Source organism: Methylobacterium pseudosasicola, from assembly GCF_900114535.1.
In the GTDB taxonomy this organism is placed as follows: domain Bacteria; phylum Pseudomonadota; class Alphaproteobacteria; order Rhizobiales; family Beijerinckiaceae; genus Methylobacterium; species Methylobacterium pseudosasicola.
Genome location: NZ_FOTK01000006.1, coordinates 166,985 through 220,742 on the forward strand (window position 1 = coordinate 166,985; position 53,758 = coordinate 220,742).

The following is a 53,758-nucleotide window of genomic DNA, read 5'->3' on the forward strand; positions in this document are numbered from 1 at the left end:
AGGCGGTTCACCCGGATCGCCTCTTCGAGGGCCGCCGCCACCGGGTTGGCGCGGACATCGCCCCTTGCCTCGCCCTGGAGCGCGTCGCGCCACCATTGCAGCCGGATCTCCCCGGCCATCGGGTTCGAGGCGGCCTCGCGCACCCGCGCGATGGTCAGGCTGAAGGCGTAGAGGGCGAAGAGATGCGGCCGGGCGGCGGCCGGAGCGAACAGGGTCGCGTAGTAGCGATCGGGGTCGCCGTCGCGGACCAGCTGCTCGCAATGGGCCTGCGCGAAGGCCAGGCCGGTCTCGGCGGGCTTGTCGTCGACCTCCGGCATCAATCGACCACGATCAGGGCGGCCGCGACCTTGCGGTTCTCGGCCACCAGGATGTTGTAGGTGCGGGCCGCCGCCCCCGTCTGCATCACGTCGAGGCCGACGCCGGCATCCTTGAGCCAGCCGCGCAGGGACGGGTCGATGGCCGCGATGTCCAGGCCAGTGCCGACCAGCAACAGCTCGATCCCCGCCGCCTCGGCCTGGACCGGGCGCAAGGCCGTGCGGTCGATCGCCTGCGGGGACGTCACGTCCCAGGCGCGCACCCCCGAGGGCAGGAGCAGGAGCGAGCCGCGATGCGACATCCCGGCGAAGCGGAAGCCGCCATTGCCGTAGGTGTCGATGATGTGGCGCCCCGGCACGAAGCCGGATTCGAAGGTCTTCGGGCTCGCCTGCTCGGCCATCGCGTCAAAAATTACTCGGCGGGTTGCGGGACGCCGGAGCGCTCGGCCGCCGCCCGGGCGCCCGAGAGCATCAGCCCCAGATAGATTAACACCGGAGTCGAGACGAAGATCGCCGAGTAGGTGCAGATCACGACGCCGCAGAGCATCACGATGGCGAAGCCCTTGATCGCCTCGCCGCCGAACAGGACCAGCGCCAGCAGCGACAGGCCCGACGAGATCGAGGTCATCACGGTCCGCGACATGGTCGAGTTGATCGACAGGTTCAGCAGGTCGACCGTGGGGATGGTCTTGTAGCGCCGCATCAGCTCGCGGGTCCGGTCGAACACCACGACGGTCTCGTTGAGCGAGTAGCCGACGATGGTCAGGATCGCGGCGATCGAGGTCATGTTGAACTCGATGCGGGTGATGATGAACACGCCGACCGTCAGCACGATGTCGTGGAGCGTGCCGACGATGGCGCCGAGCGCCAGCTCCCGCTCGAACCGGAACCAGAGGTACAGCAGCACCGCGACCACCGAGAGCACGACGCCGAGCGTGCCGGACTGGACCAGCTCGCCCGATACGCGCGGGCCGACGGTCTCGGTGCGGCGGAAGTCGTAATCGGCGTCGAAGGCGGCATGCGCCTTGTTCATCACCGCGGTCTGGCCCTGCTCGCCGGGCTGGAGCGGCAGGCGCACCAGCACGGTGCCCTGGTTGCCGAGCTCCTGCACCTCCGGCTCGCCGAAGCCGAAGCCGACCGCGGTGTGCCGGATCGCGGCCACGTCGGCGGTGCCGGACTTGGCCTGCAGCTCGACCAGGGTGCCGCCCTTGAAGTCGATGCCGAAGTTCAGCCCGATGGTGAGGAACAGCACCACGGTGGCGAGCGACAGAACCGCCGAGAGCGGAAAGGTCAGCCGCCGGAAGCGCATGAAGTCGAAATGCGATTCATCGGGCCAGAGGCGGAGCAGGCGCATTTTTTTCGGACCTAACGTGTGGAAGATGTCAGCACCGGCACGATCCCGTCCCACCCGCGACCTCATCCTGAGGTGCTTGCGCCCCGCGCAAGCCTCGAAGGAGGCCTCCAGGCTGCGCGCGGTCCCTGGATCCCTCCTTCGAGGCCCGCTGGCGCGGGCACCTCAGGATGAGGTTCGGGGTTTGGAGCGGCGGATCACACCGGCGGCGATGCATCTCCCGAAAGGAAGTTCATTCAGAACGGCAGGGCCTTTGGCCTGAACGTCTTATACCACACCGCGATCATCATCCGGGTCAGCGTCACGGCGGTGATGACCGTGGTCAGGATGCCGAGGATGAACACCACGGCAAACCCCTTCACCGGCCCGGAGCCGAGGAAGAACAGGATCAGCGCGGCGATCGCCATGGTCGAGTTCGAGTCGATGATCGTCGCGAAGGCGCGGTCGAAGCCGGCCTGGAGCGCGGAGATCAGCGAGCGGCCGGCATGGCTCTCCTCGCGCATGCGCTCGTAGATCAGCACGTTGGAATCCACCGCCGTGCCGATGGTGAGCACGATGCCGGCGATGCCCGGCAGGGTCATGGTGGCTTCGAGCACCGACATCAGGCCCAGGATCAGCCCGACATGGACCATCAGGGCGATGTTGGCGATGAAGCCGAAGGTCCCGTAGGTGGCGAACATGAAGCAGACCACCAGGCCCGCCGCCACCAGGGTCGCGAGCTTGCCGGCCTGGATCGAGTCCCGGCCGAGGCCGGGGCCGACGACGCGGCGCTCGACCACGGTGAACTTCGCCGGCAGGGCGCCGGCCCGGAGCAGGACCGACAGGTCGTTGGCCTGCTGAACCGTGAAGTTGCCGGTGATCTGGCCCGAGCCGCCGGTGATCGCCGAGCGGATCACGGGAGCCGAGACCACCTCGTTGTCGAGCACGATCGCCATGCGCCGGCCGACATTCTCCGAGGTCGCCTGGCCGAAGCGCTGCGCGCCGCGCAGGTTGAATTTGAAGCTAACCATCGGCTCATGCGACTGCTGGTCGAAGGCCGGCTGGGCGTCGGTGAGCTCGCCGCCATCCGCCATGACCCGGCGCTCCACCGGGACCTTGGCGCCCTTCTCGTCCTTGGAGGGCAGCATGTCGACGTCGCCCGAGGGGCTGTCGGCGAGCATGCGGAACTCGAGCTTGGCGGTGGAGCCGAGCAGCTTTTCCAGCCGCTCCGGGTTCTGCTCGCCCGGCACCTGGATCAGGATCCGGTCGGCGCCCTGCTGCTGGATCGAGGGCTCAGTGGTGCCGGTGGAATCCAGCCGGCGGCGGATGACCTCGATGCCCTGGCTGACCGCCCGGCGGGTGCGGTCGGTAATGCCGGCATCGGTGAGCGTCAGGCGGATCACGCCGCCGGGCTGCTCGGTGATGTCGAGGGTGCGGGCCGCGGTCTGGCCGATCGAGGTGGTGATTGGCAGAGACAAGTCCTGCAGCTTCGGCAGGACCTTGGCCCGGGCCGCGTCGTCCGCGACCTTCACCTGGACGCCGCGCTGGAGCAGGCCGATGCCGCCATCGGCGCGGACATTCTCCTGCTGCAGGGTGCGGCGCACGTCGTCGCGCAGGGCCTTGGCCTGGGAGGCGATCAGCTCGTTCTGATCGACCTCCAGCAGCAGCTGCGAGCCGCCCTGGAGGTCGAGGCCGAGGACGATGCCCCGGGTCGGGACGATCCAGGTCGGGAACCAGGACGGCAGGCTCGCCACGAAGCCCTTGCGCTGCTCGGGCGAGAAGAAGCTCGGCACCGCGAGCATCAGGCCGATCAGGATCGCGGCGAGGGTCGTGATGATCTTCGCACGGGAGAAGCGCAACATCGGCCGGTGTTTTCTCTTTCAAGCCGGCAGGTTACGCCGGCCGCTTCATGGGAGGTGTCAGGCGGCCTTGGCCGGCCCGCCCTTGGCGCGGACCTCGGAGATCATCGTCCGGACGACCCGGACGCGGACGTTCGGGGCGATCTCGACCTCGATCTCGGCCTGGTCGTCCACGGCCTTCGTCACGCGCCCGACGAGGCCGCCATTGGTGACGACCGTGTCGTCCCGGCGCACCGCCTTGATCAGCGCCTGGTGGTCCTTGACCCGTTTCTGCTGCGGTCGCAGGATCAGGAAGTACATGATCACGAAGATCAGGACGAACGGGATCACCTGAAAGGCGATCTCCGCTCCGCCAGCGGCCGAAGCGGCCCCTTGCGCGAAGGCGGGGGTGATCAACGAGCGTCTCCTGCGATTGGCACGCAGGCCTGCCGCCGATTGCGGCGTCCGCAGACCTGTCGAAAAGCGCGCGGACTATAGCCACGGGCTTCCCGAAAGCAACGCCCCGCGCTCAGGCGGTCACAGCAGCTCGAGAACCGCCTTCGCGAAGGCGTCCGGCGCCTCCTGGGGAAAGTTGTGGCCGACCCCCGCGACGATGGCGCGCCGGTAGGGCCCGGTGAAGCGCTCCGCGTCGGTGTCGGTGGCCGGCGGCGGTCCGACCCCGTCATCGGCCCCGAGCAGGACCACCGTCGGCACGGCGATCTCGGGCTGGGCCGCCAGCTGGGCCTCGATCTCGATGAGCGCCGGGTCGCCGGGGACCAGGCCGAAGCGGTGGCGGTAGGAATGGACCACCACGTCGACGAAGTCCGGGTTCGCTTCGAAGGATCGGGCGGTCCGCGCAAACGTCTCTTCGGAGAATCGCCAGGTCGGCGACCAGAGCCGCCACAATAATTCGCAGAATTGCGCGCGGTTGGCCGCCAAGCCGGCACGGCCGCGCTCGCCGTGGAGGTAGTACTGGTACCACAACCTGTGCTCGACATCCGGCGCGGCCGGATTGCCGGCGGCCGGGATATTCTGGATGTTGTAGCCCACGCCGCAGCTCACGAGACCCGCCGCCCGTCCCGGCCAGAGCGCCGCCACCACGCAGGCCGCGCGGCCGCCCCAATCGTAGCCGGCGAGCACTGCCCGCTCGATCCCCAGCGCGTCCAGGAAGGCCAGGAGGTCGGCCCCGAGGGCTGCCTGCTCGCCGGAGCGCAGGGTGGCGGAGTCGCGGAACCGGGTCGGCCCGTAGCCCCGCAGATACGGGATCAGGCAGCGGACGCCCTTCGCCGCCAGAAGATCGGCCGCTGCGTCGTAGGCGTGGATGTCGTAGGGGAAGCCGTGGAGCAGCACGGCCGGCTTCCCGTCATGCGGGCCGACCTCCCGGTAGGCGACGTCCAGAACACCGGCCAGCACGCGCTTCACGGATCGCTCCTTCGATGCGTCATGCACTCTAACGGATTTCCCGCGCAATTGCCGCATCCGCTCTTGTCGGCAGCCGGCCGCGCCCGACCTTCGGCGCGATGCTGAACTCGGGAGACACGACGCGATGGGCCTGCTCGACGGTGTGAAGACCATGCTCGACGACGTGGTCGCGGCGGCCGACCGGGCGGTGGTGCGCACCGGCAGCGGCAAGCTCGCCTTGGCGCTGGCCAAGTTCTATCCCGGGGGCCTCGTCGCCTTCCTGGACCGCCTGCGCGAGACCGGCCACGGCGACGCCGTCGACTCCTGGATCGCGTCGGGCGAGAACAGGCCTGTGCCGGCCTCGGCCATCGCGCAATGCCTGCCGGACGCGGTCACCGACCGGCTCGCCTACGACCTCAACCTGCCGGCCGGGCGGGTGGCGACGGCGCTGGCCGAGTTCCTCCCCGCGGCGGTCGCGGCCCAGAGCGAGGACGGCCGCCTTAAGCCGCAGCCGAACTTCAGCACCCAGATCCGCTGATTTTTTTGTCTGTACCGGCCCTCGGCCAAGCCGGGCGGCGCCCTAAAATCGTCCTGCGTCGGGATCGACAGGAGGACCAGATGAGCATGCTCGATAGTCTCGGCGGTTCGCTGGGGCAGATGGCGCTCAAGGCGTTGCCCGGTATCCTTCAGCAGGTCCTGCCGGGCGGCCTCAATGCGCTGCTCGATCAGCTCCGCCGCTCCGGCTACGAGAGCCAGGTCAATTCCTGGCTGGGCCGCGGCCCCAACGAACCGATCACCGCCGACGACCTCCAGAAGGTCCTGGGCAACGAGCAGGTCCGCCAGATGGCGCAGAAGCTCGGCATCCCGGTCGACCAGCTGTTCCCGACCCTGGCCAGGACCCTGCCGGAGGCGGTGGACCACCACAGCCCCGACGGAACGCTGCAGGTGCCCAAGGCCTGATCGCACGACGCTGGCGGCGACAACGAAAAACGGCGGCCCCTTCCGGGACCGCCGCATGTTTCGCTTCGAGTGCGCCGCCTCAGTTGCTGGCGAGCTGGGACATCGGGTCCACGGGCGAACCGCCCTTGCGGATCTCGAAGTGCAACTGCGGCGAGGTCACGTTGCCCGAGGCGCCGGACTTGGCGATGGTCTGGCCGCGCTTGACCTTGTCGCCGGGCTTCACGTCGATCTCGCCGTTATGGGCGTAGGCCGAGACGAAGCCGTTGGCGTGACGCACCAGCACCAGCTTGCCGTAGCCCTTCACGTCCGAGCCGGCATAGGCGACGGTGCCTTCCTCGGCGGCCTTGACCGGCGTGCCTTCCGGCACCGCGATGTTGATGCCCTCGTTGCCCGAAGTGCCGTAGCCCGAGATCACCCGGCCCTTGGCGGGCCAGCGGAAGCTCTCGGACGGGCTCGCATCGGCGACGGAGCCGGTGGCGGCGGGCTCGGGCTTGGCCGGTGCGGCGGCGGCGACCGGCTTCGGCGCCTCCTTGGCGGCGACCTTCTCGGGCTTCTCGGCGGCGGCGGCCTTCTGCGCTGCTTCCTTGGCGGCCTTGGCCTCGGCGAGCTTCTGGGTGGCCTCGGCCTTCGCGGCCGCCTTGGCCTCGGCTTTGGCTTCCTGGGCCTTCGCCTCGGCCTTGGCCTTCGCGTCCGCCTTCGGATCGGCCTTCTTCTCGTCCGCCTTGGCGACCTGGCCGGGGCGGACATGCTTCTTCTTGTCGGCCTCCTTCGGGGACGCCTCCTTGCGGGACTTCTCCTCGGCCGCCTTGCGGGCGGCCGTATCCCGGGCGAGCGCCTCCTTGCGGTCCGCTTCCTTCTCGGCGGCGGCCCGCTTGGATTCCTCGCGCTTGGCTTCCTCACGCTTGGCCGCCTCCTTGGCCTCCTCGCGCTTCGAGGCGACCTTGGCTTCGACCTGCCGGGCGTCCTCGCGCTTCTCCTCGGCGGCCCGGGCCGGACGCGCGGTCATCGGGGCTGCGGCCGGGTTCAGCCCGGAGGCGTTGTAGACCGGGATCACGATCTGCCGGCCGGGGGTGATCTGGCTGGCATTGGACAGACCGTTGGCCGACAGGATCGCCGAGGCGGGCACGCCGAAGCGGTTCGACATCTGGTTCAGGCTGTCGTTCTTCGACACGGTGATCTGGGTGCCGCCCTGCGCGCTCCAGCCGGGGGTGCCGGTGGAGGCGACGCGGGTGGCCGGCGCGGCCGCCGGGGTCGGGGCCGGGATCGCTGTGGCGGCCGGGCGCGGGGCCGCGCCGGGGGCGCCGAGCGCCTCGGACTGGATCCGGCCAGTGCGGATCGCCGGCGCCGGCTTCAGGCCGCCCTCCGGCAGGCTGCCGGTGGCGGCAGGCTCCGACGAGAAGGGGTTGGAGAATGGATTGCTCAGGCGCGATGCGTCCGAGGAACAGGCGGCGGCACCGCCGCCGATGATGCCGATGAGGGCGACGCGCGACAGCGTCCGTAACCCTCGACCCGTACCGCGCACCCGCATCGACGCACCCGTTTGCCTGACGCAACTTGATGCCCCAATGAAGACGGATTCAGGTTAAGCAACCGTTCCCGTCCGGCTTATCGGTGAGCGCGTCGCGCTCCGTTCGACAAGTCGTCGAAGTCTTCGCGGGATGAAACCCGGGGGCCTGACCGTGCCTTTTCCGGCCCGGGCGCCACCCCACATCGAAGCGATGTTTACCATCCGCGCCGCCCGCGACAGCCTCGCCGACCTGCCCCGGCTCGAAACCGCCCGGCTGTCGATCGCCGCCCTGCGGCCCGAGGATGCCCCGGACCTACGCCGGCTCACCGACGACCCCGCGATCACCGCGGCGGTCGATTTCCTGCCGACGCCCTTCACGGTGCGCGATGCCGAAGACCTGATCCGCAGCGGCGCCCGCGGCCAGGACCGCTTCCTCGGAGCCTGGATGCGCCCCACGGAGGCGCCGCAGGCCGGCGCTCAGGCCTCCGCGGACCCGGCCGGGCCTGACCTCGTCGGCGTCGTGGGCACGCATCTGCGCGGCTCCGGGGCGATCGAGATCGGCTACTGGGTGGGGGGTGCGGCGCGTGGGCGCGGCTTCGCCTTCGAGGCGGTCTCGGCGATCGTCGCGCTTCTCGCCCGACGATTCCCGGCGCGCATCATCGTGGCGGAATGCCGCCCCGGCAACGTCGCGTCCTGGGGCCTCCTGCAGAAGCTCGGCTTCCGCGACACCGGCGAGGAGGGGCACCGTCCGGGCCGGCGCCTGCTCCAGCGCGCCTGAACGGCACCGACCGGAATCCCGCCGGCCGGGCGGACAACCGGTCGGCAGCCTCCGTCAGTTCACGGCCTCGACCGCCTCGGCCGGCGCGGCGTCCCCGGCCTTCTTGGGCCGCCGCGGCTTCTTCTTGTGGCCCTCGACCTTGATGGTCCGCTCGTCCTCCGACACGCGCTCGACGAGGGCGAAGCCGTGGAGCTCGGCGACGCCGACGACATCCTGCGACCGCTCCTCGGTCAGGGCATAGAAGGCCGCCCGCACGATATCCTTCTTGGACGCATCCGGATGCTTTTCCCGGACGGCGGCGCGCAGCGCCTTCGGCGTCATGCCGGGCGTGGCGATACTGCGCAACGTGTCCGACAAAACTTTGATCAACGGCATTTCCAAAAGTCCTCGACCCGTCCGCTTGCGACGGGAGAGTGACACTACGTGATAGCCCCCTGCCGCCGCAAGTTCCGGGCGCTTTGCGCCTTACCTATACTGTCTTACGAGAACAAGATACATCACCAATATTGAGAGACTAAAACAAATCTGTATTTCTATTCATAAGTCGATGCGCGATAGGCTCGGCTTTGCGAAACGATTTCAGATTTTTCCACACGCACGAAAAAACCCCCGGGCTCGCACCCGGGGGTTTTCAGGACACTCCGGCCCGAAGGCCGGTATCGCACGTCCGGTCAGAAGGTGATGCCGGTCTCGACCATGTAGCGGTCCTGCGAGGTGCGGTTGCCGGTGCGGCCGAAGCCGGTGCCCAGCGTGCCCTCGGCGAGGTTCCCGCGGGTGATGCCGCCCAGCTCGACATGGGCGTATTCGACCCGGAAGAAGTAGCGGTCGAACGTGAAGGTCGGGGTGACGGTGACCGAGAAGGCGTTGCTGCCGGCGCCGAAGCCGAGCAGGTTCGTCCCACCGGAGCCGCGCACACCGGTCTGCTCGGTGTACTCGACGCGGCCGGCCAGCGAGAAATTGTCGGTGAAGGAGTAGGCCGCCAGCAGGGCGCCGCCATAGGTCGAGGCGGTGTTGCTGATCCCGACGCGGACGTCACGCTCGACGTTGGTGAACTGGAAGTACGGCGAGACGATCCACGGACCGTTCGCGTAGGTGTAGTTGATGTTGAAGATGCCGCTGTTCTGCTGCGCGTTCGGCGTGGCGAACTGGTAGCGGGCGCTGCGGTCCAGGGCGTTGGTGCGCCCGACGTTCAGGCCGCCGTTGACACCGACCGTGTTGTAGTCGTCGAGCTTGTAGGCGACGTTACCGGTGAACCAGGTGATCTCGTTCGAGAAGAAGCCGTCGGTGCCGGCGAGCGAGACCGAGAGCGGGCCGCTGCTGTAGTTGACCTGCACGCCCTGGTTGATGAAGTTCTCTTGGACGAACAGGAGGCCGCGGTTGATGTTCAGGTTCTGGTAGGTGAACAGCAGCTCGGTGCCGATCAGGGTGAACATCCGGCCGCCCTGGACCGACCATTCATCGTTGATCTGGATCTTGCCGTAGGCGACGGGAACCGGGCCGAACAGCAGATCGGTCTGTGTGAACGTCCCGAGTGTGGGGAAGCCGAGCTGCGGGATCGAATAGCCGCCGGCCTGGATGTAGAACTGGAACGCGCCCTCGGGCTTCTGGATGATGCCCTGGATGTTCGAGAAATCGAACCGCGCGGCGCGATCCCGATCATTGGGAGCAGCCGGCGTCGAGAACGACGCGAACGGGTTGGTCTGGGTGTAGCCGTAGCCGGTGACGGCACCGCCGACATAGAGGTCACCCAGCGGACCAGCCGAGAAGCAGGTCGGGTTCGGGTTGGCCTTGATCGTGCCGGCATAGGTCGGGCCCAGCAGCGTGGCCTTGCAGGGCTCGGCCGGAGGCGCGACGGGAACAGGTGCCGGAGCTGCCAGGTCGGCCGCGAGGATGCTGGTCGAGGAGAGCAGCACGGTGGCCAAGCCGGCCAGGGTGGATCGCTTCAGCATGGTGTCGCAGCTCGTTGAAATTGGTTCCCGGCCAAGCTGACACCGACCCGCCGATGACACAAAAGCAAACAAACAGCACTTGCCTAGTTTTTAGTCATTCTTGGGCTCTCGGCGCGGGTCGGCCGGGAAATGTGGCTTTATCGCCACAACAGAGTTGGCCGCCCATGTATGAAAGGTCTTAAAGAATTGTTCCGGCTCACCAGCCCGAATCAATAGTGACGAATCAGCTCTCACGGCCAAGCGAATCGCAGCGAAACCCGCCGAACTCCCCGCGGGCCAGCCGCTGAGCGAGGGCCGGCAAGAACAGCAGCGCCTCTTCGGCGAGGCGCCAGGGCGGATTGACCACGATCAAGCCGCTTCCGCACAGCCGGGTCGGGTCGTCCGGCCGGTCGATCAGGAGGTCGAGGCGCAGGGCCGGGCGGGGCAGGGCGGCGTCGAGGTCGCGGACCATGCGGTCGATCGCGGCCGCGTCCTTGATCGGGTACCAGGCCAGGAAGATCCCAGTCGGCCATTTCGCCACCGCCCGGGCGAGATGGCTGCCGAGCCGGTCGATCTCGCCCGGCACCTCGTAGGGCGGGTCGATCAGCACGAGGCCGCGGCGCTCCGGGGGCGGGATCTGCGCGTTGACCGCGGTCCAGCCGTCGAGGCTCAGGACCTTGGTGCGCCCGTCGCGCTCGTAGCGCGCGTGCAAGGTCGCGGCATCCTCCGGGTGGAGCTCGACGAACACGCCCTTGTCGCCGGGCCGCAGAGCCTCGCGGATCATTGCGGGCGAGCCGGGATAGGCGGTGGCGCCGTAGCGGGCCTGCACCGCCGCCACGGCCTCCCGGTAGGGCGCGAGCAGCGCCTCGACGTCAGGCGCGAAGGGCTCGTCCATGCGGCCCCAGCCGTCCCGCCACTCGCCGGTGCGGGAGGCCTCGTCGGCGGTCAGGTCGTAGATCCCGAGGCCCGCAAAGGCGTCGAGCGCCCGGAACGGCTTGTCCTTGAGGCGGAGATGCGCGAGCACCCGCGCCAGGACGAGATGCTTGAGCACGTCGGCATGGTTGCCGGCGTGGAAGGCGTGCCGATAGTTCATGGCTGCGCCCTGAAGCGGATCCTGGGTGCACGGTCCAGCGGCAAACGCCCGAACCGGCTAAAAAAATTCAGCGGGCGGCGTCCAGCGTCACCTCGGGCGCGCGGCAATTGCCGCGGGCGACCTCGGGGCAGGGGGTGAAGCCGCGCAGGTCCTTGGAGAAGCAGATCCGCACCTCCTGGAGTTGCCCGCGGGTGCAGGTCACCGCCATCATGTCGGGGCGCAGGCCGCGATTGGCGGCCACGAATTGCCGGGCGATCTCGATCGGCGCCAGGCTCTGCGGGGCGCCGCCGCCCTTGAGCCCGTCGGGGATCGTCACGGCGAGGCGCGCATCCCGGGCGGCGTTGAAATAGGCCGCCGGGTCGAGGCCGGAACAGGTGCCGTGGGCGCGCCACTCGTGCCGGGCGAGCCCCTCGCTCGGATAGACCTGCCCGGCGACTTCCAGCGCCTGACGGGTCGGCGCGCGCTCCACCGCGGAGCAGTTCTGCGGGTAGCCGCGGGCATATTGCGGCCAGAGCCCGTGGACCACGAAGCCGAGGCCGCGGCCGGGGGTGCATTGCACGTCGTTCCGGCGCTCGCCGACGCTCGCGCAGTAGTTCGGCGACCACGACAGGGCCAGCACGTAGAAATCGAAATCGCCCGGCGCGCCCCGGCGGCTGAAGCCGCCGACATCCTGGGCGGCGGCCGGCCCGGCGAGCAGCAGGCCGGCGAGGCAGGCGGCGCGGACGCGCATGGTCAGGGGCGCGCCATCCGGCAGGCCGTGGCGTAGGCGTAGGCCAGGTCGCGGTCGAGGCCGTGGACGCAGAACTCGACGCCCCAGGTCGCCCCGATGATGCCGAGGCTCTCGCGCACCGAGTAATCGACCTTGCGGCGCACGCCGTCCGAGGTGGTGACGGTGGCCGAGCAGAACCGGCGGGGATACGTGTCCAGCCCCCAGGGCCGCCAGGCGGTGCGCTCGATCGTGTCGAAGGACCGGATCGTCATCGACGAATTCCAGTACTTCGCCTCCTTCTCGGCGAAGTTGGTCGAGACCCGCTCTAGGACGCTCGGGTCCTGGCAGCCCGGGATCTGCGCGTCGAACGGAAAGATCCGCTCCTCGGCGGGCTCGATGTCCTCCCGGGCCGAGCGGGCCAGGGCCGGCTGCGCGGCGGAGAGGAGGGCCAGCCCGAGGGCCAGGCTGTGAAGGATCGGGCGCATGGCGCGTGCCTCGGCGGGGGTGCTGTCCTGCATGCGCGAGACGATGGCTCGGCGGGGGCGCCAGTCAAGTCGACTTAGGATTGAACCGGCGGTTTACCGGGCGGTGCGGCCCGGCGGCCACGGTGCCGGGGCAGGGCGCGGCGACCATGCCCGCCCCCTGGACGAAGCCGGGTTGCCAGGCCGGGAAGGCGTCCGCGGATCGTCAAGGCACGAAGTCGGAGGCGTCCAGATCCAGATATCGGCTGCGGATCCGGACGAGGTCGATTCCGGCGGGCGTCGGCTGATAGAACAAGACGTAGTTTCCAACCGCGATGCTTCGCAGCGCTTCAGCCAATTCCGGTCTCGCGCGGCCGATCAGCGGGCGATCGGCGACCAACACGAGCTTGGCCTGAATCTGATCGACCAGCCCGGCTGCCCGCACGTCGTCCTGCGCGATGTAAGCCCAGATTTCCACAAGGTCTTTTTCGGCGCGCGGGCGCCGGACGATGCTAGTCACCGCGCTCGGAAACGGATTGCACGGCGGCCAAGCGGCGGCGGCCTTCGGCCTTGACGGCTTCGATATCCAAGGGCGCGGAGGGACCGCTGTCCAAGCCCTCGCGGATATCCCGACGGAGCGCCTCAAGCTTGGCGGCACGACGCCGCTCGCGCTCCTCGACGAGGCGGAGCCCGTCGCGCATCACGTCGCTCACCGATGCGTAGCGCCCGGTCGCCACCATCTCGCGCACGAACTGCTCGTCCTGCTCGTCCAGGATATAGCTCGCCGGCATCGCCCCCTCCGCGGAAGCCGCGAGACTACCACCTCGCGATCGTCCCGCAATCCGGGGCCGCGGCTCAGTAGATCGGCCCCGTGCTCGGCGGCGGTGCGCCGAGCTGCAGCGGCTCGTCGTAATCCTCCACCGGCTCTTCCGGGGCGGCCGCGGCGATGCGCGGCGCGGGCCGGACCGGCGGCGCGGCGGTGTAGGCCGTGGCCGCCGGCACGCGGGCCGGGGTGCGGGCGACCTGGGTCGGGCTCGCGGCCTTCGACATCGGCGAGACGCCGTAGGGATCGTCCTCCTCGATATCCACCGGGGCCTGCGGGGCGGCCGGCTGGCGGGTTGGCGGGACCGGGCGGGACAGGGGCCGCTCGACCCCGGTCCCGAGCTGAGGCGTGAACTTGATCAGTGGCTGGCAGATCCGCTTCAGCCCGCGCGGGTCGTGCCGGGCGAGATCGACGTGGATGTGGTCGTAGTGGAACACGTTCGAGCCCGGGGCCAGCACGGTCGTGAAGCGCTGGCAGGCGCCCAGAAAGATCTCGCGCAGAAAGCCCTGCTCGGCCTCCGTCCCACGCCAGCCGCCCTTGATCGTGATGACGTGGCCGTCGGCGAGCTTGATCGACATCACGTCGATGGCGTTGCCGAAGCCGTGCTCGGAGAGCTTGGCGCCGGGCTGGTTGTTGCGCCCGCGGCAGGAATAGGAGCCGGCGTTGATCTCGGCCACCGGCACGCCGAAATACAACTCGGCCGCCGGCTGGATCGTGTCGGCGAGCCAGGCCTCGGCCTCGGCGAGTGCCGGGCAGCCCAGCGTCATCCGCTGCTTCATCACCACCGTGCCGCCGGCGAGCCGCGTTACCCGGAAGGGCTGCTGCATGCCGCACGGGCCCGGCCCGTCCATCGCCGCGATCGGCGTGATGAACTCGGTCGGCTCGACCAGCTTTTTGGCCAGGCAGACCTGCTCCGCCTGATCGCGCCACGGGTCGCGCCGCTCGAACCGATTGATCGAGCACGCGGTGAGCCCCGCGCCGAACAGCGCCAGGGCCGAGAACAGGGATACGCCACGCCACATGACCCGGACGATGCGCACGACTGCGTAAAGCGTTCGTCAACGCCGATTCGAGAATGGCCCGGCCTGTGGCCTCCGAGAACCGTCCCCGATCGCCGAGCGATCGGAGACGGTTCCCAATCCTTGATGTGACGCGCTCGCTGACGCCGAACCGGCCTCCACTTCGGCGGCGAGCGCTTGAGTTGACAGGGGCCCGGCCCGGGGACTGAATACAGAATGCTGTCAATCCTCGATCTCCGCGCCCGCATCGAAGCCGGCACCCTGACGCCCTCGGGCGCGATCGACCTGTGCCGCGCGGCGATCGCCGCGCGGGAGCCGGAGCTGCGCACGCTGGTGACGCTGGACGACAACCCGACCATCCCGGAATCCGGGCCGCTCGCCGGCATCGCGGTGGGCGTGAAGGACATCATCGACAGCGCCGGCCTGCCGACCCAGATGGGCTCCGCGCTCTACGCGGGCTGGCGGCCCCGAGGCGACGCCTCCGTGGTGGCGCGCCTGAAGGGCCTCGGCGCGGTGGCTCTGGCCAAGACTACCACCACGGCCTTCGCCAGCAGCGACCCCACCGAGACGGTCAATCCGCACGATCCCGGCCACACTCCGGGCGGGTCCTCGGCGGGCTCCGCCGCCGCAGTGGGGGCGGGGCTGCTGCCCCTGGCGCTCGGCACCCAGACGGCGGGCTCGGTGATCCGGCCGGCGAGCTATTGCGGTTGCGCGGCGGTGAAGCCGTCCTTCCGGCTGATCCCGACGGTCGGGGTCAAAACCTATTCCTGGGCGCTCGACACGGTCGGCCTGTTCGCCGCCGGGGTCGCGGACGTCGCCCACGCCCTGGCGCTGGTCACCGGCCGCCCGGAGATCGAACGGGCCGAGGCGGGCTCGGCGCCGCGCATCGGCCTCGTGCGGCAAGATTTTGCGGAGGCGCCGGAGCCGGAGGCCGAGGCCGCCCTGGCCCGAGCGCGGCAGGCCGCCGAGCGGTCGGGGGCGCAGGTGACCGACGTGACGCTGCCGCCGGAGCTGGCGCTGGCCTGGGAGCGCCACCGGATCATCCAGAATTACGAGGGCCGCCTAGCGCTCGCCTGGGAGTACGAGTCCCATCGCGATGCGCTGCCGCCCCGGGTCCGGGAGCATCTCGATGCCGGCGCGGCGATCGCCGCCGCGGAATACGACGATGCCCGCCGCCACGCCCACCGGGCCCGCCGGGTACTCAAGGGCCTGTTCGCCGAGTACGACGCGATCCTGACCTTCTCGGCCCCCGGCCCGGCCCCCGCGACCCTGGCCTCCACGGGCGACCCGCGCTTCAACCAGCTCTGGACCCTGATGGGCGTGCCCTGCGTGAACGTGCCGGTGCCGGGCGAGCGCCTGCCGGTGGGCGTCCAGGTGATCGGCCGCTTCGGTGACGACGGCCGGGCGCTGGCGGTGGCCCGGATGATCGAGGATGCGCTACGCGGCTGACGGGCCGCCAGCGCCGAGCGCAAAGCGGAGAATCCCGCGAGGCAGTTGCGGGCTCACCCTGTCAGTCCGGCGCGGTGCGAAGCCCGGGCCCGGGCCGAAGGGTGGTTCACGGCCTGAATCGTCCGCGGCTCCTGAGGCTGGGCGCGTTTGCGCACCGGCACCTCTCGCCCATCGCCAGGCGCGCTCAGCGTCTGTGTCGTTTCCTCAGCGGACATTCGATGCCGCAGGATAGAGAAAGCTTCCCAGCTACGGGACCACGACCGCTTGGCGACCAGGGAAGATTTCCTGGCCTCCGGCTTCATCCAGGTCGTTGGGTTCACGCGCCTGTGACAGTCGTCCCATGCAACATTCCTGAAGCAAGCCAATTGGGCAGGGTGCCGCCACGTTCGTGAGCAGGCGTTTCATCCCTGGACCAACGAGACATCAATGACGCCTCAATTCTGGCTGTGGCTCGGCTTTGCCGGCATGGCGGCCGGCGCCGCCGTGATCCTGTTCATGGCGAAGCGACGGACCCCTGCCGAAGAAGCCGATGGGATCATCCACGGCATCGTACCGATCATCGCAGCCTGCTCCTACTTCGCCATGGCGACAGGACAGGGGAGCCTGGTCCTCCCCGCCGGTCCCGACGCGGCGGATGTGGCGCGGCAATTCTACTTCGCGCGCTACATCGACTGGACGTTCACCACGCCCCTGCTGCTGCTCGGCCTGTCGCGGACCGCGATGCATTCCGGCATGCGCCGGCCGGCCATCGTCTGGGGCCTGATCGGCTCGGACCTGATCATGATCGTGACGGCCCTGGCCTTCGGCCTGTCGAATGTCGCCGCGGTGAAGTGGACGTGGTTCGCCATCTCCTGCGGCGCGTTCGTGGCCGTGTTCTACGGGATCTTCGTGCAGCTGCGTGAGGAGAATGCCGGCGAGCGCGCCGACGTCCGCAGCGCTTTCATGCGCAACGCCGTGTTCCTGACCGCCGTCTGGTGCGCCTACCCCGTGGTGCTGCTCATCGGCCAGGACGGCCTCGGCTTCCTGTCGCCGACGCTGGCCCTGGCGGTCATCGCGATCTTGGATCTCACCGCCAAGGTCGTCTACGGCATCATGGCCACGAAGGAGACGACCCGCGCCGTCGACCGCGACCTGGCGGAAGGCCCGAAATCCGCCTCGCTGCGCCGGGCGGCCTGACGCGGATGGCGGCTCTTTCATCCATCCTCTCCTTCGGGACGTCTGTCGGGGAGAGCCGCCTTCACGTCCGAGTATCGGAGGCGAGGCTGCTGCGACCGGCCGGTGCGCTGGTTGCTGTCGGCCTCGTCGCCTCCGCGTTCCTGCCGCGCGAGACGGCTTGGCTCGTGGCGCTGACGGTCGTGATCGTCCTCGGGGTGCCCCACGGCGCCCTGGACGGGGCCGTAGCGGCACCGCTGCTGCGCCCGCGCTACGGACGCCTGTGGTTCGCGGTCTTCGCCGTCCCGTATCTCGGGCTTTCGGCTCTGGTGCTCCTGGCGTGGCAAGTCGCGCCCCTCGCCACCCTGGCGGGCTTCCTGGCGCTGTCGGTGCTGCATTTCGGCGAGGAGGATGCGGGCCCAGGCCGGCGCGTCGAGGCTTTGGTCCGCGGCGGTCTGCCGATCGCCCTGCCGGCCCTGCTACGGCCCGACGAAACCGCGGGGCTGTTCGCCGTCGTCTCGCGCGTGCCGATGCCGCAGCTTCCGGTGTGGTGGGCGGCCGCGGCCTGGGTTTGGCTCGCGGTCACGGCGGTCTGGCTGCTGACGGGGCAGCGGCGGGCGGGCGTGCTCATCGAGATGGCGCTTCTCGCCCTTGCCTTCTGGATCCTTCCCCCGCTGACCGCCTTCACCCTGTATTTCGTCGGCCTTCACGGCCCCCGCCATGTCCGCGCCCTGATCCGGGATCCGTCGAAGGCGCCGGGTGTCGATACGCTTCGGCGCGCGGTCCACGCGGCTCTGCCGGTCTTCGGGCTGACCCTCCTGCTCGGCGCAGGGCTCTGGCCGCTCTACGCCTCCGGCGGCTCGAAGGCTCCGGCCGTCCTCCTAACCCTGACGCTTCAAATGCTGTCCGCTCTGACGGTGCCGCACATTCTCCTCGACCGTATCGCGGTCCAGCATGGACGCCGCATCGAGTTTCGGTCGGCGCGGTGATGCTGTCGGCTCACGTTTCATGAGTGCGGGCGGCGTGCGGGAGCTTTTAGCAATCCGTCCGTTTGCCGCCCTCAGGCTTCACCACGGCCAAGCCGGCAGGGTTCAGGCTGGAGCGGTATCACCACCCACCGTCCCAGGCCCTGCAACCTGCGGCTCAACTGCTCGGCTGCTCGTGCAGCGTGTCCTCCACGTAGAGCTGCTCCAGCAGCACCTTGATCACCGCCATCAGCGGCAAAGCCAGGGCGATGCCCCAGAGCCCAAAAATCACGCCCAGGATCAGCTGGCCGGCGAAGATCGTGGCCGGGGGGATATCCAGGGCCCGCTTCTGGATGAACGGGGTCAGGCCGTAGCTCTCCAGGCACTGCACGGCCAGGTAGACGCCCACGGCGCCGATCACCGCCTTCAGGCCCGAGGCCAGGGCCGCCAGGATGATCACGATGCCCGCCACCAGCGGTCCCACGGTCGGCACGAAGGCCAGCAGCCCGGCCTGAAGGCCGAGGATCAGCGCGCCGCCGATCCCCAGGAAGGCCAGCCCGGCCCAGGTGCAGAGGAAGATCACCGCCATGATGATCAGCTGGCCGAACAGCCAATGCCGCAGGGTCTCGCCGGCGCCGTCGAGGACCTTGGCCGCGCGCCTGCGCTTCTGCGGCGGCACGAAGCGTAGCGCGCCGTCCCGGTAGGCTTTCGGGTCGGCCGCGAAGGCTAACCCTAAGAAGGCGATCACCAGCAGGTTTCCGAGGGCGTCGAACAGCCCGAGGATGACGGCGGCGGCCGGGCCGAGGACGCTGCCGGCGTCGGAGACGATCGAGCTGCTGCCTTTGAGCAGGCCGTTGGCGAGACCGCCGAGGCCGCCCTCCTTCTGGCTGGACTCGGTCGAACCGTCCTTGCCGCCGCCCTGGGGGGCGAGGCTCGGCACGTCGATGCCGCGCTCGGAGAGCCAGCCCGAGACCGTGCCGGCCTGGTCCTTGATCGTGGTGCCGAGGTCGCGCCCCTGCTGCACGATGGTGGCGCCGCCATAGGTCCCGAAGCCGAGTGCCGCGACCGCGACCGCGAGGCTGGCGATGGTCAGGCGCAGGCCCCGGGGCAGGGGCAGGACATGGCCGAGCCCCCGGGTCAGGCCGTCGAGGAACACCCCGAGCAGCACACCCGCGAAGATCAGCAGCAGCGTGCCCACCGACATCCAGGCCAGCGCCAGCAACGCCGTGAAGCAGACGACGGCGATTCCCGAGGCCGCCAGCGGCAGGGTTCCGCGCCAGGGCCCGACCGGGCCGTCCAGATCTTGAAGCTTACCGTCCGTCATCATGGCTCCCGTACCGCGGGCTCACGAACGCTTCGGGCCGCCTGGGGTCAAGTGCGGCTGTCGACCAAGCTTGTGCGCGGAGCCCCGCGACCGGACGGCGTTTCGCGCGTTGTCCGCCCGCGCAATCGCTCCCGCGGGGGAGCCGGACGCATGAAGGAGAGACCGCGTGAGCAGCACCGAGCCCTACACCCATTCCCTCGGCCCCGGCCGGACCGTGGATACGGGGGACCAGCTGAGCAGCGTGGTGATCCTCGGCATCGCCATCGCCGGCGGCCTCGCGGCGGTGCTGCTCAACGCGATCCTGTAGGCCGCGTCAGCTCCAGCGCTCGGCCGCCGCATCGTCGTGGGCGGCGGCCTCGACCCAGCCGCCGGTGGTGCCGTCGGCGAGGTGCTCGCGCTTCCAGAACGGCGCGCGGGTCTTGAGGTAGTCCATCAAAAAGTTCGCCGCCTCGAAGGCCGCGACCCGGTGGCTGGAGGCGGTCACCACCAGCACGATGCCGTCGCCCGGCAAGACCCGGCCGTGGCGATGGATCACCCGCATGGCCTGGAGCGGCCAGCGGGTCACCGCCTCCTCGGCGACCCGCTGGATCTCGGCCTCGGCCATGCCGGGGTAATGTTCGAGCTCCAGGGCGGCGAGGCGTCCGGCCTCGTCCCGGCACAGACCCGTGAAGGTGACAACTGCCCCGGCCCGGCCGCCGAGTTCAGCGCCGATCCGGGCGATCTCGGCGGCGGTATCGAAGGGCTCGGCCTGGATGGCGACGCTGGGGGCGGGGGCGGTCATGGTCCGGTCCAACGATCCTCGTCCGGCGGGTGCGGGTGGCGCGGGACCGTCCCACGCCTGTCACACCCGGCCGCGCCTCTATATGGCACGCAGAGCCGCTTTCGCCGCTGGTCCCGCGCGATCGGCCGGCACGTGGCGGAGAAGGATACCGATGTGACCCCCGACCTGATCCTGCCCTACGAGGGTGTCCTGCCGGATTTCGCGAGCCGCCCGGTCTGGTGCGGGCGCGGCAGCACGGTGATCGGCGCCGCCCGCATCGGCGCGCAGGCCTGGATCGGTGACGAGGCGGTGATCCGCGCCGACGGGCAGACGATCAGCCTCGGGGACAGGTTCTGGCTCGGGCACCGCTCGACGGTGCATATCGCGACCCTCACCCACGGCACCCAGGTCGGCGACCGGGTCACGGTCGGGCGCAACAGCGTCGTGCATGCCTGCACGGTCGGCTCCGACGTCGTGATCGAGGACGACGTCGTGATCCTCGACGGGGCCGAGATCGGCGACACCACCGTGATCGAGGCGGGCGCGACGGTGTTCCCCCGCATGAAGCTCGACGGCGGCTACGCCTATGCCGGCAGCCCGGCCCGCCCGAGCCGGGCGATCGGCCCGGATGAAGTCGCCGAGCGCGCCGAGCGCCTGCGCGAGCGGATGGGCGACGGTTCGGCCGCCGATCCCGGGCTGCCCCCGGAGGTCGAGGACAGCGTGTTCGTGGCGCGGACCGCGCGCCTGCGCGGGCGGGTGAGCCTCGGAGCCGGCGCCAGCGTGCTGTTCTGCTGCGATCTCAACGCCGAGGTCGGGCCGATCGTGGTCGGGGCCGACACCAACATCCAGGACAACACCACGGTCCGCACCCGCGGGGAGGGCGTGGTGATCGGGCGCGACACCACCATCGCGCACAACGTCCGGATCGCCGATTGCCGGATCGGCGCCCGGGCGCTGATCGGCATCGGCGCCAGCATCGCCCCCGGCACGCTGATCGCCGACGACGTCATGCTGGCGGCCGGTGCCACCACGGATCCCGGGCAAATTCTGGAGGCCGGCTACCTCTGGGGCGGCCGCCCGGCCCGGATCCTGTCGTCGCTGGACGCCGAGAAGCGCGCGATGATGATCCGCATCGTCGAGGGCTATTGCCGGCACGGGCGGGAATATCGCGCGGCGCAGGCGGGGATGGCATAGCGCAAGCTGGTCGAGGCCGAGATGGAGCCGGTCAGGATTCGGGAGTGACCGGCTCCAAGTACCAATCGTACGCGTCGACGTTCAGCGGCGCGGCGATCTGGGAGGCGATTCGGCGGATCGCCGACAGGCTAAGCGGGTACGAGCTGAGAGCCAGCTGATCGGTGTCAGGCACTTGAGCGAGGCTCCGCACCTCCGCAAAGAGAGAGGCCGGGACGTCGTGCTCGATGGTCAGGCGTTCCGTGCCCTTGTCGTATCCGGCGACGATATGGTCGACCTTCATGGCGCCTCGTGCCGTCGGCCCTCGCTATGCACCGCCTGTGACCGGATCGTATCCCCCGAGATGGCTGCCGCGCGCATCATACTTCTCGACGTGCCCGTGCTGGTAGTCCCATTCATAGATCGCGCCGCTTGGGTCCTTCCAGCGCATCCTCAAACCGCCGCCGGGCCGGGCCGTCTTCGGCTTCACCCTTACGGCGTCCGGAAAGCCCGGCAGGTTGCGCGGCGGCGGCACCATCGTGGCGGGTCAGGCCCATCAAGACACCCGGCCCGCGACGGAGGCCTCGCTTCTCGTGGCGGATCTTCATGCGTCGGACCAGCCGCGGCAAGCCCGGGCGCGCACAGGCGTATCGGGGATCGCGCGTAGCGGTTCCTCAGTGCTGCAGGATCTTCGACAGGAAGGTCTGGGCGCGCTCGGAGCGGGGGCTGCCGAAGAAGTCCTCCTTCTTGGCGTCCTCGACGATCTCGCCGCGATCCATGAAGATCACCCGGTCGGCGACCTTGCGGGCGAAGCCCATCTCGTGGGTCACGACCATCATGGTCATGCCCTCCTTGGCGAGCTCGACCATCACGTCGAGCACCTCGCCGACCATCTCGGGGTCCAGCGCCGAGGTCGGCTCGTCGAACAGCATCACCACCGGGTTCATGGCGAGCGCCCGGGCGATGGCCACGCGCTGCTGCTGGCCGCCCGAGAGCTGGCCCGGGAACTTGTCGGCATGGGCGCTGAGGCCCACCCGAGCCAGCAGGTCGAGGCCGCGCTTCTTGGCGTCCTCGGCGCTGCGCCCCAGCACCTTGCGCTGGGCGATGGTGAGGTTGTCGGTGATCGACAGGTGCGGGAACAGCTCGAAATGCTGGAACACCATGCCGACCCGGGAGCGGAGCTTGGGCAGGTTGGTCGACTTGTCGATGACCTTGGTGCCGGCGACCGTGATCTGGCCCTTCTGGAACGGCTCGAGGGCGTTGACGCACTTGATCAGGGTCGACTTGCCCGAGCCCGAGGGGCCGCAGACCACCACGACCTCGCCCTTGGCGACCTTCGTGGTGCAGTTGGTCAGCACCTGGAAGTCGCCGTACCATTTGCTGATGTTGTCGATCGAGATCATTGTCTCGCCGGGGGCCGCCGCGGGCACGCCGGAGACGAGGCTGCCGGGCTGCAACCCGGCATCCCGGGGGGCATGGGCGGCGTCGGCGACGGGTTCCTTGACGGACGGGGCCGGCATCGGGGTCGAGGTCATGGCGCGGACTCCAGTGTCGGTCAGCGGATGATGGCGACGCGGCGCTGCAGGCGACGCACCAGGAACGAGGCCGTGAAGCAGATCACGAAGTAGACGATGGCCGCGAAGATATACATCTCGACGAGGCGGCCGTCGCGCTGCGCGACCTTCGAGGCGGCGCCCATGAAGTCGGTGAGCGAGAGCACGTAAACCAGGGACGTATCCTGGAACAACACCACGGTCTGGGTCAGCAGCAGCGGCAGCATGTTGCGGAAGGCCTGGGGCAGCACGACGTTGGCCATGGTCTGCCAGTAATTCATCCCGAGCGCCAAGGCCGCCCCGGTCTGTCCCTTGGGGATCGACTGGATGCCCGCCCGCATGATCTCGGAGAAGTAGGCCGCCTCGAACGCCATGAAGGTGATCAGCGCGGACGGGAAGGCGCCGACCTGGATCGGGGTCGAGGCGCCGGTCACGTAGGCGCCGATATACGGCACCAGGAAGTAGAACCAGAAGATCACCAGCACCAGCGGCAGCGAGCGGCACAGCTCGACATAGCCCTTGGCCACGTGGCTGAGGCCCGGCACGCTCGAGAGCCGGGCCATCGCCAGCAGGGTGCCGATCACCACGCCGCCGACCGCCGCCATGGCGGTGAGGGTCACCGTGAAGACCATGCCCTGCCCGAACAGGTAGGGCAGGGAGGAGAGGATGACATTGAAATCGAAATTCGAGAGCATCGGGGCCTGTTCGCGGTGGCCGGGTGCCGGCGGAGCGGGGAAATCGAGGGGCGGGCCGGCGCCTCAGCGCTGGCCCGGGATCGCGACGGCGCGCTCCAGGTAGGTCGCCGCAGTGACGACCACGAGGTTGATGATCACGTAGAGCAGAGTCGCCGCGGTGAACGCCTCGAACACCTGGAACGAGAATTCCTGCATCGAGCGGGCTCGGGCGGTCAGCTCCAAGAGGCCGATGGTCAGGGCGACGGAGGTGTTCTTGAGATTGTTGAGGAATTCCGAGGTCATCGGCGGCAGGATGATCCGGTAGGCGTTCGGCAGCAGCACGTAGCGGTAGGTCTGGTAGGTGGTGAAGCCCATGGCGGTGCCGGCCATGCGCTGGCCACGCGGCAGCGACTGGATGCCGGCGCGGACCTGCTCGGCGACACGCGAGGCGGTGAAGAAGCCCAGGCACACCACGGCCGTGTAGAACGGCGCATCGGGCAGCTGCTTGATCGCGTCACCGAACCGCGTCGGCACCACCTCGGGCAGCACGAAGTACCAGAGGAACATCTGCACCAGCAGCGGCACGTTGCGGAACAGCTCGACATAGGCCGTGCCGATGGCGTTGGCGGTCTTCGACGGCAGGGTTCGCAGCACCCCGATCAGGGAGCCGAGGAAGAACGCGATGATCCACGAGCACAGGGCGGTGGCGATCGTCCACATGAGCCCGGAGAGCAGCATGTCGAGATAGGTGCCGTTGCCTTCCGGCGAGGCGTCGAAGAAGATCCGCCAGTTCCAATTGTAGTTCATCGCACCGATTCTTGCATGAAATTCTGTTTACCTGAGACGTCCCGTCCCCACCCTCGTCCTGAGGTGCTGCGCAGCAGCCTCGAAGGAGGCCTCCAGAAGGCGCTGCGATCCCTGGAGCCCTCCTTCGAGGCCTTCGCTTCGCTTCGGCACCTCAGGATGAGGGTGGGCCTGGGAGAAGCGTGACCTTCGGAAGCCCTCGGCTGCGATTCGACGCTCGAAAGGCTTTGAACGTGCCGTGACGCACCGCGGACATCAAAAGCCCGCGGTGCGCAGCATCCTCGGTGAACGCTCAGTAGGCCGCCGGATCGGGGCTGGCGATCGGGGTCTTGAACTGCTTGGTCATCTCCGCGCTCATCGGCAGGTTGAGGTTGATGTTGCGCGGCGGGATCGGCTTGGTGAACCACTTGTCGTAGAGCGCCTTGCCCTCGGGGCTCGTGTAGAGCTTGGCGGTGGCCTCGTCGGCGACCTTCTTGAACGGCGCGTCGTCCTTGCGCAGCATGATGCCGTAGGGCTCGGGCTTCGACAGCGCCTCGGTGGAGATCTCGTAGGCCGACGGGTCCTTGGCGGAGGCGGCGAGCGAGGCGAGCAGCACGTCGTCCATCACAAAGGCGACGGCACGGCCGGTCTCGACCATCAGGAACGCCTCGGCGTGGTCCTTGGCGGGCAGGATCGTCAGGCCGAGCTTCCGCTCGGTGTTGGCCTCGTTGATCTGCTTGATGTTCGTGGTGCCCGAGGTCGAGACCACGGTCTTGCCCTTCAGGTCGTCGATCGTGTGCAGGTTCGACGACTTCTTCGAGACGTAGCGGGTCGCGGTCAGGAAGTGCGAGTTGGTGAAGTTCACCTGCTTCTCGCGCTCGGCGTTGTTGGTGGTCGAGCCGCATTCGAGGTCGATCGTGCCGTTCGCCATCAGCGGGATGCGGGTGGCGGAGGTGACCGGGTTGAGCTTCACCTCGAGGTTCGGCAGGCCGAGATTGGCCTTCACGGCGTCGGCGATCTTGAAGCAGATGTCGAGGGCGTAGCCGATCGGCTTCTGGTCGCCGCCGAGATAGGAGAATGGCACCGAGGCGTCGCGGTAGCCGATGACGATGGCTCCGCTATCCTTCACCTTCTTGAGGGTACCGGTCAGTTCCTCGGCCCGGAGGCTGAGGGGGGCCAGGGCGAGGCTCAGGCCGAGCGCCGCGGCAAGGCCGCGGCGAGCGATATCAGACTGCATCGGTACGGAACTCCTGGATCAGGCCGAACGGGATCGGCTGGCGGCTCGGCGCTCGGGGCCGCCCGTTCGGGCGACGCCTTTGCAATGATGGTGCCGGGAGGCTGGCAGAAGCGCCACACAGGACCGTGGCAGACGACGGACGAACAAACACCACCGTCGCGCGCGCATCCACGGTCGCCTGTTCCGCTCCCGTCATCCGGTCTCCTCCGGCACGTCGAGTCGACGGCTCGCTCGCGCCGCCGACATCTTGCACAATTCTTGGGCGTACGCACGGGGCGGGAGGGCTGGATTGGCGATTAAGGCTGACGAATCCACCGCGTCGAACACACGGACGCCGTCCCGCAGGGTCGTGCGGGACGGCGCCGGTCGGAAGAGTGGTACGGATTACTTGGTCAGTTCGTTATTGGTGTAGTCGATCTTGCCGTCGGGACCCTTCTTCCACTCGTACAGGACGTAGTCCGGCCGGGTGATGTCGCCCTTCTTGTCGTAGGCGATCGGGCCGACCACCGTGTCGACCGGCTTGCCCTGGTGCAGCCACTCGGCGAGCTTCTTGCCGTCGCTGGAGCCGGTCTCGGCCATCGCCTTGGCGAGCACCTGCACGGCGGCGTAGGAGTAGAGCGTGTAGCCCTCGGGATCGATGTTCTTGGCCTTGAACGCGGCGAGCGCCGCCTTGGCGTTCGGGTTCTTGCGGGCATCCGGCGGGAAGGTGGTCAGCGTGCCCTCGGCGGCCGGGCCGGCGATCGCCACCAGCTCGCGGTCGACCATGCCGTCGCCGCCCATCAGCGGGGCCTTCAGGCCCTGGTCGCGCATCTGGCGCAGGATCAGCCCGGCCTCGGTGTAGTAGCCGCCGAAATAGACCACATCGACATTGGCCGATTTCAGCTTCGAGACCAGCGCCGAGTAATCCTTCTCGCCGGGGTTGATGCCCTCGAACAGTACCGGCTTCACGCCCTTGGCCTTCAGAACCATCAGCGTCTCATCGGCCAGGCCCTTGCCGTAGGGAGTCTTGTCGTGGACGAAGGCGATCTTCTTGTCCTTGAAGTGGCCGGCCAGATAGGTCCCCGCCACCGCGCCCTGCTGGTCGTCGCGGCCACAGGTGCGGAAGGTGTTCCACATCCCGCGCTCGGTGAACTTCACGTTGGTGGAAGCCGGAGTGACCTGGATGATGCCGGCGTCGAGATAGACGTCGGAGGCCGGGATCGACACGCCGGAGTTATAGTCGCCGACCACAACCTTCACGCCGTCGCTGGCGAACTTGTTGGCGACCGAGACGCCCTGCTTGGGGTCGGAGGCGTCGTCGCCGACCGTGACCGTCAGGGTCGTGCCCTTGAGGGTGCCGGCCTTGTTGAGGTCCTCGACGGCCTGGCTGGCGCCGTTCTTGATCTGCGCCCCGATGGCGGCGCTGTTGCCGGTGATCGGCGCGGCGACGCCGAGCTTGACCTCTGCAGCTTGGGCCGCAGCGATCAGCGTGCCGAGGGCGAGCCCGGCCAACAGAATCGATCTCATCGCGAACATCCCCTTCGATCGTTAGTCCGCCCCGGTGGATCCGGCCGAACTCACCCGACCTCACCGGAGACGGGCGCCCGCTCGCGCCACGTCAGGGGAGAGGTCTTCTCGTAGAGCCAGCGGTACTGGCTCGTCATCTGGCGCGTGCGCGTGACCCGAAAGCCGATCGTGCCGATGATCATGACCACGATCGCGTCCACCGCATAGTAGTGCGGTGAGACCAGCGTCCCGGAAAACAACGCGAAATGGATGAAGCGCACGGCCGCAGCCACGAGGAGCAGCGCGGCCACGCATTGCCAGAACGGCCGCCAGCCCCGGGCGATCGCGCGGGCGGCCATCCAGCCGGCCCAGCCGCCCATCACCACGGTGACGAGCAGGAACAGCCAGGCCGATTCCTCCTCGTACAGGATCCCCTGCAGCATGCTCATGCGCCGACCGGGCCGGTATGGCCCCCCTCAAGATAAGCCGCCTTGACGTTCGGATCGTCGAGCAGCGCCCGCCCGGTTCCGCTCATCGTGACCCGGCCGTTGACCAGCACGTAGCCGCGATGGGCGAGCTTCAGGGCGTGGTAGGCGTTCTGCTCCACCAGGAAGATCGTCATGCCGTCCGTGCGGTTCAGCTCACGGATCGCGTCGAAGATGCCCTTCACCACCAGCGGCGCCAGGCCGAGCGAGGGCTCGTCCAGGAGCAGCAGGCGCGGGCGGCTCATCAGGGCGCGGGCGATGGCGAGCATCTGCTGCTCGCCGCCCGACATCGTGCCGGCCCGCTGGTGCAGGCGTTCCTTCACGCGGGGGAACAGGGTGCAGACCTTCTCCAGATCCTCCTGAAAGTGGCGCTCGCCGTGGAGCGAGGCGCCCATCTGGAGGTTCTCGAACACGCTCATGCGCGGGAAGACCCGGCGGCCCTCCGGCGACTGGGCGACGCCCAGCCGGGCGATGGCGTGGGTCGGCAGCCGGGTGATGTCGCGCCCGTCATAGGTGATCGTCCCCGTGCGCGCCTGGGGGCTGCCGAAGATCGTCATCATCAGGGTCGATTTGCCGGCGCCGTTGGCGCCGATCAGGGTGACGATCTCACCGTCGGCGACATCGATATCGACGCCCCGGAGGGCGGCGACGCTGCCGTAATAGGTGGAGACGTCGCGCACCGCGAGGAGCGGGGGCTTGCCCCCCGCCTGGATCGCCCGTGTCTCCTCGACCAGGACGTTGATGCCGGCCACGCTCATACCGACACCTCCGAGCGGTTCACGTCCGGAAGAGTCGGATCCCCGTGCGGCACGGTGATGCCGACCTCGGCCTCCACGGCTTCCACCTCGTCATCCTCGACGCCCAGATAGGCGGCGATCACCTTCGGATCCGCCCGCACCTCGGCCGGGGAGCCATCGGCGATCTTCTGGCCGTAATCCAGCACGACCACGTGGTCGGAGATCTCCATGACCACCGACATGTCGTGCTCGATCAGGAGCACGGAGGTGTCGTGAGCGTCGCGAATATGGCGCAGCAGCGCGTTGAGCTCGGCGGATTCGCGAGGGTTGAGGCCCGCAGCGGGCTCGTCGAGGCAAAGCAGCACCGGGTCGGTGCACATCGCCCGGGCGATCTCCAGCCGGCGCTGGGCGCCGTAGGGCAGGGCGCCGGCCGGGTCGTCGGCCCGCGCCATCAGGTCGATCCGGTCGAGCCAGGCCTTGGCCCGCTCGATCGCCTCGGCTTGCGCGTCCCGGTAGCCCTTGAGGCCCAAGAGCCCGAACAGGGTGTAGCCCGAGGCGCGCATCAGCGGCTTGTGCTGGGCGACCAGCAGGTTCTCCAGCACGGTCATGCCCTGGAACAGGCGGATGTTCTGGAAGGTCCGCGCCACCCGGGCGGTGCGGTTGACCGCGTGGTTCGGCAGCCGCTCCAGCAGATGCGTGGTGCCGTCGTCATGGGCCAGCCGCAGCATGCCCTCGGTCGGCTTGTAGAAGCCGGTGATGCAGTTGAACACCGTGGTCTTGCCGGCCCCGTTCGGGCCGATCAGGGCGGTGATGTCGCCGCGCCTGGCCTCGAAGGACAGGTCGGAGACGGCGGTGAGCCCGCCGAACCGCATGGTCAGGTGCTCGACGGCGAGCACCGACGGGGCGGGGGCCTGCGCCGCCGCCCGGGGATCCGGATGAAGCGCCATCAGCCGTGCCCCTCGCTCACATGCGCGCCCGAGACGGCGCGGCGCTCGCCCAGCGACACCGAGGGCAGGCGCACCGAGATCAGCCCGCGGGGCCGCCAGACCATCATCGCCACCATGGCGAGGCCGAACAGCAGCAGGCGGTACTCGTTCGGGTCGAACCCCTCGCCGAACACGGCTTTGAGGAAGCCGAGATTGCGCAGCATTTCCGGGCCGCCGACCATGGCCACCGCCGCGATGGCGACGCCGACCTGGCTGCCCATGCCGCCCAGCACCACGATCGCCAGGATGATCGCGCTCTCCAGGAAGTTGAAGCTCTCCGGGCTGATGAAGCCCTGGCGCACCGCGAAGAACGAGCCGGCGATGCCACCGAACGCCGCCCCCAGGGCGAAGGCCGTGAGCTTGGTGGCCGTGGTGTCGATGCCGAGCGACCGGCACGCGATCTCGTCCTCGCGCAGGGCCTCCCAGGCCCGCCCGATCGGCAGGCGCCGCAGGCGCAGGGTGACGAAGTTGGTGAACAGGGCCAGCGCCAGGATGAGGTAGTAGAGGAACACCAGCCGGTGCATCGAATCGTAGGGAATGCCGAACCGGGCGGCGAAGCCGTCCTCGCCGGCGCTGAACGGGATGCCGAAGAAGGTTGCCCGCGGGATCGACGAGATGCCGGCGCCACCGCCGGTCACGTCGGTCCAGTTGATCAGCACCAGCCGGATGATCTCGCCGAAGGCCAGCGTTACGATGGCGAGGTAGTCGCCCCGCAGGCGCAGCACGGGGAAGCCGAGCAGCATCCCCCACAAGCCGGCGAACACGCCCGCCAGGGGCAGGCAGATCCAGAACGACAGGCCGAACGTGGTCGATAGGAGCGCGTAGGAATAGGCCCCGACCGCGTAGAAGGCGACGTAGCCGAGATCGAGCAGGCCGGCGAGGCCGACCACGATGTTCAGGCCCCAGCCGAGCATCACGTAGGTCAGGATCAGGATCCCGAGATCGATCCAGTACCGGGCCGAGGACAGACCGCCGGTGGCCGCCGCCGCGAGCGCCGGCAGGGTCAGGGCGATGCCGACGAACAGCCAGAGGCCGAGCTTGGAGGTCTTCTGGCCGGCATCGGGCTCGCCGTGGACCGCCTCCGTGGCCTGGGCCGGGGAGGGGGTCAGGGCGCGGCGGGCATCCCGGCGCAGGAGGATCAGCCGCTGGAGGATGCGGACGACGAAGACCGCCGCGCACAGGCACGCCACGAGGCCCCACCGCGGGGTGAGCAGGAGGTCGCTGCCCGGGCCGGGATCGGTCCGGTACGCGATGATCGGCACGCAGAGGCCGAAGGCGACGAGCGCGTAGAGCGCGGCGTCGCGCAGGATGCCGGCCATCGCGGATTGGGGAATCGCGGCGGCTTGGGTCGTAGACGAGGAGTGAGCCATCAGACCTTCTCGACCTCCGGCCGACCCAGGATACCGGACGGCATGAAGATCAGCACGATGGCCAGGATCGAGAACGCGGCGACATCCTTGTACTCGATGGAGAAGTAGGCCGACCAGAACGTCTCGATCAGCCCGATGATCAGGCCGCCGAGCACGGCGCCGGGCAGCGAGCCGATGCCGCCGAGCACCGCCGCGGTGAAGGCCTTCACGCCGGGCACGAACCCGTCCGAGAAGGACACGACGCCGTAATACATCAGGTAGAGGACGCCCGCGACGGCCGCCAGCGCGGCGCCGAGCACGAAGGTCAGCGAGATCGTCCGGTCGACGTCGATGCCCAGGAGTGCCGCCATCTTGCGGTCCTGCTCGCAGGCGCGCTGCGCCCGGCCGAACGGGGTCCGCTGCACGAGATACCAGAAGCCGGTGAGCAGCACGGCGGTGACCACCATGATCAGGCACTGCTTGTAGGCCAGGAACACCGCGTAGCCGTCGCGCTCGAACAGCGTGATTCCCCCCGACAGCATCGGCGGCGTCGGCTTGTTGCGCGCGCCCTGCACCACCTGGACGAAGTTCGACAGGAAGATCGAGACGCCGATCGCGGAGATCAGCGGCGCCAGCCGGAACGAGCCGCGCAGGGGCCGGTAGGCGATGCGCTCGATCGCCCAGCCCCACAGGGCGGTCAGCACCATGGCGACCACGAGGACGACCAGGAACGCCAGGGCGATCGAACTGACCCCCAGCCACGTCGTCAGAAGAAGGAAGGTGATCAGAGCAATGAAGCAGGACACCATAAACACATCGCCGTGGGCGAAGTTCACCATGCCAATAATGCCGAACACCATCGTGTAACCGATCGCGATCAGACCGTATATCGAACCGAGCGTAAGCCCGTTGATCAGCTGCTGTACGAAAACGTCCATGTACTCTCGCGGGCGTAGGTTTTTCGTCCAGCCTGCACAAACGGCAGGCGAGCCGAGAGAGCAAGTCCCGTACCGCAGCCGCGGCGTTCCGGCCACAGGTTTCAACCCCGCACGAACGTCCCGCGAAAACAGTTAGGCGGGTCAGTAACAACCCGCGAATGGGCTTGCATCTGGCGTAGTTCGTGCTTCACGTTAACGAAAATCAGTGCTTGTCCATCCCGGGCGGCAACGAGGAGCAGTACCGATGTCGGGTTCACGGCTCACGACGTTGATTTTCATCGGCATGCTGCTCGGGATCGCGGTGGGCTACGCCTGCAGCATCACCTGGCCGGATCCGCAGACCGCCAAGGAGATCGCAGGCTATATCGCGCTGGTCTCGGATATCTTCCTGCGGCTGATCAAGATGATCATCGCGCCGCTGGTGTTCTCGACCCTGGTGGTCGGCATCGCGCATCTCGGGGATACGGCGGCGGTCGGCCGGGTCGGCGGCAAGGCGCTGCTCTGGTTCGTCGGCGCCTCGTTCTGCTCGCTGATGCTGGGCCTCGTCCTGGTCAACCTGATGCAGCCGGGTCACAACCTGAACCTGCCGCTGCCCGATGTCGGCGCCGGCACCGGCCTCAAGGCGGCGTCGCTATCGCTCAAGGAGTTCGTCACCCACCTGGTGCCCAAGAGCGCCGTGGAGGCGATGGCCAACAACGAGATCCTGCAGATCGTGGTGTTCTCGATCTTCTTCGGCGTCGCCCTGGCGGCGCTCGGCGAGAAGGGGCACTTCCTGGCCCAGGGCATCGAGGGCCTGGCCGACGTCATGCTCAAGGTGACCGGCTACGTGATGCTGTTCGCCCCCGTGGCGGTGTTCGCCGCCATCGCCGCGACGATCACCACGCAGGGGATCGGCGTCCTGGTCACCTACGGCAAGTTCCTGATCGAGTTCTACGCCGGGCTGGCGGTGCTCTGGGCGCTCCTGATGGGCGTCGGCTTCCTGATGCTCGGGGGCAACGGCATCATGCGGCTGTTCAACCTGATCAAGGAGCCGTTCGTCCTCGCCTTCTCGACCGCGTCGAGCGAGGCCGCCTATCCGAAGATGCTGACCAATCTCGAGCAGTTCGGCGTGCCCAACCGCATCACCTCGTTCGTGCTGCCGATGGGCTACTCGTTCAACCTCGACGGCTCGATGATGTACTGCACCTTCGCGGTGATGTTCATCGCGCAGGCCTACAACATCCCGCTCACCTGGGGTCAGCAGCTCACGATGCTGTTCCTGCTGATGGTCACCTCGAAGGGCATGGCCGGCGTGCCGCGCGCCTCGCTGGTGGTGATCTCGGCGACGCTGACGCAGTTCAACATCCCCGAAGCCGGCCTGCTGCTGATCATCGGCATCGATCAGTTCCTGGATATGGGCCGCTCGGCGACCAACGTGCTCGGCAACAGCATCGCCACCGTGGCGGTGGCCAAGTGGGAGGGCCAGCTCACAGCGACCGACCAGCGCCTCGACCATGTCGGCACGGTCCCATCGCCGGCCGAGTAGGGCGGCACGGGGTCACGCGGAGGACACGGGGATGGCGGCGATGCGGTTCGGCTCGGTCCTGGCAGTGGTGCTCGCTTTCGCGGCGGTCCCGCGCCCCGCCGCCGCCGTCGAGGTGCTTACCGGCACCCTGAAGCGCGTGGCCGAGCGCGGCGAGATCGTGCTCGGCTACCGGGAAAGCTCGGTGCCGTTCTCCTTCGTGGAGGGCAAGCATCGGGACGGCAGCCCCCGGGCGATCGGCTACGCCATCGACCTCTGCGGCGAGATCGCCGACGACATCCAGGCGGCGATCGGCCGTAAGGTGACCGTCCGCTACGCGCCGGTCACCGCCGAGACCCGCATCCCGGCCCTGACCTCGGGCAAGATCGACCTCGAATGCGGTTCGACCACCGCCAATGCCGAGCGGCGCCGGAGCGTCGCCTTCTCGCCGGTGGACTACATCAGCGCGACGCAGCTGCTGGTGAAGAAGGAATCCGGCATCGCCTCCTACCGGGATCTCGCCGGTAAGACCGTCGTGGTCACCGCCGGCACCACCAACGAGAAGGCGGTGCGCGACCTCCTGGCCAAGCTCAAGATCCAGGCGCAGGTGGTGACCGCCCCCGACCACGCGGCGTCCTACGCGATGGTGAAGGCCGGCCAGGCGGACGCCTTCGCCACCGACGACGTGCTGCTCTACGGGCTGATCGCCACCGACGGCCAGGACGGGGCGAACTACACGGTGCTGCCCGACAAGCTCTCCTACGAGCCCTACGGGATCATGTTCCGCAAGGACGATCCCGAGCTCGCCGGGATCGTGGCCCAGACCTTCACCCGGCTCGCCGAGTCCCGCGAATTGCGCTGGACCTACGAGCGCTGGTTCCTGAAGCGCCTGCCCAACGGCGAGCGCCTCGACATCCCGATGTCGAACGATCTGCGGACGAGCTTTCAGCTGATGGGCCTCGACGCGCAGGAATGATCGGTTCGGACCACCGGACGATGCCTCGCTTTCGCCCAACCGGTGGATGAGGAAGGGATCGCGTTTCCCTTCGTCCTCCTCGGCCGCGAGCGTGCCCCCGTCCCATGCCGATCGCCGCGCATTTCCCGAGCGCTTCTGCGCTCCTCCTGGCCGCCGGCCTCGGCTGCGCCGCCACAGCGGCTTCGGCCCATCCGCATGTCTGGGTCACCGCGAAGGCGCAGCTCGTCTACGACGGCGGCAAGCTCGTCGGCGTCCGCGACACCTGGAGCTTCGATCCCGAGTACACGGCCTTCGTCACGCAGGGGCTCGACGCCAACAAGGACGGCACGCTCTCGCCCGACGAGCTGGCCGGGCTCGCGGCCGAGAACACCGCGAACCTCGCCGAATTCGGCTACTTCACGAAGCTGAAGGTCGGCGGCAAGGAGCAGGCCTTCGCAGACCCGAAGGAGCCGGCGATGCGCCTGGAGGGCAAGGCCCTGGTCATGAGCTTCCTGCTGCCGCTCAAGGCGCCGGTCCAGCAGGGAAGGGGCGTCGCCGCCCTGGAAGTCTACGATCCGACCTACTTCGTGTCCTTCTCCCTCGCGGAGGGGCCTGACGCGGCCACCCTCGCCGGCGCGCCGCAGGGCTGCGCCGCCACGATCACCCGCCCGAAGACCGAGCAGCCCAAGACAGCCGAGGCCGGCTCGCCGGGCATGACCGAGGCGTTCTTCGAGGCGCTCACCGCCGCCTCGTCCTACGGCGTCCAGTTCGCCAGCCGGATCCTGGTCGCGTGTCCGTAGGGATCGGCCTCGACGCGCCGCCCCGGCCGGAGCGGCTTAGGCTGCGGCTCGGGCTCCGGCTGGGGCTCATGGCCGGCGCCGTGGTGCTGGCCGTGCTGGTGGTCGCCGGGCTGGCCTGGCTGATCGCCCCCGGAATCGCCGCGCCGCCCGCGCGCTCGCCGTTCGGCATCGGTTTTCGCGAAGCAGCCCCGGCCGCGACCGGCCTCGGCGGCGTGATCCTGGCGCTCCAGGCGAGCTTTTCGCGCAGCCTCAACGCCGCCGTCGTGGCGCTGAAGGGCGGCGGAGATTGGGGGCCGCTGGTCGGGCTCGCCTTCGCGTATGGCGTCTTCCACGCCGCCGGCCCCGGCCACGGCAAGGCGGTGATCGCCGGCTACATCCTGGCGGGAGAGCGGGCCTTGCGCCGGGGCTGCGGCTTGAGCATCTGCGCGGCCCTGCTCCAGACGCTGGTCGCCGGGGCGATCGTCGGAATCGGCACCGTGGTGCTGAACGCCACCGCCGCGAGCGTGACCCGCGCCGGAACCGCGATCGAGACCGCGAGCTTCGCCCTCGTCGCCCTGATCGGGCTGGCGCTGACCTGGCGCAAGGCCGGCCGGCTCGCGCAACTGGGCACGGCCTCGGCCTGCGGCCCCGGATGCGCCCACCTGCCTGATGCCCGGGCCCTCGACGCCCTGGAGACCTGGCGCGCGCGTGCCGGCGTGGTCCTGGCGGCGGGTTCGCGTCCCTGCTCCGGAGCAGTGCTCGTTCTGGTGTTCGCGGTCTCGCAGCATGTGCCGGGGGCGGGGATCCTGGCGGTGCTGGCGATGGCGCTTGGCACGGCGCTGACCACCACGGCGCTGGCCTGCCTCGCGGTCTTCGCCAAGCGCGCGGCCCTGCGCCTCGCCGGCGGCCGCGGCCAAGCGGGCCTGCTGGCGATCGGCGGCCTGGAACTGGTGGCCGCCGCCTTCGTGCTGGTGCTGGGCCTGGCGATGCTATCCGGCCTGGCGCTCGGCCTCGGCGGCTGAAATCCGGATTCAAAAGGCCGAGGCCTTTTGCGGGTCCAGGGCGGCGCCCTGGTATCTCGGGGCCGGACGCGAAATCGCGTCTCGCCAACGGGACTTGCGCGTGTCACGCTGCAATCTTGAGGCGGAGGAGCGCGGATGCACGCCGACTTCCAGACGATCCTGAACTGGCGCCTGCTCGCCGGATCGCATCCCTTCCCGGGCCCCGATGGCGGGACCTGCATCAATGAGGCGGCAATCGTGGCCGCGGGGCTGCCTTACAAGGCGATCCGCTCCAGCGCCGATTGCCCGCCCTGCTTCTCCCGGCCGATCGCGGCCTACGCCCTCGGGCTCAACGACGCCATGCCGGACGAGGCCCGGCCGCAGCTGATCGCCTTCGTGCTGCGGCTCTCGGGCAGCGCCGACCGGCCGGCCGTGGAGGCCGCCCGGACCCATCGCCTCGCCCTGGAGAGCATCCGGCAGATCCTGGCACCGCTCTGCAGCCGCGCCGGCATGGATGAGCATGCCGAGGCCTGCGCCGGGGCGCCCGATTTGCCCCTGGCGTTGGCGGCGGCGCGCTCGGCAGAGTGGCAGGGCGGCGCGCTCGCCCAGGAGGCGGCCCGGGCGCGGCGCTGGCGGGATGGCGCGCTGCAATCCGCGGTCGCCCGCACGGCGACGGCGGCCCAGCGCGCCGCCGAGGATGCCCGCTGCGCCGCCGAAATCGCCGAGGGCGCGGCCCCGTTCGTGCCCGACACCTGGGCGCGGGCCTGCGCGATCCTCGACAGGGCGCTCACGATCGGCCGGCAGGCGCCCGCGATCGATTTGCCCGACGCCCGCGCACGCCTCGATGCCGCCCGGGGCAGGGTGCCGGCCTGATCAGGCCAGGGCGGGCTCGGCGGCGAGATCCAGCTCGATGGAGGCGCAGTTCTCAAGGAACGTGCCGGTGAGATGATAGAAGAACGTCCCGTGGCCGACCACCGCGATGGTCGTCTCGGAGCGCGCCCGCAGCCAGTCCCGGAACCCGGCGACGCGGGCGTCGAACAGGTGGCGCGGCTCCACCGGGTAGCCGCCGACCTCGCAGCCGGGCTCGGCGTGCCACCACACCTCCGGCAGGTGCCCGACATCGAGATGCGGAAACTCGGCGGCGATCTCGGAAGCCGCCCGGCCGACATCACAGCTGCTCTCCTGGCATTCCCGGTGCAGCACCTCGACCAGCACCCGCGGCTGGCTCGGGTGGTCGCCGAATACGATCGCGGCGGTCTCGATCGCCCGGGTCAGGGGCGAGACCACCACCAGTTCGAACGGGATGTCCTTCAGGCGCTCCCGCGCCTCCCGGGCCTGAGCCTGGCCCCGGGGGGTCAGCCGGGCGTCGAGGAGGCCGGGATCGCCGCCGCCCAGCCGGTGGGCGGCGTTGAAGGTCGATTCCCCGTGGCGGAGGCAGATGATGCGGGTGGTCTCGGGCATGAGGCTCGGCTGTGTTTCGTGTCGGAAGGGCGGAACGCTCAGGCGAAGCGGCCGCCGCGCTGGATGACCTCGATCTTGTAGCCGTCCGGATCCGTGGCGAAGAAGAACCGGGCCAGCACGGTGTCGCCGTGCTTCAGGGTCTTCACGTCGGTGGCTGTGAAGCCTTCGCGGACGTGGCGGGCATGCTCGGCCTCCACGTCGTCGACCACCACGGCGATGTGGCCGTAGCCGTCGCCGAGATCGTAGGGCTTGTCGCGGCTCTTGTTCACCGTGAGCTCGAGCTCGAACGGCGATGCCGGATCGCGCAGGTAGATCAGGGTGAAATCGTCGAAGTCGTAGCGGTCGGCGACTTCGAAACCGAAGGCGCGGGCGTAGTAATCCCGCGCGCGCTCTTCGTCGCGAACGCGGATCATGGCGTGGACGGGCTTGGACATTCCGGTTCCTGCGAAGAATTCGGGACGCGGCCTATGTGGCGCCATGACTGCCCGGCGGAAAGGGCGGACATCCCGTCGCGGCGCTCAACCACCCTGGCACGGCCTCCAAACCTCTCTTACAAGTTGATGCTTGACGATCTGGCACAAATTATAGACATTATTCAACATAACCCGACACGCAGCCGCAACCGGTTATGTTTTTTGATCGTTTTTCCTGCTCAAATTGGCTCTGTTGGCCTCGATTTTCTCGATCGATTACCAAAATTATTTCCATGAAATCAAAAAACTTCTTCGTCGCGCGCGAAAGTTTCAGATTTTAGGGCAGAATTAACCAGCTCCTGGCATCCTTGACCCTGATCAGGTCCGCGATTCGGGACCGACCTGGCCTGCCGGAACCGAACAGACATGCTGCGCCTGTCGAACCTCAAGATCATCACCAAGCTGGTGACGATCGTCTCCCTGATCGGCGTGATGGTCGGCGCCGGCGTCTGGTACGCCCAGTCGCGGATGAGCCAGATCGACGACGCCTACAGCGCGTTCATCACCAACGAAGCCGTCGCCGTCGCCGAAGGCCGCCGCCTCAACCGCTTCGTCTTCGAACTCAACTATTACGTCTATCGGATCATCGCGGAGACCGACGCGTCCCAGATCCAGGCCGCTAATGCCGGCTTCGAGGCCGCCGTGCCGAACCTGAAGGCGACGCTCACCTCGCTGCGCGAGCGCGCACCCAAATTCGCCAGCCGGATCGACGAGTTGGGGGTGCGCGTCGACCGGTTCCTGAAGGACGTGACCGAGGTGCGCCGGCTCGGCAGCAGCAACCAGAACGACCAGGCGATCGCGCTGGTCCATTCGGCGATCGACCCGACCTTCTCCGGCCTGGCGGTGGACGGCAACGCGATCGCCAACGACATCAACGCCTACATGCAGAAGGGCTCCGACGACCTGACGGTCCAGACCAACGACACCCGCTTCACCCTGATGATCTTCAGCACCGTCGGGATGCTCGCAGGCCTGATCGCGGCGGCGTTCATCGCGATAGTCGGCATCACCGGCCCGCTCAACCGCCTCGTCGCCGTCCTGCAGCGGATGGCCCGGGGCGAGATCGATGCCGAGATCGCGGAGGCCGCCCGCAAGGACGAGATCGGCGCGGTCGGCAAGGCGGTCGATGGCATCAAGGCGATGGTCGCCCGGAAGGCCGCCGAAGAGGCCGAGGTTCGTCGCCTCGCCGACGCCGCTGCCGCGGCCGAGCGGACCCGGACCATGCTGGAACTCGCCGACGGCTTCGAGCGCGCCGTCGGCGGCATCGTCGGCTTGGTCTCGTCCTCGGCGACGGAATTGCAGGCGACGGCCCAGACCATGACGGCGAGCGCTACGCAGACCGCCAGCCAATCGAACAATGTGGCGGCCGCCGCCGAGGAGGCCGCCGCCAATGTCGAGACCGTGGCGGCCGCCGCCGAGGAACTGGGCTCGTCCGTCCAGGAGATCGGCCGGCAGGTCCTCGGCTCGGCCAGCCTCGCGCAGGCGGCGGTCGGCGAGGCGGACCAGACCCAGCATCTGGTGCAGGCGCTGAGCCAGGCGGCCACGCGCATCGGCGACGTGGTCGCGCTGATCTCCAACATCGCCGGCCAGACCAACCTGCTGGCGCTGAACGCCACGATCGAGGCGGCCCGGGCCGGGGAGGCCGGGCGTGGCTTCGCCGTCGTGGCGTCCGAGGTGAAGGAGCTGGCGGCCCAGACCGCCAAGGCGACCGAGGAGATCAGCCAGCAGATCGGCCAGATCCAGGGCGTGACCGGTCAGGCCGTCACGGCCATCGGGGCGATCACGGCGCGCATCCGGGAGATCGACTCGGTGGCGACCTCGATCGCCGCCGCCGTCGAGGAACAGGGCGCGGCCACCCAGGAGATCGTCCGCAACGTCGCCCAGGCGGCCACCGGCACCAACGAGGTCACGACCAATATCGCCGGCGTCGCCCAGGCTTCCGAGCAGACCGGCTCCGCCGCGAGCCAAGTGCTCGACGCGGCCGGCGAGCTGTCCCGCCAGTCGGAGCATCTCGGCGCCGAGGTCTCGCGCTTCCTCGCCACCGTGCGGGCGGCGTGAGCCGAGCGGCCCTTACGAGGGCCCGGCTGGCTTTCAGAGCATGGATGGCGTTCGGCGGTAAGCGCTCGATAAACCGCGCGTTTTCCCCTCCCCCTTGTGGTGAGGGGTCAGGGGTGGGGGTGGTGCAGGATTGGGGGCAGCGGTGCCTTCTGAACCACCCCCACCTCCAACTCCTCCCCACAAGGGCTACGGGCTACAGAGGTTTCGACCGTAGCCGTGATCATGCCGTGGGCGCAGAAGGCGCGGGTCCCCTCTCCCGAACGGGAGAGGGGGCGTGTCGCGGCCTACAAGAGCGCGTGTGCTTCAAACCTGTGTAGCCCGAAGCCACAAGGGGGAGGAAAGCGTGGTCCGCTGGTACCGTCCGCACCGGGCGTGAAGTCGAAGGTCCGCTGCCTACGCCGGCAGCACGACCACCTTCGTCTTGACCGGCGTGCGCGCGTAGAGGTGGATCATGTCCTGGCTGAGCAGGCCGACGCAGCCGCTCGTGATCCCCGAGCCGATCGATTCCGGGTCGCTGCTGGCGTAGATCGTGTAGAGCGTATAGGCGCCGTTCTGGTAGAGATGGAGGGTGCGGGCGCCCAGCGGGTTGTCGAGGCCGCCCGGCATGCCCCGGGCGTATTTGGCCGCCTCGGGCTGGCGCTTGATCATCTCCTTGGGTGGCGTCCAGGTAGCCCATTCGGACTTGCGGCCGACATAGGCGTCGCCGCTCCACAGGAACCCGTCGCGGCCGACATTGGCGCCGTACCGGGTGGCGGATCCGTCGCCCTCGACGCGGTAGACGTAGTAGTTGCTGGGATCCACGATGATCGTGCCCGCGGCTTCCTTCGTGTCGTAGCGGACCGTCCGACGATAGTATTTCGGGTTGACCTTGCTGATGTCGACCGCCGGAATCGGGAATTTCTCGTCCGGCATCGGCCCGTAGACCTTCGTCGCCTCGGCGAGGAGCAGGCCGTCGGATGTCGCGCAGCCGGCCAGTCCCAGCGCGCCGAGACCGGCGGCCGATCCGGCCAGAAACGACCGGCGGCTGAGAAGCCCCGCCGGACGCCCGCGCAGAGCGGCGTCATCCTTATCGCCGGCACCGGCGTCCCAACCGTCCCTGATCATGATCCCGGACTTCCTATGACCCGCGGCCCGATGCGGTTGCGCGACGGTCTCTATCAATCGTTCGTACGGCTAAGCTGAAATTGGCAAAGCCGACCGCGACTGACAAGCTCGGCCTTTACGTCGAGACTGTGGCCAAAACTTTTCGGCACTCGCACCCGGCGCGGAATCCGGCTCGAACCACGCCCGTCCCGGAGGCCACGCGGCAAGCTTTGCCTTCGGGCGTCGCCCCTCCATGTAGCGGCTCATGATCCGCCTCATCCCCAGCCTGCCCGCTGTCTATGTCATCGCGCGGGGGGTGTGGCCGCTGCCATGGCCGCTCGCGCTCAAGCTCGGCTTGGCCGGCGTTTTACTGGTCGCGTCCCAGTTCCACCTGTGGAGCCGCCTCTCCTCCGGCTCGGTCTTCGCACCGGAGTTTCCCCGCCCGGTGGTGGTCCTGTTCAACTGGGCGTTCGGCGGGATCGCGCTGGCGGCACCTATGCTGCTCGCCCTCGACGCGGCAGCGCTGGCCTCTCTGGTCCTGTCCGGGGGCGGTTGGGTGATCCCCGCCGCCTGGCGCTACACGGTGGCCCTCGTGGCCGCACTCCTGGCGGCGATCGCCGTGTGGCAGGCCGTGCGCGTGCCGCCGTTGAAGGACCTTTCCGTCGCGATCGCGGACCTGCCCCCCGGCTTCGACGGCTACACGATCCTGCACCTGACCGATCTGCACATCAGCCGGCTGTTCCCTGCCGACTGGGCGCGGGCCGTCGTCGCGCGGGCCAACGACCTCGGCACCGACCTGATCGCGGTGACGGGCGACTTCATCGACGGTTCGCTCGCGTCCCGACGGGACGATGTCGAACCCCTGCGCGCCCTGCGGGCGCGGGACGGCGTCTGGGCCGTGCCGGGCAACCACGAGTATTTCTTCGATCACAATTCCTGGATGCGCCACCTCGCGGGGCTGGGGATCGGCATCCTCGCCAACGCCCACACGGTCCTGAACCGCGACGGCGGCGCGCTGGTGCTGGCGGGCGTGACCGACCGCTCGGCACCCGCCACCGGCCACCCGGGACCGGATCTCGAGGCCGCCCTGGCCGGTGCCCCGGCAAGCGCGCCGATCGTGCTGCTGGATCACCAGCCGGCCCGGGCCGCGCGGGCGGCGTCGCGCGGGGTGGCGCTGCAACTCTCCGGCCATACCCACGGCGGCATGATCCGCGGCCTGGACCGGCTGGTGGCGCGCGGCAATGCCGGGTTCGTCTCCGGCGCGTACCGGGTCGGCGCCATGCTGCTCTACGTCAGCAACGGCACCGGGCTGTGGCCCGGCTTCGCCCTCCGCCTCGGTCGCCCATCCGAGCTGACGCGGATCACCTTGCGGCGCGGGTCCTGACGCGGATCCGATCGCGGAAGTCAGCCGATATTCCGGCGCCCCGTCACCCCCCGATCCGCAGCACCTCGGTCCGGTCGCCCGCCTGCGCGAAGGCGGCCGGGTCGGCGCCGGTCATCCAGACCTGGCCGGGCAGGGCGTCGAGGGCCTCGAACAGGCCGGCGCGGCGGCGGGGGTCGAGATGCGCCGCGACCTCGTCGAGCAGGATCATCGGGGCGATGCCGCTCATCGCCCGGACCAGCCGGGCATGGGCCAGGACCAGGCCGATCAGCAGGGCCTTCTGCTCGCCCGTGGAGGCGGTTCCGGCCGGGACGTCCTTGGGGCCGTGGCGGACCACGAGGTCGGTGGTCTGCGGCCCGGTAAGGGTGCGGCCGGCGGCCCGGTCGCGGTTGCGGCCGTTGCGGAGCGCCAGGCGGAAGCGATCCTCCGCCTCGATGGCCGGCCAGACCGCCACGAGGTCGTCGAGATCGCCTTCCAGCCGGATCGACGCCCAGGGGAAAGGCTGCGCGTCGTCCCGGGTCTCGGCGATCAGGCGGTCCAACCGCTCGGCGGTCTCGCGACGGGCCAAGGCCACGGCGACGCCGAGCTCGGCCACCTCCCGTTCCACGGCGTCGAGCCAGCGGCCGTCATCGGGCCGGTCCTCCAGCAGGCGGTTGCGCGAGCGCAGGGCCCGCTCCATAGCCGAGACCCGCGCCCCGTGGCCGGCATCCACCGCCAGGACCAGCCGGTCGAGGAACCGGCGCCGGTCGCCGGCCGCGCCGCGGAACAGCCCGTCGAGATCCGGGGTCAGCCAGACCACCCGGACGAACTCGCTGAACGCCACAGGCGAGGAAGCGGGGGCGCCGTCGATGCGGCAGAGCCGGCTCGTGCGCCCGTCCGGCCCCGGCGGCTCCAGCCCCGTGCCGAGGCGATGCTCGGCGCCGTCCCGGTCGAGGGTGAGCGACACGGCAAAGCCCCCCGGGCCGTCGACGCGCGCCATGGCGGCGAACTCCGCCCGGCGCAGGCCCCGCCCCGGCACGAACAGGGAGATCGCCTCGAGCAAGTTGGTCTTGCCCGCGCCATTCTCGCCGACCAGGGCCACGAAGCGGGCACCGGGATTGAGTTCGAGGTCGGCGTGGTTGCGGAAGTCGCGGGCGATCAACCGGGTGATGCGCTGGGTCGGCCCGCTGGTCTCGATCTCCGCATCGAGAATATCGGTCATCGGTGGATCCGGGGTGCGAGCCGGACGATGCTCACCGCCCCCCTTGGTTCGACCATCCTGTTCAATCGCCTCGTTCTGAGGCGCCCGCATCGGCTCCCCACGCAGAAGGTCGCCAGAATTCTTTGCGCGATCCGCAAGCCTCCCGAGAAGCCGCCGTTGCGCTCCGGCACCTCAGGATGAGTGGCCGGGTTCGGATGAATATTGAGCCGCCGGCCGTTTCGCCAGCAGCCCGGCCTGCTTCAGTTCGGCGCGACGATAAAGGTCAGGCGCCGGCCTCTCCCGGGTCAGCGATACGCGCTGCCAACGCGTCCAGCGCCACGTCGAGCGGTTCGTAGTCTCCGCTCTCGGCACCCTCTCGCCAGGCCGCTCGCAACATCGCGAGATGATCGTCCGCCCGGATCGGCGCCGCGACGCCAGCCGCGGCCGGCTGATCGAGCGAGGCTGCTAGGTCAAGAGCGCGGGCGGATGGTCTCGGCACAGCGAAATCCTACACCCGCATCGGCATCAGCACGTACAGGGCCGGCGCGCCCTCGCGGTCCTGGATCAGGGTCGGCGAACCCGGGTCGGCGAGCTTGAACAGGGCGGTGTCGCCCTCGAGCTGGGCGGTGATGTCGAGCAGGTAGCGGGCGTTGAAGCCGATATCGAGGCCCGCCGCCTCGTAGTCGACGTCGAGCTCCTCCGTGGCGCTGCCCGAGTCCGGATTGTTGACCGAGAGCGCCAAGCGCCCCTCGGCGAGCCCGAGCTTCACGGCGCGCCCACGCTCGGACGAGATCGTCGAGACCCGGTCCACCGCCTTGGCGAAGGCGTCGCGCTCCACGGTCAGCCGCTTGTCGTTGTTGGCCGGGATCACCCGCTGGTAGTCGGGGAAGGTGCCGTCGATCAGCTTGGAGATCAGGGTCAGGCCGCCGGCGAAGCGCAGGCGGATCTTGGCGGGGGACAGGTCGACCGCGACGGTCTCGCCGCCGTCGTCCAAGAGCTTCTGGATCTCGGCCACCGCCTTGCGGGGCACGATCACGCCGGGCATGCCGACGCTGCCCTGCGGGGCCGGGATCTCGACCCGGGCGAGGCGGTGGCCGTCGGTGGCGACCGCGCGCATCACCGGGCCGTTCTCGGTCTCCAGCGTGTGCAGGTAGATGCCGTTGAGATAGTAGCGCGTCTCCTCGGTGGAGATGGCGAATTGCGTCTTGTCGATCAGGCGCTTGAGGTCGGCGCTCGCGATCTCGAAACCGTGCGGCATCTCGCCGGCGGCCAGATCCGGGAAGTCGCCCTCCGGCAGGGCGCCGAGCGCGAAGCGCGAGCGGCCCGAGCGGATCGTCATCTGGCCGGATTCACCACCGGTCTCCAGCGAGACCTGGGCGCCGTCGGGCAGCTTGCGCACGATGTCGTAGATCACGTGCGCCGGCACCGTGGTGGCGCCCGGATCGGCCACGTCGGCCGGCACGCTCTCGGTGACCTCGATGTCGAGGTCGGTCGCGCGCAGCTGCAGGCTCGACCCGTCCGAACGCAAGAGCACGTTCGACAGGATCGGGATCGTGTTGCGGCGCTCGACGACCCGGTGCACGTGGCCGAGCGACCTGAGCAGGGCCGCGCGCTCGACGGTGACTCTCATCGCAGTACTCAAGTGATGTGGGAGGGCGCCGCGGCCGGCATCCCTCACGAAAACAGGCCGATCAGCTTGGCGAAGGGGGCGGGCGAACGCAAGGCCGCCGTCGCGGCATCGCACAGCTACGCCGCCCTCCGATGGGATTCAGGGTTTCCGCCGGGGCCGCCCCGTGCGAAAGCGCCGCGCTTACCGTGACACGGCAAAGGCCGCCTGAGTCCCAACAGATCATGCTGAAGACGAACGAGACCGCGGGCCCGACCGGCGCCGCACCGAGCGCTAGTCCCGGCCGCATTCTGGCCGCGAGCTTCGTCGGCACCGCGATCGAGTTCTTCGATTTCTACATCTACGCCACCGCGACCGCCCTGGTGATCGGCCCGGTCTTCTTTCCGGCCGGCGCCCCCGGGGTGCAGCAGCTCAGCGCCTTCGCGACCTTCGCGATCGCGTTCATCGCGCGGCCGTTCGGGGCGGCCCTGTTCGGGCATTTCGGCGACCGGGTCGGCCGCAAGGCGACCCTGGTGGCGTCGCTGCTGATCATGGGCCTGTCCACCGTCCTGATCGGCTGCCTGCCGACCTACGCCACGGCCGGCTGGTGGGCGCCTGCCGCCCTGTGCATCCTGCGCTGCGGCCAGGGCATCGGCTTCGGCGGCGAGTGGGGCGGGGCGGCCCTGCTGGCGGTGGAGAACGCGCCGCCGGGCAAGCGCGCCTGGTACGGCATCTTCCCGCAGCTCGGCGCGCCGGTGGGCTTCATCCTGGCCAATCTCGGCTTCCTGTGCCTGAGCTTCGGCCTGTCGCCCGAGAGTTTTCAAGCCTGGGGCTGGCGGCTTCCGTTCCTGGCCTCGGCCGCCCTGGTCGGCGTCGGGCTCTATGTCCGCCTGAAGCTCACCGAGACGCCCGCCTTCAAGGCGGCGCTCACTGAGACGAAGCCCGAGCGCGTGCCCTTCGCCACGATGCTGACCCAGCACGGGGGCGCGGTCCTGATCGGCACCTTCGCCATGGTGGCGGTCTACGCGGTGTTCTACCTCTCGACGGTGTTCGCCCTCGGCTACGGCACCGGGACGCTGGGCTACACCCGGCCGACCTTCCTGCTGTTCGAGTGCATCGCGGTCTGCTTCATGGCCCTCGGGACCGTGATCTCGGGCGCGGCCGCCGACCGCTTCGGGCGCAAGCCGGTTCTGCTCTCCGGCATGGCTGCGGTGTTCGCCCTCGGCTTCCTGATGGGGCCGATGCTCGGGAACGCGGCCGCTGCCGGGACCTGGCCGCCGGTGCTCAGCTTCCTCTGCCTCAGCCTGCTGGCGATGGGCTGGGTGTTCGGCCCCATGGGCGCGGTTCTGCCGGAGCTGTTCCCGACTCGGGTCCGCTACACGGGCGCCTCGGTGACCTACAACCTCGCCGGGATCCTGGGCGCCTCGGGCGCGCCCTACATCGTCCAGGAGCTGGCCTCCTATGGCGGCATCGGGTTCGTCGGCTTCTATCTCGCGGCTGCGGCTGTGCTGAGCTTCGTCGCCGTGCTCGCCATGCGGGAATCGGCGTACGACTGACGGGTCCGCTTGTCAGGCGCGGGCTTGAGCCGCCGGCTCGTAGCGGCCGAGGAACCGGGTCCGGTCCCACAGCTCGATCGCCGCGTCGGCGACCATGGCCCGGGCGCGGCGGCGCGCCTGCGTGTCGTCCTCGGCCGGCACGATCTCGGCCGAGAAGACAAGGCCGGCTCGGTCGAGCGTGAACGCGCGGTAGGCGCGGTTTCGCTGGGCGGTCTGGGCATCCAGGTTGAGCATCGGGTCCTCCTCGGGCCCCGAGCTTTCCGGCATGCGGTTAACCGTCCGTAAACGCCGGCCTTCAGGTCCGCTTGTCCAGCGGGCGTCCGAGGAGGCGCGCGAACTCGGCCTCGATCTCCTCCACGGAGAACGGGTTGCCGGCCGCCTTCGGCTCCGGCCGCGGTGCCGGCGGGGGCGCGGGAGGCGTCGCCGGCGAGGCGACCTTCGGCACGGGCGGCGGGGGCGGGGGCGCCACAGGCGATGCCGGCGCCGACGGCCGGGGAGGCTCCTGGGCCACCGGAGGCTCCGGGGCGGGCGCGACGACCGGCGGCTCGGGCGCTGCAGCCGGCGAGGGCGCCGGCTCGCGGGGCGGCGGCGCAGGCGGGACCGGCGGCGTAGCGGCGGCCATGGTCGCGGCCACCGGGTCGACCACCGGCCCGGGCGCCGGGGCAGCAGCCTGCGGGGCGGGCGTTACGGCGGAGGTCGGGCGCGACAGGGCGGCCTGGAGCTGCTTGGCCATGTCGGACAGCACCGCCGGATCGACCGAACGGCGCTCGGACGGGACGGTCAGGCTCGGCGCAGTCCGGACGGGCTCCTCGCGCTCGGGGGCGGGCTCCGGCTTGCGCTCCGAGGCGGGATTGGGCCGCGGGTCGGCCAGCGGCGGCGCGGTGCGGCTCAAGATCCGCCGAGGCGAGAGTGTTTCCCGGAGCGGCGGGGCAAGGGGGGGCGGGGCAGGCGCTGGCGCCTCGGTGGAGCGGGGTTGCAGGACCACGGGGGTCGAGACCTCCTGGCCGGGCTCGTCGCCCCCGAGCAGGCTGACGTCGAGCGGGAATGTCACCGGCGGCGCGGCGGCCGAGCGCGGGACCGGCGGCGGCACGACCACCGGCATCTCGAAGCCCGGATCGAACAGCGGCTCGGAGCGGCGACCGGCGATCTCGGCCAGGGCCCGGGGCGGCTCGGCCAGGCGTCCGCCCTGCGCCAGCGGATCCGGCAGCGGCTCGGCCATGGGCTCGGCCCCCGCATCGGCGCGCAGGGCGGCCTCGGGGAGGGGGCGCTGGGTGCGCTGGATGTTGCGCTCGACCACCACATCGTTCGGGCCGCCTACGAGGAGCAGGTGCTCGACATTGTCCCGGCGCAGCAGGATCAGCTGCCGGGCCCGGTCGAGCTCGTACACGTCAACGATGCCGAGCCGGGGCTGGCGCCCACGGGCGGGGGTGCGCCCGGGCAGCGTCAGGCTGCGTCCGGTCAGGCGCCGCACCGTGAACACGATCGCGGCCAACGCCGTGAAGATGACGGCGAAGATCACGACATACTGGACGATGGGGGAGCCCTCAGAACCGAACACGGATTGCAGCCATGGCAAGGTTACGCACTCGCACGTTCCGGCCGCCGCGGGGCCGCGCCCGGCACGAGCCTCGCTCATACCACGCCGCCGGCCCCGCCAGGCAAACGACGTTAAGACTTCGTTAACAGGCCCTTAAGTTTAGCGCTATCAAGACAAGAGGTTGTGAAGGACCTCCCCGGGCTATCCCCAGGAAGGTCACAGGCCGACCGCGGGACAGCCGTCGGAAGGCATAGCGGCAGCGGCGGCACTTAACGGTGCGTTAACCATGCAGGCGGCAGATTTTGCCGAGCCCGCCCGATCCCGCGCGGCGTCGCGAGACCGGAGTCGACCGTGGCCCTGACCGACCTGCCGATCCTGGGGATGCTGCGCACCCGGATGCAGTGGGCCCAGGCGCGCCAGGGTCTGATCGCCGAGAACGTGGCCAACGCCGACATGCCGGGCTTCAAGCCCCGCGACCTGGCGGACCTGCGCTTCGACCGGGCGACCGGAACAGCGGTTTCCGCCTCACCCGGCCTGGCGCTGACAAGCCCGGCCCATATCGCGCCGCCCGGCCAGTCCGAGGCCGGGGCCGATGCCAAGGGCGCCAAGCGCTTCGAGGTCCGTCCGAGCGGCAACGCGGTCAACCTCGAGGACGAGATGATGAAGGCCGGCGACAACCAGTCCGACTACCAGCTCGCCGCCTCGCTCTACCAGCACAGCCTGACCACCCTGAAGATCGCCATCGGCAAGAGCTGACCTTTCGGACGCAGATCGATCGGACGTGTTGTCGAAGCGCGCGGCGGAAAAGGGGCCCTGAGCCATGGAATTCAGCAAGTCGCTCACCGTCGCGGCCGCCGGCCTCAAGGCGCAATCGGGCCGGATGCGGATCATCGCCGAGAACATCGCCAACGCGGATTCCGCTCCGGCCTCGGCCGGCGCCGAGCCCTACCGCCGCAAGATCCCGTCCTTCACCAGCCACATGGATCCGGAGACCGGAGCCAAGCTGGTGGAGGCCGGCCGGGTCCGGCGCGACCCGTCCGCGTTCCGGACCAAGTACGAGCCCGGCAACCCCGCGGCCAACGCCCGGGGCGAAGTGCAGATGCCCAACGTCAACGCGCTGATCGAGAACATGGATCTGCGCGAGGCCCAGCGCTCCTACGAGGCGAATCTCAACATGGTGACGTCCACGCGCAAGATGCTGTCGCAGACGCTGTCGATCCTCAAGTGAGCGCGCACGTGAACGCGAAGGAAGCCTGATCGATGGCGACGAGCAATTTCGCGGCGGGTGCCTACGCGGCCGTCCAGGGCATGGCCAACGGCCGGCCCGCTCCAAAAGTCCAGTCGACCGGCGAGACCGGCGGCGACTTCATGCAGCTCCTCGGCAACGCCCTGGACAATGTCGGCGATGCCGGGCGGCGGGCCGACGGCCAGGCGTTCTCGGCCGCCGCCGGCAAGGCCAACGTCGTCGACGTGGTCACGGCGGTGGCTGAGAGCGAGACCGCCCTGCAGACCATGGTGGCGGTGCGCGACCGCATGATCTCTGCCTACGAAGAGATCATGCGGATGCAGATTTAAGCATGCCCCGGCCGGATCCCGGATTTCCCCTGCCTGCCCTTTGAGCAAGACGCCCCAATGACCGGCCTCGCCATCCTCGATGTCGCCCGCGACGGCATCTTCGTCTTCCTCAAGGTCGCCGGGCCCCTGATGCTGGTCGCGCTCGCGGTGGGGCTGATCGTGTCGCTGATCCAGGCGCTCACGCAGGTCCAGGAACAGACCCTGATCTACGTGCCCAAAATCGTGGCGGTGTTCGCCACTCTCCTCCTGATGCTGCCCTTCATCGGCGACGCCATGGCCGGCTACATGACCCGCATCGCCGCCCGCATCGCGACGGGCGGGTGATGGCGTCCTGCGGCGCGACAGGAGCGGCGCGCCCGTGCCATAGGGGCGGCGATGAACCTGCTCCTGCCCGGCATCGCCTCGGCCTATCTGATCACCTTCGCCCGGGTCGGCACGCTGATCATGCTGATGCCGGGCGTCGGCGAGCAGATGGTGTCGCCGCGTCTGCGGCTGGCCTTCGCGCTGCTGACCGCGCTGGTGCTGTTCCCGACCGTGCGCCCGCTGCTCGGCGGCACCGAGGGCCTGGCCGGTCCCCGGCTGATCGGGCTGCTGTTCGCCGAGACGATCGTCGGGCTGGTGCTCGGCCTGTCGGTCCGGATGGTGCTGGCCGCCCTGCAGACCGCCGGGCTGATCATCTCGCAGCAGCTCGGCTTGGCCTATGCCATGTCGGTGGATCCGAGCATGGGCGGGCAGCAGGCGGCGCTCGGCAACTTCCTCTCGCTGCTGGGCGTCACGCTGATCTTCGCCGCCGACCTGCACCATCTCGCCATCGAGGGCTTGGCGCAGAGCTACGTGGTGCTGCCCCCGGACGGGGTGCCGGCCTTCTCGGACGCGCTGATGCTGGCGCTGAAGGCGCTCACCCGCGGCTTCACCCTGGCGGTGCAGATCTCCGGGCCGTTCATCGCCTTCGGCCTGCTGTTCAACCTCGGGCTCGGGGTGCTGTCGCGGCTGATGCCGCAATTGCAGGTGTTCTTCCTGGCGGTCCCGGCCTCGGTGCTCATCGGCATGCTGATCCTGATGGGCTCGCTCGGCATCATGATGGGCGTTTTTCTGGACGATCTCGGCCGGTATCTCGGCGAGTTCGTCGGGCGCTGAGCGTCCACACGCACTGAGGTCGAGCGGAAAACATGGCCGAGGGCGCGGAGCAGGAAGACAAGACGGAGGAGCCGACCCAGCGGCGGCTCGATCAGGCGATCGAGCGCGGCGACGTCGCGACCAGCGCCGAGATCAACACCTTCGCGATCCTCGGCGCCTTCACGCTGGCCCTGCTGATCGCGGCGCCCACCATCGCCCAGAACCTGACTCAGGGCCTGAAAGCCTTTCTCGCCAACGCCCACACCCTGCCGGACGACGCCACCGCCATGAAGCAGGCGGCGACCCGGGGCCTCTGGCTGTGGCTCGAGGCCGTGGCGGTGCCGGTCGGGATGGCGGCGGTGGCCGGCCTCGCCGCCGGCCTGCTCCAGCACCCGCTGGTGCTCACCACCGAAACCCTGATGCCGAAATTCGATCGGATCTCGCCGATGGCCGGGGTCAAGCGGCTGATGGGGATCGAGGCCCTGTTCCAGTTCGGCAAGGGCCTCGCCAAGATCAGCGCGGTCGGCATCGTCGGCGCGGTCCTACTCTGGAACGACCGCGACCGGCTCGAGGTGTTCGCGAAGCTCGATCCGGTCGGGTGCCTGCCGGCGCTCTTCTCGCTCAGCCTGCGGCTGCTCGCCGGCATGCTGTGCATGCACTTGGCGATCACGCTGGGCGACGCGCTCTACGCGCGGTTCCGCTGGCGCAAGCGCCACCGCATGTCGAAGGAGGAGATGAAGCAGGAGATGAAGGAGGCGGACGGCAATCCGGAGGTCAAGGGCCGCATGAAGCAGCTCCGCATGGCCCGGGTGAAGAAGCGGATGATGGCCGCCGTTCCGACCGCCACCGTGGTGGTGACCAACCCGACCCACTACGCGGTGGCTTTGCGCTACGAGACCGGCATGGCCGCGCCGATTTGCGTCGCCAAGGGCGTCGATGCCCTGGCCCTGCGGATCCGCACCGTGGCGGCCGAGCACGGCGTCGCGGTGATCGAGAACCCGCCGCTCGCCCGCGCCCTGCACGCCACCGTGGAGATCGACCGCGAGATCCCGGCCGAGCATTACCGGGCGGTGGCGGAAGTCATCGGCTTCGTCCTGCGCCTGCGGCGAAGGGCGGCGTAGAGCTGGCGCCGCCAGACCTGCGCCGCCCGGTTTCAAGGCGCTAAGATCTCCACCCGGAGAAGGAGCCGACGCGAAGGATCAGAGGAGTGGTCGGCGGCAAGCCGCGCTCACCGTGCGTCCCTTGCTTTTGTATCCTACAGTTCGGTGCATGCCTGCCACCTGTCAGGGGGCCGCGTGATCCATCCTTTTCAGACCGAGCCACATTTCGAAGTCGCTATAAAGCTCATCAAATGTCACCAGGACCAGCATGAAGCTGTCGGCCTTGACCTTGTTGCGCCGCCACTCCCACCGGTCCTTGCGGACCGAGGTCGACAGAGAGGTGGAGCGTCCGATGACAAGCACGCCCACGATATTCGGCCGCTCGCCACCGAAGGCATCCACGTAATCGGCGGTCTTCCGGTAGTGATCGAGCGCCCAAGTCCAGTCGACGACTTGGCTGAACCCCTTCTCGAATGCGCGCGCCCACGTATCGATACCGCGCTCGCTCGCTTCGAACATATGCCGATCGGATGCGCCTTCGAACTCGATCAGGCAGATATTGTCAGTCCCGGCGCGGCGGACGGTAAGATCGGTCCGGAAATGGGGGAGGATCCGGAACTCGCGCCTGATCAGATCGCCGACGCCCAAGCGGGCGTTGTATTTCCCCATCATGGCGCAGAGATTGGGCCAGGTCTTGAAATTGGCGAGGACCTGATCGCGCTCGGCGAGATCGGCGTTGGTGTCGAGGAGAATCTTGAATTCCGCGAGTTCGGCCTCCGCGTCCGTCAGATTGAAGACGTGGACGTCGAAAGAGGGCTTCGCCATCAGTCTCGGGCTACAACCGAGGTGATGACGATCGCGTCGCCCTCGTTCTCGAAGAGCACCCGCAGATCGCCGGCAGGCGCGACGAAGGCGTTGTCGACCCCGACGATCTTCCTGACCTTCGCCGCGTCGAGCACGCTCGCCTTGATCGTCGCCAGCGCAGCGTCGGCCTTGGCCTTGTCGAATGGGTGCAGCGACGCAATCATGTTCGCCGCCCTGTTGCTGACGCGCACGCATGGGCTGCCTGAGCCCATTTCCTGTCGCCGTGCCGTGGCCATCGCCGACTCCCCTGTCCTCGATCGGCAAACGCAATATGGGGTCTGCCGAGACGGCCGTCCATCGCGCCGGCGTGCCACTCCGTATCCGAAGGCGCGGAAAAGCCACGCTTCCTCCACCTTTTTTCGCGAGGCTGCATCAAGGCTTGGCGCGACGCGAACGGCGCGACGAGAGTGATGCCGTGCTGCCCGAGCCCTGCTATGGCCGGCGGGCCTAACCGGGTGATTGTTCTGGAATGATGCCGATGGCCGACGTCACTGGACCTCCGGCGCCCGCGACGGGCACGCAGATCGCGGGTACTCATGGGAACGGCGCGATCGACCGCTCGGAGCAGCCGGGCCGGGTCGGGCTGCTGCTCGTGCTCGCGGGCCTTCTGGTCGGGGCCGCGATCGGCCTGTCCTTCGTGGCCAACGAGCAGGCCCAGTCGCTGATCGTCTGGCTGCTCGCCCTGCTGGCGATGGCCGGCGTGTTCTTCCTGTTCGCGCTCGCCATCGGGGCGCTGCAGCTCAGCGGCACCGCCACCCGGGACGACATCACCAAGGGCATCGTCGACGCCTCGCCGGACGGGGCGCTGGTGGTCGAGGATGGCGGCCGGCTGATCTACGCCAACGAGGCGTATCTGCGTGTGGCCGGCGGCGACGCGTTCTCGAACCTCGTGCCGGTGGAGCGCATCCTGGTCGGCTCGCCGGAGGTTTCGGAGGCGGTCTACCGCCTGTCGCAGGCCTCGCGCGATGGACGCGCGCACACCGAAGAAATCCGGATGTCGCCGCCGCTCGGACCGCAGGCGCACGAGCGCGGCTTCGGCTGGTACCGGGTCTCGGTGCGTCCCCTGGCGCGCCCGCGCCGGGCCGCCTCGCTCTGGACGGTGGCCGACATCACCGCCGAGCGCGAGCGCCAGGAGAACGTCTTCCAGGAGCTCCAGCACGCGATCGACTATCTCGACCACGCCCCGGCGGGCTTCCTGTCGATCGATCCGGCCGGCGCGATCGTCTACATGAACGCGACGCTGGCGGCCTGGCTCGGCTACGACCTGGCGAGCGTCGGCCCCGGCGGCCCGCACCTCACCGAGATCGCCCCGGAAGCCGACGTC

The 53,758-nt window shown here is 69.3% G+C and carries 61 protein-coding genes (2 of these 61 cut by a window edge); 23 read left to right on the top strand and 38 right to left on the bottom strand.

Features of this window, described 5'->3' with window-relative positions:
* The 6 genes from BM228_RS08515 to BM228_RS08540 form a co-directional block, all read right to left on the bottom strand.
* A protein-coding gene (locus BM228_RS08515; protein ID WP_092038986.1) for a phytoene/squalene synthase family protein crosses the window boundary here: on the bottom strand, positions 1-317 show its 5' portion. It extends 562 nt beyond the left edge of the window; only the first 317 of its 879 coding nucleotides appear in the window; its start codon is at positions 315-317; its stop codon lies beyond the left edge, outside the window.
* Positions 317-715, bottom strand: a complete 399-nt coding sequence (locus BM228_RS08520; protein ID WP_092038988.1) for an Mth938-like domain-containing protein — start codon at positions 713-715, stop codon at positions 317-319. The genes BM228_RS08515 and BM228_RS08520 overlap by 1 nt, the downstream gene beginning before the upstream one ends.
* Positions 716-726: 11 nt before the next feature.
* Positions 727-1,668 (bottom strand): protein translocase subunit SecF, encoded by a 942-nt coding sequence (gene secF / locus BM228_RS08525; RefSeq protein WP_091863710.1) that lies wholly within the window; start codon positions 1,666-1,668, stop codon positions 727-729.
* 233 nt (positions 1,669-1,901) lie between these two features.
* Entirely contained in the window at positions 1,902-3,506 is a 1,605-nt protein-coding gene (gene secD, locus BM228_RS08530) for a protein translocase subunit SecD (protein ID WP_092038989.1), read from the bottom strand.
* A 57-nt stretch (positions 3,507-3,563) separates the two neighbouring features.
* Positions 3,564-3,899, bottom strand: coding sequence for a preprotein translocase subunit YajC (yajC, locus tag BM228_RS08535; RefSeq protein ID WP_092038991.1), 336 nt, complete (start codon positions 3,897-3,899; stop codon positions 3,564-3,566).
* Positions 3,900-4,019: 120 nt separating this feature from the next.
* Complete coding sequence (locus BM228_RS08540) at positions 4,020-4,904, bottom strand: alpha/beta fold hydrolase (RefSeq protein WP_092038993.1); 885 nt, start codon at positions 4,902-4,904, stop codon at positions 4,020-4,022.
* Positions 4,905-5,028: 124 nt separating this feature from the next.
* Here BM228_RS08540 and BM228_RS08545 point away from each other — a divergent pair, with 124 nt between their 5' ends.
* Positions 5,029-5,421 (top strand): YidB family protein, encoded by a 393-nt coding sequence (locus BM228_RS08545; RefSeq protein WP_092038995.1) that lies wholly within the window; start codon positions 5,029-5,031, stop codon positions 5,419-5,421.
* A gap of 80 nt (positions 5,422-5,501) precedes the next feature.
* Positions 5,502-5,843, top strand: a complete 342-nt coding sequence (locus tag BM228_RS08550; RefSeq protein ID WP_092038997.1) for a YidB family protein — start codon at positions 5,502-5,504, stop codon at positions 5,841-5,843.
* 79 nt (positions 5,844-5,922) lie between these two features.
* Here BM228_RS08550 and BM228_RS08555 read toward each other — a convergent pair whose 3' ends face one another.
* On the bottom strand, positions 5,923-7,371 hold the full coding sequence (locus tag BM228_RS08555; RefSeq protein ID WP_092038999.1) for a peptidoglycan DD-metalloendopeptidase family protein: 1,449 nt from the start codon (positions 7,369-7,371) through the stop codon (positions 5,923-5,925).
* Between the two features lie 190 nt (positions 7,372-7,561).
* Here BM228_RS08555 and BM228_RS08560 point away from each other — a divergent pair, with 190 nt between their 5' ends.
* Positions 7,562-8,128, top strand: a complete 567-nt coding sequence (locus tag BM228_RS08560) for a GNAT family N-acetyltransferase (protein WP_092039148.1) — start codon at positions 7,562-7,564, stop codon at positions 8,126-8,128.
* Between the two features lie 54 nt (positions 8,129-8,182).
* Here BM228_RS08560 and BM228_RS08565 read toward each other — a convergent pair whose 3' ends face one another.
* The 8 genes from BM228_RS08565 to BM228_RS08600 all read right to left on the bottom strand — a co-directional run bounded on the left by BM228_RS08565 (position 8,183) and on the right by BM228_RS08600 (position 14,164).
* Entirely contained in the window at positions 8,183-8,473 is a 291-nt protein-coding gene (locus tag BM228_RS08565; protein WP_342030169.1) for a hypothetical protein, read from the bottom strand.
* A gap of 326 nt (positions 8,474-8,799) precedes the next feature.
* On the bottom strand, positions 8,800-10,077 hold the full coding sequence (locus BM228_RS08570; RefSeq protein ID WP_092039003.1) for a porin: 1,278 nt from the start codon (positions 10,075-10,077) through the stop codon (positions 8,800-8,802).
* A 223-nt stretch (positions 10,078-10,300) separates the two neighbouring features.
* Positions 10,301-11,149 (bottom strand): 23S rRNA (adenine(2030)-N(6))-methyltransferase RlmJ, encoded by an 849-nt coding sequence (locus tag BM228_RS08575; protein WP_092039005.1) that lies wholly within the window; start codon positions 11,147-11,149, stop codon positions 10,301-10,303.
* Positions 11,150-11,216: 67 nt separating this feature from the next.
* Complete coding sequence (locus BM228_RS08580; RefSeq protein WP_092039006.1) at positions 11,217-11,879, bottom strand: ribonuclease T2 family protein; 663 nt, start codon at positions 11,877-11,879, stop codon at positions 11,217-11,219.
* A gap of 2 nt (positions 11,880-11,881) precedes the next feature.
* On the bottom strand, positions 11,882-12,343 hold the full coding sequence (locus BM228_RS08585) for a hypothetical protein (protein ID WP_092039150.1): 462 nt from the start codon (positions 12,341-12,343) through the stop codon (positions 11,882-11,884).
* 202 nt (positions 12,344-12,545) lie between these two features.
* Complete coding sequence (locus tag BM228_RS08590) at positions 12,546-12,839, bottom strand: type II toxin-antitoxin system RelE/ParE family toxin (RefSeq protein ID WP_092039008.1); 294 nt, start codon at positions 12,837-12,839, stop codon at positions 12,546-12,548.
* Positions 12,832-13,110, bottom strand: a complete 279-nt coding sequence (locus BM228_RS08595; RefSeq protein WP_092039010.1) for a type II toxin-antitoxin system ParD family antitoxin — start codon at positions 13,108-13,110, stop codon at positions 12,832-12,834. The genes BM228_RS08590 and BM228_RS08595 overlap by 8 nt, the downstream gene beginning before the upstream one ends.
* Before the next feature lie 64 nt (positions 13,111-13,174).
* A complete protein-coding gene (locus BM228_RS08600) occupies positions 13,175-14,164 on the bottom strand; it encodes an extensin-like domain-containing protein (protein WP_092039153.1) in 990 nt (329 codons plus the stop codon).
* A gap of 213 nt (positions 14,165-14,377) precedes the next feature.
* Between BM228_RS08600 and BM228_RS08605 the strand changes: the two genes are divergently transcribed.
* The 3 genes from BM228_RS08605 to BM228_RS08615 all read left to right on the top strand — a co-directional run bounded on the left by BM228_RS08605 (position 14,378) and on the right by BM228_RS08615 (position 17,751).
* The gene (locus BM228_RS08605) at positions 14,378-15,610 is read left to right on the top strand and encodes an amidase (RefSeq protein WP_092039011.1); all 1,233 of its coding nucleotides are present in this window, start codon (positions 14,378-14,380) and stop codon (positions 15,608-15,610) included.
* 426 nt (positions 15,611-16,036) lie between these two features.
* Entirely contained in the window at positions 16,037-16,786 is a 750-nt protein-coding gene (locus BM228_RS08610; protein ID WP_092039013.1) for a bacteriorhodopsin, read from the top strand.
* A 5-nt stretch (positions 16,787-16,791) separates the two neighbouring features.
* A complete protein-coding gene (locus BM228_RS08615; protein ID WP_092039015.1) occupies positions 16,792-17,751 on the top strand; it encodes a Brp/Blh family beta-carotene 15,15'-dioxygenase in 960 nt (319 codons plus the stop codon).
* A gap of 154 nt (positions 17,752-17,905) precedes the next feature.
* Here the strand turns inward: BM228_RS08615 and BM228_RS08620 are convergent, their stop codons facing one another.
* Complete coding sequence (locus BM228_RS08620; RefSeq protein ID WP_208612004.1) at positions 17,906-19,051, bottom strand: AI-2E family transporter; 1,146 nt, start codon at positions 19,049-19,051, stop codon at positions 17,906-17,908.
* A 166-nt stretch (positions 19,052-19,217) separates the two neighbouring features.
* On the opposite strand from BM228_RS08620, the gene BM228_RS34610 reads away from it, so the two are divergent.
* Entirely contained in the window at positions 19,218-19,358 is a 141-nt protein-coding gene (locus BM228_RS34610) for a hypothetical protein (RefSeq protein ID WP_167367694.1), read from the top strand.
* A gap of 6 nt (positions 19,359-19,364) precedes the next feature.
* On the opposite strand, the gene BM228_RS08625 is transcribed toward BM228_RS34610, so the two are convergent.
* A complete protein-coding gene (locus tag BM228_RS08625) occupies positions 19,365-19,832 on the bottom strand; it encodes a molybdenum cofactor biosynthesis protein MoaE (RefSeq protein WP_092039016.1) in 468 nt (155 codons plus the stop codon).
* A 153-nt stretch (positions 19,833-19,985) separates the two neighbouring features.
* Between BM228_RS08625 and BM228_RS08630 the strand changes: the two genes are divergently transcribed.
* Entirely contained in the window at positions 19,986-21,005 is a 1,020-nt protein-coding gene (locus BM228_RS08630) for a gamma carbonic anhydrase family protein (protein ID WP_092039157.1), read from the top strand.
* 31 nt (positions 21,006-21,036) lie between these two features.
* Here the strand turns inward: BM228_RS08630 and BM228_RS08635 are convergent, their stop codons facing one another.
* The 12 genes from BM228_RS08635 to BM228_RS08695 all read right to left on the bottom strand — a co-directional run bounded on the left by BM228_RS08635 (position 21,037) and on the right by BM228_RS08695 (position 31,208).
* Positions 21,037-21,285, bottom strand: a complete 249-nt coding sequence (locus BM228_RS08635) for a DUF7683 domain-containing protein (RefSeq protein WP_092039018.1) — start codon at positions 21,283-21,285, stop codon at positions 21,037-21,039.
* 24 nt (positions 21,286-21,309) lie between these two features.
* Entirely contained in the window at positions 21,310-21,519 is a 210-nt protein-coding gene (locus BM228_RS08640) for a colicin E3/pyocin S6 family cytotoxin (RefSeq protein ID WP_092039020.1), read from the bottom strand.
* Between the two features lie 136 nt (positions 21,520-21,655).
* Complete coding sequence (locus BM228_RS08645; protein ID WP_092039159.1) at positions 21,656-22,384, bottom strand: amino acid ABC transporter ATP-binding protein; 729 nt, start codon at positions 22,382-22,384, stop codon at positions 21,656-21,658.
* A gap of 152 nt (positions 22,385-22,536) precedes the next feature.
* Positions 22,537-23,229, bottom strand: coding sequence for an amino acid ABC transporter permease (locus BM228_RS08650; protein ID WP_092039022.1), 693 nt, complete (start codon positions 23,227-23,229; stop codon positions 22,537-22,539).
* Positions 23,230-23,292: 63 nt separating this feature from the next.
* Positions 23,293-24,015, bottom strand: coding sequence for an amino acid ABC transporter permease (locus BM228_RS08655; RefSeq protein WP_092039024.1), 723 nt, complete (start codon positions 24,013-24,015; stop codon positions 23,293-23,295).
* Positions 24,016-24,304: 289 nt separating this feature from the next.
* Positions 24,305-25,228 (bottom strand): amino acid ABC transporter substrate-binding protein, encoded by a 924-nt coding sequence (locus BM228_RS08665; protein ID WP_092039027.1) that lies wholly within the window; start codon positions 25,226-25,228, stop codon positions 24,305-24,307.
* 384 nt (positions 25,229-25,612) lie between these two features.
* Positions 25,613-26,734 carry a branched-chain amino acid ABC transporter substrate-binding protein gene (locus tag BM228_RS08670; protein WP_092039161.1) on the bottom strand — a complete coding sequence of 374 codons (1,122 nt, stop codon included), beginning with the start codon at positions 26,732-26,734 and terminating at the stop codon, positions 25,613-25,615.
* A 50-nt stretch (positions 26,735-26,784) separates the two neighbouring features.
* Positions 26,785-27,162, bottom strand: coding sequence for a DUF6867 family protein (locus BM228_RS08675; protein ID WP_208612005.1), 378 nt, complete (start codon positions 27,160-27,162; stop codon positions 26,785-26,787).
* Entirely contained in the window at positions 27,159-27,956 is a 798-nt protein-coding gene (locus BM228_RS08680) for an ABC transporter ATP-binding protein (protein WP_092039029.1), read from the bottom strand. The genes BM228_RS08675 and BM228_RS08680 overlap by 4 nt, the downstream gene beginning before the upstream one ends.
* A complete protein-coding gene (locus tag BM228_RS08685; RefSeq protein ID WP_092039031.1) occupies positions 27,953-28,882 on the bottom strand; it encodes an ABC transporter ATP-binding protein in 930 nt (309 codons plus the stop codon). Before BM228_RS08685 ends, BM228_RS08680 begins: the two co-directional genes overlap by 4 nt.
* Positions 28,882-30,291, bottom strand: a complete 1,410-nt coding sequence (livM, locus tag BM228_RS08690; protein ID WP_092039033.1) for a high-affinity branched-chain amino acid ABC transporter permease LivM — start codon at positions 30,289-30,291, stop codon at positions 28,882-28,884. Before livM ends, BM228_RS08685 begins: the two co-directional genes overlap by 1 nt.
* Positions 30,291-31,208 carry a branched-chain amino acid ABC transporter permease gene (locus tag BM228_RS08695; protein ID WP_092039035.1) on the bottom strand — a complete coding sequence of 306 codons (918 nt, stop codon included), beginning with the start codon at positions 31,206-31,208 and terminating at the stop codon, positions 30,291-30,293. The genes livM and BM228_RS08695 overlap by 1 nt, the downstream gene beginning before the upstream one ends.
* 244 nt (positions 31,209-31,452) lie before the next feature.
* Between BM228_RS08695 and BM228_RS08700 the strand changes: the two genes are divergently transcribed.
* The 5 genes from BM228_RS08700 to BM228_RS08720 all read left to right on the top strand — a co-directional run bounded on the left by BM228_RS08700 (position 31,453) and on the right by BM228_RS08720 (position 36,317).
* Entirely contained in the window at positions 31,453-32,733 is a 1,281-nt protein-coding gene (locus tag BM228_RS08700) for a dicarboxylate/amino acid:cation symporter (RefSeq protein ID WP_092039037.1), read from the top strand.
* Positions 32,734-32,764: 31 nt separating this feature from the next.
* A complete protein-coding gene (locus BM228_RS08705) occupies positions 32,765-33,685 on the top strand; it encodes an amino acid ABC transporter substrate-binding protein (RefSeq protein WP_425284924.1) in 921 nt (306 codons plus the stop codon).
* 104 nt (positions 33,686-33,789) lie between these two features.
* Positions 33,790-34,464 (top strand): DUF1007 family protein, encoded by a 675-nt coding sequence (locus tag BM228_RS08710; protein WP_092039039.1) that lies wholly within the window; start codon positions 33,790-33,792, stop codon positions 34,462-34,464.
* Positions 34,455-35,465, top strand: a complete 1,011-nt coding sequence (locus BM228_RS08715; RefSeq protein WP_244537068.1) for a nickel/cobalt transporter — start codon at positions 34,455-34,457, stop codon at positions 35,463-35,465. Before BM228_RS08710 ends, BM228_RS08715 begins: the two co-directional genes overlap by 10 nt.
* A 135-nt stretch (positions 35,466-35,600) precedes the next feature.
* Positions 35,601-36,317: a hypothetical protein gene (locus BM228_RS08720; protein WP_092039041.1), complete on the top strand. Its 717-nt coding sequence runs from the start codon at positions 35,601-35,603 to the stop codon at positions 36,315-36,317.
* Here BM228_RS08720 and BM228_RS08725 read toward each other — a convergent pair whose 3' ends face one another.
* Together BM228_RS08725 and BM228_RS08730 are read right to left on the bottom strand one after the other, a co-directional pair.
* Complete coding sequence (locus BM228_RS08725; RefSeq protein WP_092039043.1) at positions 36,318-36,905, bottom strand: histidine phosphatase family protein; 588 nt, start codon at positions 36,903-36,905, stop codon at positions 36,318-36,320.
* Between the two features lie 38 nt (positions 36,906-36,943).
* Positions 36,944-37,339, bottom strand: coding sequence for a VOC family protein (locus tag BM228_RS08730; RefSeq protein WP_092039045.1), 396 nt, complete (start codon positions 37,337-37,339; stop codon positions 36,944-36,946).
* A gap of 405 nt (positions 37,340-37,744) precedes the next feature.
* On the opposite strand from BM228_RS08730, the gene BM228_RS08735 reads away from it, so the two are divergent.
* Positions 37,745-39,436: a methyl-accepting chemotaxis protein gene (locus tag BM228_RS08735; RefSeq protein ID WP_092039047.1), complete on the top strand. Its 1,692-nt coding sequence runs from the start codon at positions 37,745-37,747 to the stop codon at positions 39,434-39,436.
* 393 nt (positions 39,437-39,829) lie between these two features.
* On the opposite strand, the gene BM228_RS08740 is transcribed toward BM228_RS08735, so the two are convergent.
* Complete coding sequence (locus tag BM228_RS08740) at positions 39,830-40,540, bottom strand: L,D-transpeptidase (protein WP_092039049.1); 711 nt, start codon at positions 40,538-40,540, stop codon at positions 39,830-39,832.
* A 244-nt stretch (positions 40,541-40,784) separates the two neighbouring features.
* On the opposite strand from BM228_RS08740, the gene BM228_RS08745 reads away from it, so the two are divergent.
* Positions 40,785-41,903 carry a metallophosphoesterase gene (locus BM228_RS08745; RefSeq protein WP_092039051.1) on the top strand — a complete coding sequence of 373 codons (1,119 nt, stop codon included), beginning with the start codon at positions 40,785-40,787 and terminating at the stop codon, positions 41,901-41,903.
* A 43-nt stretch (positions 41,904-41,946) separates the two neighbouring features.
* Here the strand turns inward: BM228_RS08745 and recF are convergent, their stop codons facing one another.
* A complete protein-coding gene (gene recF, locus BM228_RS08750; protein WP_092039053.1) occupies positions 41,947-43,101 on the bottom strand; it encodes a DNA replication/repair protein RecF in 1,155 nt (384 codons plus the stop codon).
* Between the two features lie 487 nt (positions 43,102-43,588).
* Positions 43,589-44,710 (bottom strand): DNA polymerase III subunit beta, encoded by a 1,122-nt coding sequence (gene dnaN, locus BM228_RS08760; protein ID WP_092039057.1) that lies wholly within the window; start codon positions 44,708-44,710, stop codon positions 43,589-43,591.
* A 221-nt stretch (positions 44,711-44,931) separates the two neighbouring features.
* Between dnaN and BM228_RS08765 the strand changes: the two genes are divergently transcribed.
* On the top strand, positions 44,932-46,242 hold the full coding sequence (locus tag BM228_RS08765) for an MFS transporter (RefSeq protein ID WP_092039059.1): 1,311 nt from the start codon (positions 44,932-44,934) through the stop codon (positions 46,240-46,242).
* 12 nt (positions 46,243-46,254) lie between these two features.
* Here the strand turns inward: BM228_RS08765 and BM228_RS08770 are convergent, their stop codons facing one another.
* Both BM228_RS08770 and BM228_RS08775 read right to left on the bottom strand, forming a co-directional pair.
* Complete coding sequence (locus tag BM228_RS08770; RefSeq protein ID WP_092039168.1) at positions 46,255-46,476, bottom strand: hypothetical protein; 222 nt, start codon at positions 46,474-46,476, stop codon at positions 46,255-46,257.
* A 61-nt stretch (positions 46,477-46,537) separates the two neighbouring features.
* Positions 46,538-47,800 (bottom strand): hypothetical protein, encoded by a 1,263-nt coding sequence (locus BM228_RS08775; RefSeq protein ID WP_244537069.1) that lies wholly within the window; start codon positions 47,798-47,800, stop codon positions 46,538-46,540.
* A 330-nt stretch (positions 47,801-48,130) separates the two neighbouring features.
* On the opposite strand from BM228_RS08775, the gene flgB reads away from it, so the two are divergent.
* From flgB to flhB, 6 genes are all read left to right on the top strand, one after another.
* Positions 48,131-48,535, top strand: a complete 405-nt coding sequence (gene flgB / locus BM228_RS08780; protein WP_092039063.1) for a flagellar basal body rod protein FlgB — start codon at positions 48,131-48,133, stop codon at positions 48,533-48,535.
* A gap of 64 nt (positions 48,536-48,599) precedes the next feature.
* A complete protein-coding gene (gene flgC / locus BM228_RS08785) occupies positions 48,600-49,007 on the top strand; it encodes a flagellar basal body rod protein FlgC (protein WP_092039065.1) in 408 nt (135 codons plus the stop codon).
* Positions 49,008-49,039: 32 nt separating this feature from the next.
* Entirely contained in the window at positions 49,040-49,354 is a 315-nt protein-coding gene (gene fliE, locus BM228_RS08790; RefSeq protein ID WP_092039067.1) for a flagellar hook-basal body complex protein FliE, read from the top strand.
* A gap of 57 nt (positions 49,355-49,411) precedes the next feature.
* Positions 49,412-49,678 carry a flagellar biosynthesis protein FliQ gene (fliQ, locus tag BM228_RS08795; RefSeq protein WP_092039069.1) on the top strand — a complete coding sequence of 89 codons (267 nt, stop codon included), beginning with the start codon at positions 49,412-49,414 and terminating at the stop codon, positions 49,676-49,678.
* Positions 49,679-49,729: 51 nt separating this feature from the next.
* Positions 49,730-50,491, top strand: coding sequence for a flagellar biosynthetic protein FliR (fliR, locus tag BM228_RS08800; protein WP_092039071.1), 762 nt, complete (start codon positions 49,730-49,732; stop codon positions 50,489-50,491).
* Positions 50,492-50,523: 32 nt separating this feature from the next.
* Positions 50,524-51,591, top strand: a complete 1,068-nt coding sequence (flhB, locus tag BM228_RS08805; protein ID WP_092039073.1) for a flagellar biosynthesis protein FlhB — start codon at positions 50,524-50,526, stop codon at positions 51,589-51,591.
* A 162-nt stretch (positions 51,592-51,753) separates the two neighbouring features.
* Here the strand turns inward: flhB and BM228_RS08810 are convergent, their stop codons facing one another.
* Both BM228_RS08810 and BM228_RS34615 read right to left on the bottom strand, forming a co-directional pair.
* Positions 51,754-52,395, bottom strand: coding sequence for a Shedu anti-phage system protein SduA domain-containing protein (locus BM228_RS08810; protein WP_167367695.1), 642 nt, complete (start codon positions 52,393-52,395; stop codon positions 51,754-51,756).
* The gene (locus tag BM228_RS34615; RefSeq protein ID WP_167367696.1) at positions 52,395-52,670 is read right to left on the bottom strand and encodes a hypothetical protein; all 276 of its coding nucleotides are present in this window, start codon (positions 52,668-52,670) and stop codon (positions 52,395-52,397) included. The genes BM228_RS08810 and BM228_RS34615 overlap by 1 nt, the downstream gene beginning before the upstream one ends.
* A gap of 242 nt (positions 52,671-52,912) precedes the next feature.
* Between BM228_RS34615 and cckA the strand changes: the two genes are divergently transcribed.
* On the top strand, positions 52,913-53,758 hold the 5' portion of the coding sequence (gene cckA, locus BM228_RS08815; protein ID WP_092039169.1) for a cell cycle histidine kinase CckA. Its footprint extends 1,878 nt past the window's final position; only the first 846 of its 2,724 coding nucleotides appear in the window; its start codon is at positions 52,913-52,915; the stop codon falls past the right edge of the window.

What these genes read in the sequence shown, in the direction of transcription:
- BM228_RS08520 (WP_092038988.1), bottom strand. Translation starts at nt 715, where the DNA reads ATGGCCGAGCAGGCGAGCCCGAAGACCTTCGAATCCGGCTTCGTGCCG.
- secF (WP_091863710.1), bottom strand. Translation starts at nt 1,668, where the DNA reads ATGCGCCTGCTCCGCCTCTGGCCCGATGAATCGCATTTCGACTTCATG.
- secD (WP_092038989.1), bottom strand. Translation starts at nt 3,506, where the DNA reads ATGTTGCGCTTCTCCCGTGCGAAGATCATCACGACCCTCGCCGCGATC.
- BM228_RS08545 (WP_092038995.1), top strand. Translation starts at nt 5,029, where the DNA reads ATGGGCCTGCTCGACGGTGTGAAGACCATGCTCGACGACGTGGTCGCG.
- BM228_RS08550 (WP_092038997.1), top strand. Translation starts at nt 5,502, where the DNA reads ATGAGCATGCTCGATAGTCTCGGCGGTTCGCTGGGGCAGATGGCGCTC.
- BM228_RS08555 (WP_092038999.1), bottom strand. Translation starts at nt 7,371, where the DNA reads ATGCGGGTGCGCGGTACGGGTCGAGGGTTACGGACGCTGTCGCGCGTC.
- BM228_RS08560 (WP_092039148.1), top strand. Translation starts at nt 7,562, where the DNA reads ATGTTTACCATCCGCGCCGCCCGCGACAGCCTCGCCGACCTGCCCCGG.
- BM228_RS08570 (WP_092039003.1), bottom strand. Translation starts at nt 10,077, where the DNA reads ATGCTGAAGCGATCCACCCTGGCCGGCTTGGCCACCGTGCTGCTCTCC.
- BM228_RS08575 (WP_092039005.1), bottom strand. Translation starts at nt 11,149, where the DNA reads ATGAACTATCGGCACGCCTTCCACGCCGGCAACCATGCCGACGTGCTC.
- BM228_RS08580 (WP_092039006.1), bottom strand. Translation starts at nt 11,879, where the DNA reads ATGCGCGTCCGCGCCGCCTGCCTCGCCGGCCTGCTGCTCGCCGGGCCG.
- BM228_RS08585 (WP_092039150.1), bottom strand. Translation starts at nt 12,343, where the DNA reads ATGCGCCCGATCCTTCACAGCCTGGCCCTCGGGCTGGCCCTCCTCTCC.
- BM228_RS08595 (WP_092039010.1), bottom strand. Translation starts at nt 13,110, where the DNA reads ATGCCGGCGAGCTATATCCTGGACGAGCAGGACGAGCAGTTCGTGCGC.
- BM228_RS08600 (WP_092039153.1), bottom strand. Translation starts at nt 14,164, where the DNA reads ATGTGGCGTGGCGTATCCCTGTTCTCGGCCCTGGCGCTGTTCGGCGCG.
- BM228_RS08605 (WP_092039011.1), top strand. Translation starts at nt 14,378, where the DNA reads ATGCTGTCAATCCTCGATCTCCGCGCCCGCATCGAAGCCGGCACCCTG.
- BM228_RS08610 (WP_092039013.1), top strand. Translation starts at nt 16,037, where the DNA reads ATGACGCCTCAATTCTGGCTGTGGCTCGGCTTTGCCGGCATGGCGGCC.
- BM228_RS08615 (WP_092039015.1), top strand. Translation starts at nt 16,792, where the DNA reads ATGGCGGCTCTTTCATCCATCCTCTCCTTCGGGACGTCTGTCGGGGAG.
- BM228_RS08620 (WP_208612004.1), bottom strand. Translation starts at nt 19,051, where the DNA reads ATGACGGACGGTAAGCTTCAAGATCTGGACGGCCCGGTCGGGCCCTGG.
- BM228_RS08625 (WP_092039016.1), bottom strand. Translation starts at nt 19,832, where the DNA reads ATGACCGCCCCCGCCCCCAGCGTCGCCATCCAGGCCGAGCCCTTCGAT.
- BM228_RS08635 (WP_092039018.1), bottom strand. Translation starts at nt 21,285, where the DNA reads ATGAAGGTCGACCATATCGTCGCCGGATACGACAAGGGCACGGAACGC.
- BM228_RS08640 (WP_092039020.1), bottom strand. Translation starts at nt 21,519, where the DNA reads ATGGTGCCGCCGCCGCGCAACCTGCCGGGCTTTCCGGACGCCGTAAGG.
- BM228_RS08645 (WP_092039159.1), bottom strand. Translation starts at nt 22,384, where the DNA reads ATGATCTCGATCGACAACATCAGCAAATGGTACGGCGACTTCCAGGTG.
- BM228_RS08650 (WP_092039022.1), bottom strand. Translation starts at nt 23,229, where the DNA reads ATGCTCTCGAATTTCGATTTCAATGTCATCCTCTCCTCCCTGCCCTAC.
- BM228_RS08655 (WP_092039024.1), bottom strand. Translation starts at nt 24,015, where the DNA reads ATGAACTACAATTGGAACTGGCGGATCTTCTTCGACGCCTCGCCGGAA.
- BM228_RS08665 (WP_092039027.1), bottom strand. Translation starts at nt 25,228, where the DNA reads ATGCAGTCTGATATCGCTCGCCGCGGCCTTGCCGCGGCGCTCGGCCTG.
- BM228_RS08670 (WP_092039161.1), bottom strand. Translation starts at nt 26,734, where the DNA reads ATGAGATCGATTCTGTTGGCCGGGCTCGCCCTCGGCACGCTGATCGCT.
- BM228_RS08675 (WP_208612005.1), bottom strand. Translation starts at nt 27,162, where the DNA reads ATGAGCATGCTGCAGGGGATCCTGTACGAGGAGGAATCGGCCTGGCTG.
- BM228_RS08680 (WP_092039029.1), bottom strand. Translation starts at nt 27,956, where the DNA reads ATGAGCGTGGCCGGCATCAACGTCCTGGTCGAGGAGACACGGGCGATC.
- BM228_RS08685 (WP_092039031.1), bottom strand. Translation starts at nt 28,882, where the DNA reads ATGGCGCTTCATCCGGATCCCCGGGCGGCGGCGCAGGCCCCCGCCCCG.
- livM (WP_092039033.1), bottom strand. Translation starts at nt 30,291, where the DNA reads ATGGCTCACTCCTCGTCTACGACCCAAGCCGCCGCGATTCCCCAATCC.
- BM228_RS08695 (WP_092039035.1), bottom strand. Translation starts at nt 31,208, where the DNA reads ATGGACGTTTTCGTACAGCAGCTGATCAACGGGCTTACGCTCGGTTCG.
- BM228_RS08700 (WP_092039037.1), top strand. Translation starts at nt 31,453, where the DNA reads ATGTCGGGTTCACGGCTCACGACGTTGATTTTCATCGGCATGCTGCTC.
- BM228_RS08705 (WP_425284924.1), top strand. Translation starts at nt 32,765, where the DNA reads ATGGCGGCGATGCGGTTCGGCTCGGTCCTGGCAGTGGTGCTCGCTTTC.
- BM228_RS08710 (WP_092039039.1), top strand. Translation starts at nt 33,790, where the DNA reads ATGCCGATCGCCGCGCATTTCCCGAGCGCTTCTGCGCTCCTCCTGGCC.
- BM228_RS08720 (WP_092039041.1), top strand. Translation starts at nt 35,601, where the DNA reads ATGCACGCCGACTTCCAGACGATCCTGAACTGGCGCCTGCTCGCCGGA.
- BM228_RS08725 (WP_092039043.1), bottom strand. Translation starts at nt 36,905, where the DNA reads ATGCCCGAGACCACCCGCATCATCTGCCTCCGCCACGGGGAATCGACC.
- BM228_RS08730 (WP_092039045.1), bottom strand. Translation starts at nt 37,339, where the DNA reads ATGTCCAAGCCCGTCCACGCCATGATCCGCGTTCGCGACGAAGAGCGC.
- BM228_RS08735 (WP_092039047.1), top strand. Translation starts at nt 37,745, where the DNA reads ATGCTGCGCCTGTCGAACCTCAAGATCATCACCAAGCTGGTGACGATC.
- BM228_RS08740 (WP_092039049.1), bottom strand. Translation starts at nt 40,540, where the DNA reads ATGATCAGGGACGGTTGGGACGCCGGTGCCGGCGATAAGGATGACGCC.
- BM228_RS08745 (WP_092039051.1), top strand. Translation starts at nt 40,785, where the DNA reads ATGATCCGCCTCATCCCCAGCCTGCCCGCTGTCTATGTCATCGCGCGG.
- recF (WP_092039053.1), bottom strand. Translation starts at nt 43,101, where the DNA reads ATGACCGATATTCTCGATGCGGAGATCGAGACCAGCGGGCCGACCCAG.
- dnaN (WP_092039057.1), bottom strand. Translation starts at nt 44,710, where the DNA reads ATGAGAGTCACCGTCGAGCGCGCGGCCCTGCTCAGGTCGCTCGGCCAC.
- BM228_RS08765 (WP_092039059.1), top strand. Translation starts at nt 44,932, where the DNA reads ATGCTGAAGACGAACGAGACCGCGGGCCCGACCGGCGCCGCACCGAGC.
- BM228_RS08770 (WP_092039168.1), bottom strand. Translation starts at nt 46,476, where the DNA reads ATGCTCAACCTGGATGCCCAGACCGCCCAGCGAAACCGCGCCTACCGC.
- flgC (WP_092039065.1), top strand. Translation starts at nt 48,600, where the DNA reads ATGGAATTCAGCAAGTCGCTCACCGTCGCGGCCGCCGGCCTCAAGGCG.
- fliE (WP_092039067.1), top strand. Translation starts at nt 49,040, where the DNA reads ATGGCGACGAGCAATTTCGCGGCGGGTGCCTACGCGGCCGTCCAGGGC.
- fliQ (WP_092039069.1), top strand. Translation starts at nt 49,412, where the DNA reads ATGACCGGCCTCGCCATCCTCGATGTCGCCCGCGACGGCATCTTCGTC.
- fliR (WP_092039071.1), top strand. Translation starts at nt 49,730, where the DNA reads ATGAACCTGCTCCTGCCCGGCATCGCCTCGGCCTATCTGATCACCTTC.
- flhB (WP_092039073.1), top strand. Translation starts at nt 50,524, where the DNA reads ATGGCCGAGGGCGCGGAGCAGGAAGACAAGACGGAGGAGCCGACCCAG.
- BM228_RS08810 (WP_167367695.1), bottom strand. Translation starts at nt 52,395, where the DNA reads ATGGCGAAGCCCTCTTTCGACGTCCACGTCTTCAATCTGACGGACGCG.
- BM228_RS34615 (WP_167367696.1), bottom strand. Translation starts at nt 52,670, where the DNA reads ATGGCCACGGCACGGCGACAGGAAATGGGCTCAGGCAGCCCATGCGTG.